47 protein-coding genes are annotated in these 46052 nt (G+C 65.5%); 27 read left to right on the top strand and 20 right to left on the bottom strand.

Translation table 11 applies throughout. The features are described from left to right. Positions 1–253 precede the first annotated feature (253 nt). Complete coding sequence (locus tag MKW15_RS22245; protein ID WP_240862199.1) at positions 254–2578, bottom strand: transketolase-like TK C-terminal-containing protein; 2325 nt, start codon at positions 2576–2578, stop codon at positions 254–256. A 187-nt stretch (positions 2579–2765) separates the two neighbouring features. Between MKW15_RS22245 and MKW15_RS22240 the strand changes: the two genes are divergently transcribed. The 3 genes from MKW15_RS22240 to MKW15_RS22230 are packed head-to-tail and all read left to right on the top strand — an operon-like array spanning position 2766 to position 4084. Then, positions 2766–3239: an Lrp/AsnC family transcriptional regulator gene (locus tag MKW15_RS22240; RefSeq protein WP_374247937.1), complete on the top strand. Its 474-nt coding sequence runs from the start codon at positions 2766–2768 to the stop codon at positions 3237–3239. Positions 3240–3299: 60 nt separating this feature from the next. Then, positions 3300–3710, top strand: coding sequence for a TIGR03667 family PPOX class F420-dependent oxidoreductase (locus tag MKW15_RS22235; protein ID WP_240862194.1), 411 nt, complete (start codon positions 3300–3302; stop codon positions 3708–3710). Positions 3711–3742: 32 nt separating this feature from the next. Next, positions 3743–4084, top strand: coding sequence for a DUF1801 domain-containing protein (locus MKW15_RS22230; RefSeq protein WP_240862212.1), 342 nt, complete (start codon positions 3743–3745; stop codon positions 4082–4084). Between the two features lie 88 nt (positions 4085–4172). Here the strand turns inward: MKW15_RS22230 and MKW15_RS22225 are convergent, their stop codons facing one another. After that, positions 4173–4319: a hypothetical protein gene (locus MKW15_RS22225; protein ID WP_240862192.1), complete on the bottom strand. Its 147-nt coding sequence runs from the start codon at positions 4317–4319 to the stop codon at positions 4173–4175. Positions 4320–4450: 131 nt separating this feature from the next. On the opposite strand from MKW15_RS22225, the gene MKW15_RS22220 reads away from it, so the two are divergent. After that, complete coding sequence (locus tag MKW15_RS22220) at positions 4451–5002, top strand: VOC family protein (RefSeq protein WP_240862190.1); 552 nt, start codon at positions 4451–4453, stop codon at positions 5000–5002. A 90-nt stretch (positions 5003–5092) separates the two neighbouring features. On the opposite strand, the gene MKW15_RS22215 is transcribed toward MKW15_RS22220, so the two are convergent. The 3 genes from MKW15_RS22215 to MKW15_RS22205 form a co-directional block, all read right to left on the bottom strand. After that, positions 5093–6463, bottom strand: a complete 1371-nt coding sequence (locus tag MKW15_RS22215) for an LLM class flavin-dependent oxidoreductase (RefSeq protein ID WP_240862188.1) — start codon at positions 6461–6463, stop codon at positions 5093–5095. 181 nt (positions 6464–6644) lie between these two features. Next, complete coding sequence (locus MKW15_RS22210) at positions 6645–6974, bottom strand: histone-like nucleoid-structuring protein Lsr2 (RefSeq protein WP_240862185.1); 330 nt, start codon at positions 6972–6974, stop codon at positions 6645–6647. Between the two features lie 164 nt (positions 6975–7138). After that, positions 7139–7753, bottom strand: coding sequence for a hypothetical protein (locus MKW15_RS22205; RefSeq protein WP_308221090.1), 615 nt, complete (start codon positions 7751–7753; stop codon positions 7139–7141). Positions 7754–7898: 145 nt separating this feature from the next. Between MKW15_RS22205 and trhO the strand changes: the two genes are divergently transcribed. The 6 genes from trhO (at position 7899) to MKW15_RS22175 (ending at position 13335) form a co-directional block, all read left to right on the top strand. Continuing rightward, positions 7899–8744, top strand: coding sequence for an oxygen-dependent tRNA uridine(34) hydroxylase TrhO (gene trhO, locus MKW15_RS22200; protein WP_240862181.1), 846 nt, complete (start codon positions 7899–7901; stop codon positions 8742–8744). Continuing rightward, a complete protein-coding gene (locus MKW15_RS22195; RefSeq protein ID WP_240862179.1) occupies positions 8741–9775 on the top strand; it encodes a CobW family GTP-binding protein in 1035 nt (344 codons plus the stop codon). Before trhO ends, MKW15_RS22195 begins: the two co-directional genes overlap by 4 nt. Positions 9776–9949: 174 nt before the next feature. Beyond that, complete coding sequence (locus tag MKW15_RS22190; RefSeq protein WP_240862177.1) at positions 9950–10999, top strand: N-acetylmuramoyl-L-alanine amidase; 1050 nt, start codon at positions 9950–9952, stop codon at positions 10997–10999. Between the two features lie 25 nt (positions 11000–11024). Beyond that, positions 11025–11996, top strand: a complete 972-nt coding sequence (locus tag MKW15_RS22185; protein WP_374247927.1) for an SDR family oxidoreductase — start codon at positions 11025–11027, stop codon at positions 11994–11996. After that, positions 11993–12763 (top strand): fructosamine kinase family protein, encoded by a 771-nt coding sequence (locus MKW15_RS22180; RefSeq protein WP_240862176.1) that lies wholly within the window; start codon positions 11993–11995, stop codon positions 12761–12763. The genes MKW15_RS22185 and MKW15_RS22180 overlap by 4 nt, the downstream gene beginning before the upstream one ends. 17 nt (positions 12764–12780) lie before the next feature. After that, the gene (locus tag MKW15_RS22175) at positions 12781–13335 is read left to right on the top strand and encodes a nucleosidase (protein ID WP_240862174.1); all 555 of its coding nucleotides are present in this window, start codon (positions 12781–12783) and stop codon (positions 13333–13335) included. A 32-nt stretch (positions 13336–13367) separates the two neighbouring features. Here the strand turns inward: MKW15_RS22175 and MKW15_RS22170 are convergent, their stop codons facing one another. The 4 genes from MKW15_RS22170 to MKW15_RS22155 form a co-directional block, all read right to left on the bottom strand. Then, positions 13368–14285 carry a DUF6542 domain-containing protein gene (locus tag MKW15_RS22170; protein ID WP_240862172.1) on the bottom strand — a complete coding sequence of 306 codons (918 nt, stop codon included), beginning with the start codon at positions 14283–14285 and terminating at the stop codon, positions 13368–13370. A gap of 34 nt (positions 14286–14319) precedes the next feature. Further along, positions 14320–15489, bottom strand: a complete 1170-nt coding sequence (locus tag MKW15_RS22165; protein ID WP_240862169.1) for a DNA recombination protein RmuC — start codon at positions 15487–15489, stop codon at positions 14320–14322. A gap of 36 nt (positions 15490–15525) precedes the next feature. Continuing rightward, positions 15526–16086: a methylated-DNA--[protein]-cysteine S-methyltransferase gene (locus tag MKW15_RS22160; RefSeq protein ID WP_276615263.1), complete on the bottom strand. Its 561-nt coding sequence runs from the start codon at positions 16084–16086 to the stop codon at positions 15526–15528. Positions 16087–16171: 85 nt separating this feature from the next. Next, complete coding sequence (locus MKW15_RS22155) at positions 16172–17686, bottom strand: DNA-3-methyladenine glycosylase 2 family protein (protein ID WP_240862167.1); 1515 nt, start codon at positions 17684–17686, stop codon at positions 16172–16174. Between the two features lie 118 nt (positions 17687–17804). Between MKW15_RS22155 and MKW15_RS22150 the strand changes: the two genes are divergently transcribed. The 7 genes from MKW15_RS22150 to MKW15_RS22120 all read left to right on the top strand — a co-directional run bounded on the left by MKW15_RS22150 (position 17805) and on the right by MKW15_RS22120 (position 22692). Continuing rightward, complete coding sequence (locus MKW15_RS22150; RefSeq protein WP_240862166.1) at positions 17805–18137, top strand: hypothetical protein; 333 nt, start codon at positions 17805–17807, stop codon at positions 18135–18137. A 637-nt stretch (positions 18138–18774) separates the two neighbouring features. After that, on the top strand, positions 18775–19965 hold the full coding sequence (locus tag MKW15_RS22145; protein WP_240862206.1) for an AI-2E family transporter: 1191 nt from the start codon (positions 18775–18777) through the stop codon (positions 19963–19965). Between the two features lie 44 nt (positions 19966–20009). Continuing rightward, positions 20010–21089 carry a redox-regulated ATPase YchF gene (gene ychF / locus MKW15_RS22140; protein ID WP_240862165.1) on the top strand — a complete coding sequence of 360 codons (1080 nt, stop codon included), beginning with the start codon at positions 20010–20012 and terminating at the stop codon, positions 21087–21089. Between the two features lie 123 nt (positions 21090–21212). Beyond that, a complete protein-coding gene (locus MKW15_RS22135; protein WP_240862164.1) occupies positions 21213–21431 on the top strand; it encodes a type II toxin-antitoxin system VapB family antitoxin in 219 nt (72 codons plus the stop codon). Beyond that, complete coding sequence (locus MKW15_RS22130; RefSeq protein ID WP_240862162.1) at positions 21428–21841, top strand: PIN domain-containing protein; 414 nt, start codon at positions 21428–21430, stop codon at positions 21839–21841. The genes MKW15_RS22135 and MKW15_RS22130 overlap by 4 nt, the downstream gene beginning before the upstream one ends. Before the next feature lie 192 nt (positions 21842–22033). Continuing rightward, positions 22034–22273 carry an AbrB/MazE/SpoVT family DNA-binding domain-containing protein gene (locus MKW15_RS22125; RefSeq protein ID WP_240862160.1) on the top strand — a complete coding sequence of 80 codons (240 nt, stop codon included), beginning with the start codon at positions 22034–22036 and terminating at the stop codon, positions 22271–22273. Positions 22274–22275: 2 nt separating this feature from the next. Continuing rightward, positions 22276–22692: a type II toxin-antitoxin system VapC family toxin gene (locus MKW15_RS22120; protein WP_240862157.1), complete on the top strand. Its 417-nt coding sequence runs from the start codon at positions 22276–22278 to the stop codon at positions 22690–22692. Between the two features lie 534 nt (positions 22693–23226). On the opposite strand, the gene MKW15_RS22115 is transcribed toward MKW15_RS22120, so the two are convergent. Further along, complete coding sequence (locus MKW15_RS22115) at positions 23227–24855, bottom strand: cation:proton antiporter family protein (protein ID WP_240862155.1); 1629 nt, start codon at positions 24853–24855, stop codon at positions 23227–23229. Positions 24856–25154: 299 nt separating this feature from the next. Here MKW15_RS22115 and MKW15_RS22110 point away from each other — a divergent pair, with 299 nt between their 5' ends. Both MKW15_RS22110 and MKW15_RS22105 read left to right on the top strand, forming a co-directional pair. Beyond that, on the top strand, positions 25155–25685 hold the full coding sequence (locus MKW15_RS22110) for a putative immunity protein (protein WP_240862153.1): 531 nt from the start codon (positions 25155–25157) through the stop codon (positions 25683–25685). 65 nt (positions 25686–25750) lie between these two features. After that, the gene (locus MKW15_RS22105; RefSeq protein ID WP_240862204.1) at positions 25751–26722 is read left to right on the top strand and encodes a glycoside hydrolase family protein; all 972 of its coding nucleotides are present in this window, start codon (positions 25751–25753) and stop codon (positions 26720–26722) included. 21 nt (positions 26723–26743) lie between these two features. Here the strand turns inward: MKW15_RS22105 and MKW15_RS22100 are convergent, their stop codons facing one another. The 5 genes from MKW15_RS22100 to MKW15_RS22080 all read right to left on the bottom strand — a co-directional run bounded on the left by MKW15_RS22100 (position 26744) and on the right by MKW15_RS22080 (position 33167). After that, positions 26744–28222, bottom strand: coding sequence for a cytochrome P450 (locus tag MKW15_RS22100; RefSeq protein ID WP_240862151.1), 1479 nt, complete (start codon positions 28220–28222; stop codon positions 26744–26746). Positions 28223–28519: 297 nt separating this feature from the next. Then, positions 28520–28960, bottom strand: a complete 441-nt coding sequence (locus MKW15_RS22095) for a hypothetical protein (RefSeq protein WP_240862147.1) — start codon at positions 28958–28960, stop codon at positions 28520–28522. A gap of 115 nt (positions 28961–29075) precedes the next feature. Continuing rightward, on the bottom strand, positions 29076–29429 hold the full coding sequence (locus MKW15_RS22090) for a Fe-S protein (RefSeq protein ID WP_240862146.1): 354 nt from the start codon (positions 29427–29429) through the stop codon (positions 29076–29078). Between the two features lie 12 nt (positions 29430–29441). Further along, positions 29442–30422: a pseudouridine synthase gene (locus MKW15_RS22085; protein WP_240862144.1), complete on the bottom strand. Its 981-nt coding sequence runs from the start codon at positions 30420–30422 to the stop codon at positions 29442–29444. Between the two features lie 24 nt (positions 30423–30446). After that, positions 30447–33167 carry a cation-translocating P-type ATPase gene (locus MKW15_RS22080; protein ID WP_240862142.1) on the bottom strand — a complete coding sequence of 907 codons (2721 nt, stop codon included), beginning with the start codon at positions 33165–33167 and terminating at the stop codon, positions 30447–30449. A 378-nt stretch (positions 33168–33545) separates the two neighbouring features. Here MKW15_RS22080 and MKW15_RS22075 point away from each other — a divergent pair, with 378 nt between their 5' ends. Next, positions 33546–34811 (top strand): APC family permease, encoded by a 1266-nt coding sequence (locus MKW15_RS22075; protein ID WP_308221089.1) that lies wholly within the window; start codon positions 33546–33548, stop codon positions 34809–34811. Here MKW15_RS22075 and MKW15_RS22070 read toward each other — a convergent pair. Both MKW15_RS22070 and MKW15_RS22065 read right to left on the bottom strand, forming a co-directional pair. Then, complete coding sequence (locus MKW15_RS22070; protein ID WP_240862141.1) at positions 34790–36145, bottom strand: diacylglycerol kinase family protein; 1356 nt, start codon at positions 36143–36145, stop codon at positions 34790–34792. The genes MKW15_RS22075 and MKW15_RS22070 overlap by 22 nt on opposite strands. A gap of 130 nt (positions 36146–36275) precedes the next feature. Next, the gene (locus tag MKW15_RS22065) at positions 36276–37163 is read right to left on the bottom strand and encodes a DUF4437 domain-containing protein (protein ID WP_240862139.1); all 888 of its coding nucleotides are present in this window, start codon (positions 37161–37163) and stop codon (positions 36276–36278) included. A 90-nt stretch (positions 37164–37253) separates the two neighbouring features. Between MKW15_RS22065 and MKW15_RS22060 the strand changes: the two genes are divergently transcribed. Together MKW15_RS22060 and MKW15_RS22055 are read left to right on the top strand one after the other, a co-directional pair. Continuing rightward, positions 37254–37814 carry a TetR/AcrR family transcriptional regulator gene (locus MKW15_RS22060; protein WP_240862137.1) on the top strand — a complete coding sequence of 187 codons (561 nt, stop codon included), beginning with the start codon at positions 37254–37256 and terminating at the stop codon, positions 37812–37814. Beyond that, complete coding sequence (locus tag MKW15_RS22055) at positions 37811–38554, top strand: maleate cis-trans isomerase family protein (RefSeq protein WP_240862135.1); 744 nt, start codon at positions 37811–37813, stop codon at positions 38552–38554. The genes MKW15_RS22060 and MKW15_RS22055 overlap by 4 nt, the downstream gene beginning before the upstream one ends. Before the next feature lie 40 nt (positions 38555–38594). Here the strand turns inward: MKW15_RS22055 and MKW15_RS22050 are convergent, their stop codons facing one another. Continuing rightward, positions 38595–38933: a HepT-like ribonuclease domain-containing protein gene (locus MKW15_RS22050; RefSeq protein WP_240862134.1), complete on the bottom strand. Its 339-nt coding sequence runs from the start codon at positions 38931–38933 to the stop codon at positions 38595–38597. Continuing rightward, positions 38930–39373 (bottom strand): XRE family transcriptional regulator, encoded by a 444-nt coding sequence (locus tag MKW15_RS22045; protein WP_240862132.1) that lies wholly within the window; start codon positions 39371–39373, stop codon positions 38930–38932. Before MKW15_RS22045 ends, MKW15_RS22050 begins: the two co-directional genes overlap by 4 nt. Positions 39374–39436: 63 nt before the next feature. On the opposite strand from MKW15_RS22045, the gene MKW15_RS22040 reads away from it, so the two are divergent. From MKW15_RS22040 to MKW15_RS22025, 4 genes are all read left to right on the top strand, one after another. Further along, complete coding sequence (locus MKW15_RS22040; protein ID WP_240862130.1) at positions 39437–40204, top strand: maleylpyruvate isomerase family mycothiol-dependent enzyme; 768 nt, start codon at positions 39437–39439, stop codon at positions 40202–40204. A gap of 74 nt (positions 40205–40278) precedes the next feature. Beyond that, positions 40279–40764 (top strand): GAF domain-containing protein, encoded by a 486-nt coding sequence (locus tag MKW15_RS22035; protein WP_240862127.1) that lies wholly within the window; start codon positions 40279–40281, stop codon positions 40762–40764. A gap of 92 nt (positions 40765–40856) precedes the next feature. After that, positions 40857–42746, top strand: coding sequence for a multicopper oxidase family protein (locus tag MKW15_RS22030; RefSeq protein WP_240862125.1), 1890 nt, complete (start codon positions 40857–40859; stop codon positions 42744–42746). Between the two features lie 42 nt (positions 42747–42788). After that, the gene (locus tag MKW15_RS22025) at positions 42789–44048 is read left to right on the top strand and encodes an MFS transporter (protein WP_240862122.1); all 1260 of its coding nucleotides are present in this window, start codon (positions 42789–42791) and stop codon (positions 44046–44048) included. Positions 44049–44058: 10 nt separating this feature from the next. Here the strand turns inward: MKW15_RS22025 and MKW15_RS22020 are convergent, their stop codons facing one another. Next, on the bottom strand, positions 44059–44649 hold the full coding sequence (locus MKW15_RS22020) for a TetR/AcrR family transcriptional regulator (protein ID WP_240862121.1): 591 nt from the start codon (positions 44647–44649) through the stop codon (positions 44059–44061). 125 nt (positions 44650–44774) lie between these two features. Here MKW15_RS22020 and MKW15_RS22015 point away from each other — a divergent pair, with 125 nt between their 5' ends. Beyond that, complete coding sequence (locus tag MKW15_RS22015) at positions 44775–45848, top strand: oxygenase MpaB family protein (RefSeq protein ID WP_240862200.1); 1074 nt, start codon at positions 44775–44777, stop codon at positions 45846–45848. Positions 45849–46052 lie beyond the last annotated feature (204 nt).

Here is a 46052-nt window from a genome sequence, read left to right as displayed (position 1 = left end):
CGTCGTGGACAAGGAACCCTCACCCGCCGAACGCCTTTCGGATCATGCTCCGCTTGTGGTGACCTACGGTTGATGCCAGTGCCGTGAGTCAGAAGTTCATTTCCGGTTGTCCCCGCCCGCCCGGCGTCGGTATCCACACACAGAACTACCATCTACACAGGAGATCCCATGTGTGGATGGTAGATCTGTGTGGGCGCAGATTCGGCGGAACCGGACTGGGGTCGTGCCGTGATCGACGTTGCACGGTCCGTGATCACGCGATCAGATCGAGCGCGGCCCGCACGATCGCGTCCGAGTCGATGCCGTGCAGTCGGTAGACGTCCTCGAGCGACCCGGACTGGCCGAACTGGCTGACGCCCAAGGCAATCGAGGTGACACGATTGATGGTCGGCACGAAAGACAGGGTGTGGGGATGACCGTCGAGGACGGTCACGATTGGCGTGGCGCGATCGGCGGGGAAGATCTGATCCAGTATCCACGTCGGGGCATCGCCCTGGCCGCGCCGCGACTGCCACGCCTCGAACACGAGTCCGGGACTGGTGATCACCACCACATCACACTCGATGTCCATCTGCGACAGTCGATGTGCCGAGTCGAGCGCATCGGTGACCATCGCACCGACCGCCACGATCGTGACGACCGGATTCTCGGTGCGCCGCAACGTGTATCCACCGGCCACCACCTGTCGTCGTCGACGTTCACGCGCCGACGGATCGGTGGGAACCGCGGCGAGGGTCTGCTCGACCGGTCGGGTCGACAACCGCAGATATGCCGAACGTCCGCCCGGGCGGCCGAGGTGCGCGAGGCAGTCGAGCAGTGTCCATTCGACATCGACGGCAAACGCCGGTTCGTAGCTGACGCATCCGGGTTGCTCCAGACCGATCGACGGCGTCTTGATCGATTGGTGCGCACCACCTTCCGGCGCAAGCGTTACGCCGGCCGGGGTGCCGACCAGGATGGACTGGCCGCCGGCGTAGATGCCGTACGACCACGGTTCGAGTGCTCGTTCCACGAAGGGGTCGTAGAGCACACCGATGGGCAGCAGCGGCTCGCCCCAGCGGCTCCACGTGGCGCCGAGTTCGCCGATCAGACCGACGAGATTCGTCTCCGCGATCCCGAGTTCCATGTGCTGGCCGGTGGGTCGTTCCCGCCAGTGCATGAGGGTGTCACGGTCGTCGTCGAACCAGTCGTGACGTTCGGTCGGCGACCACACACCGACCTTGTTCAGCCAGCCGGCCAGATTGGTCGAGGAACTCACGTCGGGGCTGACGGTGATGATTCGCCGCGCCACATCGGGTGCCTGCCGGGTCAGGTCGAGCAAGGTGCGCCCGAGCGCGGCTTGGGTGGTGGAGACCGCGGTCGGGGTGCGACCGACATCGGCCGGAACCGCCAGCTTCTCGGGCTCCGGGGTTGGTTCCCGACGCGTATGCGCTGCTGTCGCTTCGCACACGCGGCCCGCGGGTGAGTCGTCGGGGAACCGATGCCACGGTTTCGACGGATCCTCACCCATCTGCGCACCGAGTTCCGCGAACTGTTCGACGCTCAGCAACGACGAATGATTCTGCGGATGTCCTTCTGTGGGAAGACCGTAACCCTTGATCGTGTAGGCGATGATCACGGTCGGCCGGGTGTCGTCGATGGTGTCGAACGCCGCTCGCAGGGCCGACAGGTCGTGTCCGCCGAGGTTGCGGATCGCCGCATGGACGGCCGCATCGTCGAGGTCGGCGATCAATGCGGCGATCGCGGTTGCACCGTCGCCCTCCCCGGGCAGTCGGGTGCGCAACTCGTCGACGTCGCAGCGCAGCAATCGCTGATACTCGGGGTTGGACATGTCGGTGATCCGGACCCGCAGTGCGTCGCCGCCGGGTCGTGCGAACAACTCGTCGAGCAGTCGCCCCCAGCGCACCGTGATCACCTGCCAGCCGGCCGCGGTGAACATCGCCTCCAGCCGGGGCGCGGCGATATTGGGCACCACCCGATCCAGCGACTGCCGATTCATGTCGACGATCCAGACGATCTCGCCGAGTTCGCCGACCGACGAGTCGAGGATGGCCTCCCAGACCGCGCCCTCGTCGAGTTCGGCGTCGCCCACCAACGAATACTGCCGCCCGGTGCCGGCAGTGCCGAATGCTGTTGTGACGTAACGGCGGGCGATGGCACCCCAGATCGGAGCGGTGGCGCCGATGCCGACCGAACCCGTCGAGTAGTCCACGGTGTCAGGATCTTTCGTGCGACTCGGGTAGCTTTGCAAGCCGCCGAACTCGCGTAGACGAGGGAGATGGTCGGCGTCGAGGTCGCCGAGCAGGTAGTTGATGGCGTGGAGGACCGGTGCCGCATGCGGTTTCACCGACACGCGGTCGCCCGGGCGGAGTTGCTCGAACCAGAGTTCGGTCATGATCGACACCATCGACGCGCACGACGCCTGATGACCGCCGACCTTGAGGCCCGAGGGGTTGGGCCGGATTCGGTTGGCGTGATGGACGATCGCGGTCGACGTCCACAGCACCCGTTGCGCGATCTCGGTGAGCACGTCGTCGCGCTGGACCGTGCCGGTGTTCGGCGCCGAACTGGTGGTCATCGGAGTCCTCCTGGTCACAATGATCCCGCGTCGACGCACTGCGCGGGCCGATATCGCGGCTCATCGCGATGTGCGTCGTGAATATGCAGAATGGTTCGCAGTCTGGCTCCGATTGACTAGAATATGCAAGAGAAGTGCCAATAGTTGCGCAAAGTGACAACTGGGGGGTGTCATAGCCAGTGAAAGGGTGGTCAGAGTGCACAAGGCTTTTCGGTTCGACGCGACCGACCGAGGCATCCTGCGAGCACTGATCCGGTCGCCCCGCGCGACCACGAGTGCGCTGGCGGACCTGACGAGGCTCTCCCGCAACACCGTGCAGGCGCGCATGACCCGCTGGAGTGACACCGACGCGCTGCGGGGCTTCGACCGTCGTATCGATCCCGAATCGCTCGGATTCCCGATCGCGGCATATGTGTTCACGGAGGTCACGCAGCGCAGGCTCGCCGAGGTCGCCGCCGCGCTGACCCAGATTCCCGAGGTGATCGAGGTGCACGGCCTGACCGGGGCGACCGACCTGCTGATCCACGTCGTCGCCCGAGACGCCGACGACCTGTATCGCATCGCGGGGCGCATCCTCGACGTCGACGGTGTGCAGCGCAGCACAACGGCGCTGAAGATGCGCACGCTCGTCGACTTCCGCATAGAGCAACTCCTGGAGTGATCGGCACTCAGAGATGGTTCGCGGCCGGAATGGCCAAGCAGGACGTGGCGTTACACAGCCATGACCACTCTCGAGATTCCCGACCGCGTCGCCGAACGGCTCGACGGCGAACACATCATTTGGCTGACCACCGTCGACGCAAAGCACACGCCGGTCCCCACTCCGGTCTGGTTCCTCTGGCACGACGGCTCGTTCCTGATCTTCAGTGAGCCCGGAAAGGCCAAGCTCCGCAATGTCTCCGCCCATCCGGCAGTCGCGCTGAACTTGAACTCGAATGCCTTCGGGGGAGACGTGGCCGTGTTCACCGGCAACGCCCACCTCGACGACAACGGTCCGACCGACGACGAGTGGAGCGCCTATCTGGCGAAGTACGGCGAGAGCTTCGCCGGGATCAACACCACGACTGCCGAATTCCGTGCCACCTACTCGGTGACAGTGCGCGTCGAACCACAGCGTCTGCGAAGTTGGTGAAGGCCGGCGCGCGGTCGATTACCGTGAACCATGTGGGCACAGACTGGCGAGAATCACGGGTTTCGGATGTACGCGCGCTGATCCTCGGAGCAGATCCGGACATCGTCGAAGAGATCAAATGGCGCAAGCCGTCCAATCCGGACGGTGTGCCGACGTTTTCGGCCGACGGGTTGATCTGCACGCTCGAGACCTACAAGGACAAGATCAAACTGACCTTTGCCAAAGGCGCTTCGCTTCCGGACCCCGAGAAGGTGTTCAACGCCAGCCTGAGCGCCGGCACCCGACGCGCGATCGACATCAGGGAAGGCGACACGCTCGACACCGATGCGCTTGTCGCCCTGGTGCAATCGGCGATTGCGCTCAATCGCGGATAGCTCTGCACAAAGGTTGCAGGTGAGCCCGAGTCCTGCGTCACACTGCAACTTCTGTTGGTCGTACAACGACGTTCGGTGATCTGCCGGCTCACCTGTTGACGAGTCGGAGCGCCCGCGGCCCCGCAAGGGCCAGGGCGGCAGTGCCACCCGCGAGCATCACTCCGATGCCGGCGGCGCGGGGCGGCACCCCGTTTCGCGCAGCACCGACCACGACTCCGGCATCGATGACGTCCATGGCGATTCCGGCGCGTAGCGTCGCCTGCCGAACGGTTCCGCCGGGGTGCAGGGCGGCTGAAAGGTCGCACTGGCAAGATGGCCCCGAGGATTCGATGCCCGAGTCCACGGTTGCGCAGACGGGGAGATGCCATGCGATGGCGCGGGGTACATCACGTCGAGTTCGCGGTGCTCGACTACGACAAGTCGATCGATTTCTACGACGCGATGTTCGGATGGCTTGGCTACAGCAGCTTTTCGACTCTCGACATGGAGTACGAGTCGACCTACTACATGACCCGGACCACGACTCCACACAGCTACATCGGTATTCAACCGGCGCGGACCGGCTCCAAACTCTGCCACGACGAGCAGGCCGTGGGGATCAACCACATTTCACTGTGGGCTCGCAGTCGTGCGGAGATCGACCGCTTTCGTTCGGAATTCCTCGCTGCTCGCGAAGTCCCGGTGACCGACGAGCCGCAGCCGTATCCCCAGTATTGGCCCGGCTATTACGCGGTGTTCTTCGACGACCCCATCAGCGGCATCCACTGGGAGTTGGCACATGTGCCCAGGATTCCGTCGCCCCGGCAGATGTTGTCTTTCTACCGGGCAATGAAGAGCGTGGCGGATACTCGCTCGGATCTTGCCAATTCGGTACCGGGTCTGATGCGGCAAGCGGTTCGTTCATTGCCCGGACGTTGAGCTGCTCGGCGGTGAGGTCTGGCGTCGGTCCGCTGATCCGTATGAAGTTGTGCCCGGAATCCGGGCACAACTTCATACGGATTGCGATCCCTAGCCCGCCAGTCGGTGATCCTCCCCGCGGATGTCGGCAGGCAGATCGGAGTGGGCGTCGCCGAGCCCGAGATGCTCACGCAGAGTGGTGCCTTCGTACTCACGGCGGAACAGTCCGCGGCGCTGCAGCTCGGGGACCACGTAGTCGACGAAATCGTTGAACGTTCCGGGCGTTTGTGCGCTCGAGACGATGAAACCGTCGGCCTCGCCGCCACGGAACGACTCCTCGATCTGATCGGCGACGTCGGACGCGGTGCCGACGAACTGCGGCAGGAGGACGCCCTGCGCATATAGCTTGCCGATGTCGCGCAGCGTCAGGCTGTCGCGTTCGCTCAGACGTCGTGCCACCTCGAACAATCCCTGTGTGCCACTCACCTTCACGTCCTCGACGGGGGCGTCGAGGTCGTACTGCGAGAAGTCGTGGTCGGTGTGGACCGACAGGGTGATGAGCCCGGAGATCGGGTCGGCGAGCTCGTTGTGGAACGCATGCTTCTCGCGGGCGATCGATTCGGTCTCGCCGATGAAGGGGATGAACGACGGAAAGACGTTGACATGGTCGGGATTTCGCCCGAAGTTCACTGCCCGCGACTTCACGTCGTCGTAGTAGGCGCGCCGACCTTCGGGCGTCGGATCGATCTCGAAGATCGCTTCCGCCCACCGCGCGGCGAAGTTCTTGCCGGTGTCCGACGACCCGGCCTGGATCAGGACCGGACGGTGCTGCGGCGAGCGTGGCTGATTGAGCGGCCCCTTGGTGCGGTAGTGGTCGCCCACATGGTCGACGCTGTGGATCTTCGACGGGTCGGCCCAGACACCCGATTCCTTGTCGGCGGTCACCGCGTCGGCGTCCCAACTCGACCACAACTTGACCGCGGTGGACACGAACTCCTCGGCTCGCGCGTAGCGCTCTTCATGTTCGACATGCGCGTCGTATCCGAAGTTCTGCGCCTCGGCCTGCGACAGCGAGGTGACGATGTTCCACGCAATACGACCGCGCGTGAGATGGTCGAGCGAACCGAAGACCCGCGCGACCTCGTACGGGTGGAAATAGGTGGCGGACTTGGTCACCGCGATGCCCAGCCGGCTCGTGACCGCGGCGATGCTTGCCGCCACCAGGCTGGGGTCGAGGGTGGCCGCGGCTTGTGTACCGCGTCGGAACGGCTCGGTCTGGTCGCCGCCGAAGCGCACGGGCGCGGCGAGCAGGTCGGCGAAGAACGCGAAGTCGAACTTGCCGCGCTCCAGGATGCGTCCGACTCGGTGGTAGTGCTCCGGTCCGAAATAGTCAGTCTCCGAACCGGGGTGCCGCCATGCGGCGTGCGAGTGCGTGACAGGTGAGGCGATCAGGAAGCCACCGAGGTGGAGCTGTCGGGTCATCGAATGCGATCCTTTGAGCGTCGGAAATGTGCGCATTCAGTGAACCGGCCGACCGTCGCGACACCCAGCTTTGCAGCCGCGGCGATCCGATCTCGACCTACTCGGGAAACGACGACTTTCTCCAGAGACGACGCCGCCCCACCCTGGTCGGTGACCAATGGTGGGGCGGCGACGGTGTTGATCAGTGAGCGGCTTCGAATGCCTCGATGACACTCAGCGGGATGCGGCCGCGATCGCTGACGTCGTATCCCTCGCTGATGGCCCATTCGCGGATGGCCTTGGTGGTTTCTTTGTTGCGCGCCACCGGTGTCGCCGCACGCTTGGTCGCGCGACCCGAGGTGCGCGAAACGGTGATGTACTTCGACAGCGAGTCGCGGAACTGTTGAGCATGTTTGGCCGAGGCGTCGAATTCGTAGCTCTTACCGTCCAGGCTCCACTTGACGGTCTCGTAGGTGTCGAGGACCTTGCCGTCGATGTCGTCGATGACCTGAACAATTTCTTTCTTCGCCATGAATTCCCTATCCTCCCGTGTTGCGGCGCGATTGTAATGCGCTGCAGATGGCTGTTGTCGAACCTGCCCGGTTACCCGAGTGCGATCGTTAGTACAGTGAACAGCATAGACCTATTCCATGTGTAACCGCTGAGAAAGCGTATCCGAAATCGGTTGCGGGCAATTCACCGGGTCGGTGTAGTGGTATTCCTGGGTGTCTCGGAAGTCGTGTCATCCGACAATCCCAGGATCGATTCCGGAGCGCGGTCCGCCGCGAAGATCGTGTGATAACCCGTTGCGGTAACCGAGAATCCAGATTGCGAACGGGATTCGAGACAGAAAATTCCGGATGTCTCCACGAGGCAGGAGAATCGCGAGATCGCGATGGTGTGGCCGTAGTCGACGATGGAACTCCGATATAAGACTTCGAACTCATTGGTGCACGCACCATGTTCGGGGCCATCGGATGTCAGGGTTGCGTAATTGCCGGCCCAGGTGCAGCTCGACGGTTGGTCGGACGGCCGAGCAGGTGGATTGGTTTCGTTGTTCAAGCGGCACGCGAGCGTTGCTCCGCCATTGATTCCGGTCGAGCAGGCGACCGCGCCGTCGGGCGTGGAGAAATGGAATCCGGACGTGTCCTGCAAAGGTGCTTGCTCGGAGACCGCGCCCTGGTGGTAGCGCGAGTTCTCCACCCGTGGCGCCAACGCGACGACGCGTCCGATCGTCCAATTCGGGAGATTGGGTTCACGTTCATCGAGGGTCGAGGTGGTCGTGGTCGTCGACGATTCCGGTTCGGTCATCGTCGACAACGCATTGGTGGGCGGGATGACGATTCGAGAGGGATTGCTGTCGGTCGAGATACCGCAGGAAGACAGCGCCATCACGGCTGCCAGGGCAGCGAACGCCGAGAACAACAGCCTCGAGCGCGGTCCGTACCCTTGCATTGTGTCGACCCCCAAGATCGTGTTGTTCTACGCCTTCGTGCCACTGCCCGACCCAGAGGCGATCCGGCTCTGGCAGCTCAATGTGTGCTCGTCGCTCGGCTTACGCGGCAGGATCATCGTGTCACGACACGGGATCAACAGTACGGTCGGTGGCGACATGGCCCAGGTGAAACGGTACGTGAGAGCAACTCGTGAGTATCCGGGCTTCAGGAATGTGGATGTGAAATGGTCCGACGGCACCGGGTCGGATTTCCCGAAACTGAGCGTGCGGGTACGTCCGGAGATCGTCACGTTCGGTGTGCCCGACGAGGTGAAAGTCGACGACAACGGCATTGTCGACGGAGGTGCTCGGCTGTCTCCGGCGCAGGTCCACGACCTCGTCGAGACCAGATCCGACGTCGTCTTCTTCGACGGTCGCAACGAGATCGAGGCGCAGGTCGGACGCTTTACGGGCGCGGTGACGACGACGGCACAAACCACCCGCGACTTTGTCCCGCTCCTCGACAGCGGCGCATTCGATCACCTCAAGGATCGCCCGGTGGTCACCTATTGCACCGGGGGAGTGCGCTGTGAGGTACTCACCGCGCTGATGCGCCACCGCGGCTTCCGCGAGGTTTATCAGCTCGACGGCGGCATCGTCCGGTATGGGGAGGAATTCGGCGACGACGGGCTGTGGCAGGGATCTCTGTACGTCTTCGACGACCGGATGAGTGTGGATTTCTCCGACCACGCCGCCGTGATCGGCACATGTTCCGAATGCGGGGCGTCGACAAAACATGTGGCCAATCATCCCGACCACGTCGGCCGCGAACTGGCGGTGATCTGCCCGGATTGCTACGACGCATGAGCCGGCCGTCGGTGCCGGTGATCGTGCTCGCCGGGTACCTCGGTTCCGGCAAGACGACCCTGCTCAATCACCTGTTGCGCGCGGCACGGGATTCCGGGAGTCGGATCGGTGTGTTGGTCAACGATTTCGGGGCGATCAACGTCGACGCCCTCCTGGTGGCCGGACAGGCCGACGGCACGGTCAGCCTTGGCGGCGGATGTGTGTGTTGCACGGTCGATCGTGACGGCCTGACAGAGGCCCTGGCTACACTGGTGCGACCGTCTGCTGCTCTCGACGCGATCGTGATCGAGGCCAGCGGCATAGCGGAGCCGAAGGCTCTCATCCGGATGGTCACCGGCGTCGCCGACCGTCGGATGCGCTACGGCGGACTCGTGTACGTCGTCGACGCGGTGCACATGGCTGCGACCCGTCGCAAGCATCCGGAGTTCGACGGACATGTGGCCATCGCAGACCTGTTGGTGCTCAACAAGATCGACCTCGTCGATGGCGAGGTCGCCGACCGGGCGGTCGACGATCTGCGCGCACTCAATCACTCTGCGCCACTGGTGGCCGCCGCGCATGCCGCGATCGATCCGGCACTGATGTTCGACGCAGCGCAGCGTCGGGCCGAGGACCGGCCGGGAACCGGGCAACTGACATTGGACGCGCTGCTGATCGAGGGCGAACCGCACGACCACCTGCACGCCGACTACGACTCGATCTCCTTCGAGAGCACCGAACCGATGAATCCGCGGCGGCTTGCCGCATTCCTCGAACGCCCGCCGGACGGATGTTTCCGCATCAAGGGCCTCGTGCACTTCGACGTCCCGCGTCACCGCCAGAAATACGTCGTCCACGCGGTGGGGGGATTCGTCAGCGTGCAGCGCGAATCGTGGGGTTCGGACGCACCGTCGACGACGCTGGTCGCGATCGGAAGCGGGCTCTATGCGGATCAGGTGCGGGACCGGCTCGCGTCGGCGGTCGCAGTCCCCGACGACGCGACGGACAGCAACGGCATTCTGTCGATCACGCGGTACCTCGCAGGCGAGTGAAGCGGACATCAGGTCACATCTCCCTAACGAAATCACAGAGTGCCTGGTCGACGATTTTTCAAATCTGACACGCCCTGATTCACTGTTAACTCTGTGACTAGAGTGACCAATGTTGCTAAATGGAAGGGAGTGGGGCGATCGGGGACGCATCCGCGTCCGTCGCCCGATACCGCGATGACCCAGAAACGACGCATCAGGCTCTCGCTCACCGCTGCGGCGGTCGCGCTGCTGACCGGGACCACCCTCGTGGCGTCGGTGACCGAAGCTGCGCCTGCGCACGCCGCACCTACCCGCGGCACCGCCCTTGCCGGCAAGACGATCTTCCTCGACCCGGGACACCAGGGGAGTTCGGCGGGGCACGACCTCAACGCCCAGGTGCCCGACGGGCGCGGTGGCAAGAAGGCATGTCAGACCAGCGGCGCGACCGCGGTCAACGGTGCCAAGGAACACACCGTCAACTGGCAGATCGTCCAACTCGTGAAGGCGGGGCTGGAAAGCCAGGGCGCGCGAGTGGTGCTGAGCCGGCCAGACGACACCGGGTGGGGTGGCTGCGTGGATCAGCGCGCGGCGGCCGCGAGTCGTTCGGGTGCCGCCGTGGCCGTGAGCATCCACGCCGATTCCACCGCGCAGGGAGCCGACCAGGGCAAAAAAGGCTTCCACATGATCGTGCCGACCCTGCCCGTGCCCGACGCGACGGTCAACCGCGTGCAGTCGGGGGAGGGCCGCAAGGCGTCGAACGTCATGCGGGATGCATTCGTGAAGGCCGGCTTCCCCGCGGCGAATTACGCGGGGGTGCAAAACGGCATCCAGACGCGTTCGGACATCGCCGCGGTGAACCTGACCAAGGTTCCCGCCGTCTTCATCGAGATGGGCAACCTGTCGAATCCCACGGAGGCCGCGAGTCTGTCCGAGCGCAAGGGACAGCTCAAGTACTCGATGGCCATCACCGACGGCATCCTGAACTACGTCCGCGGAACCACGTCGGTACCGGGTAACGCGAACCCCAACAACACCGCACCGCCGTCGGCGGCGACACCTCCGCCGGGCGGCGACAACGGCCTCGCGTCGGTGATCCCGTTCGTCCAACAGTTGTTGGGCACCAAGGACCCCACCGCCGTCGTGCAACTGCTGCTCGGGCAGGGGCAGGACGTGTCCGCGCAGGTGCTCAAGGCCATGCTGACGGTGATCTACGGACTGTTCGGCGGCAAGCTGCCCATCGGCTGACGGCCGGGAGGCTAGGGTCGGGATCATGCGACTTCGAGGTCTGAATCTCAAGGATCTGATCGTCATGGACACTCCGGTGCCGACGCTGCGCGGACGCAAGGTGCTCATCACCGGTGCCGCAAGCGGAATCGGCGAGGCGACGGCTCGCGCCGCAGCCGCCGAAGGCGCCGAACTCGTCCTCACCGATCTGCGTGCCGACCGTCTCGACGAGGTCGTCGCCGACATCAATCGCTCCGACGGCTCGGTGGTCTACCACCTCGCCGGTGATGTGTCGGACTACGACTGGGTGCGCAGCTTCGCCGACCACGTCGACGCAGAGGTCGGCACGATGGATGTGGTGATGAACATCGCCGGGGTGTCGGCGTGGGGGACGGTCGAGAATCTCGAGCACCGGCACTGGCGGAAAATGGTCGACGTCAATCTGATGGGACCGATTCACGTCATCGAATGCTTTGTGCCGCAGATGGTTCGGCGCGGCCACGGTGGTCATCTGGTGAACGTGGCGTCGGCCGCGGGGCTCTTGGCGTTGCCCTGGCACGCGGCCTACAGTGCGAGCAAGTTCGGGATTCGCGGAGTGTCGGAAGTGCTGCGATTCGACCTGCGGCGTCACCACATCGGCGTCTCGCTGGTATGCCCAGGCGGGGTGGACACGCCACTGGTCGATACGGTCGAGATCGTCGGCGTCGACCGTACGGATCCGCGCGTGAAATCTCAGATCGACCACTTCCACAAGGTCGCGGTCAGCCCGGAGACCGCTGCATCGGCGATTCTCAAGGGAATTCGGAAGAATCGATTCCTGGTCTACACGTCGTTCGACATCCGGTTCGGCTACTGGTGGGCGCGGAAGTTCGCGCTGCCGTACGAGATCGTGATGCGGATCGCCAACGACCGCTTCGACCATCTGGCGCGAGTGACCGGCCGAGCGCTCGAGGCGCGGGCGGTCGACGCCGGGGGCGTAGGGGATGTCGGAAGTCCCAACGCGGCGGACGCCGGTTGAGTCGGCCGTTCCGAAAAGCCCGGCACGACGTCGATCCCGATTTCTTCCTCGCCGAGGCCGCCGGCCTACGGTGGCTCGCCGACGCCGGCGCGCCGGTGGTGGAGGTTCTGGCGGTCACCAGGGACTCGATCGAGTTGTCCCGGCTCGACACAGCCCGTCCGACCGTCGAGGCCGCGCGGCGTTTCGGTGCGGCGCTGGCTCGCACACACGACGCCGGGGCGCCCCGATTCGGATCGCCACCCGACGGATACCGCGGAGAGCAGTTCATCGGCGAGCGGCCACTGAGTTCCACCGAGCACGACACCTGGGGTGCCTTCTACTCGGCGGAACGGGTGCTGCCGTACCTGCGCCCGGCACTCGACGCCGGCAATCTCACCGCCGCGGACGACGCCGATGTCCGGGCCGCCTGCAAACTCATCGCGGCGGGGGTCTTCGACGATTCCGAACCGCCCGCCCGCCTTCATGGCGACCTGTGGAGCGGCAACGTGATGTGGACCCCCGACGGTGTCGTGATGATCGACCCGGCCGCACACGGTGGTCACCGCGAGACCGACCTCGCGATGCTCGCGCTGTTCGGGTGCCCGCTGCTCGACGACATCGTCGAGGGCTACCGAACGGAGCATCCGCCGGCCGCGGGACGGGAGCAGCGCATCCCACTGCATCAACTGCATCCGCTGGCCGTGCATGCCGCCGGACACGGACCGAGTTACGGTGCGGCGCTGGGTCGTGCGGCGCGGTCGACGCTGACGCTCGCGGACCGAGCGTGACAGGACATAATCGGTCGATGCCCGACAACAGTGTCCTGATCGTGTCCGCCACGCGTTCCGAGGCCCGCTACGTTCCCGCCGGGGCGCGGCTGCTCATCACCGGCATCGGCAAAGTGCGCGCTTCCATGGTGCTCGCCCGCGAACTGGCCGCCGGGCCTCCCGTGACCTCGGTCGTCAGCATCGGCACCGCAGGCGCACTCCACGACCACCACGCCGGATTGTTCTTGCCATCCGCGGTGATCGAACACGACATCAGCAGCGCCGCTCTGCGTGCCATGGGCTACGACATGACCGATCGTTGGGAACTGCCCGGCGGCGACGGCACCGTGCTCGCATCCGGCGACACCTTTGTCGCAGACCCGGCACATAGGGCCGTACTGGCTCAACAGGCCGACCTCGTCGACATGGAAGGGTGCGCGATCGCCCACGTCAGCGCCGAATTCGGAGTCGGATGCCGGGTGGTCAAGGTGGTCACCGACAGCGCCGACGAGGAAGCGATGCAGTGGCCGGACCTCGTCGACGCGGCCGCACGCCGACTCGGCGATTGGCTCGACAGTGAAGGGCTGGTCTGAGGCGGCTCGGAGTCGGCTCCGCCAGCGGGGGGTCAGCCGCGGTTGCGCGAGCGGGTGCTCGGATACTCGCCGGCCGGCGTCTCGGTCACCGATTCGTAGGGCGCGAAATCGGTGACCACCGACGGGCGAGCCGGCGGATTCGTTCCGTCGGTCCCGTCCGCGTTCGACCCGTTCGCGGCAATTTGCGCACCGGCCTCGGCGCGCAGCACCTGACCGGCGGTGGCTCGTTTGGGTCGTCGCGCAACGCTTGAGGCTTCCGGGATCGGCTGCGCTGTGGCCGCTTCGGCGTTCGCTGCTGCCTGCGGCTTGGTCTGCTTGGGGCGGGCGGGTCGGGTTTGGCTACGCGAGCGCTGCGTTGTCGACGGCTTGGCGGAACGTTCACGGCGTGGACGCTGCTTCTCGGCGTTGCTCTTGTCGTCGCGGTTCGCCGCGGCGTCAACCGTGCTGTCGCTCGTCTTCTTTCCGGAGTCGGAGCGTGGCGACTTCGACCGGTCACGCCGACGGTCTTCGGTCTTGTCGCGAGTCAGGTACCAGCGGAGCACGACGAGGGCGAGAGTGATGACGAAGACAGTCGCCATCCACGGAAAGTTCGCGGCGATCGGCAACATCACCTTGAAGACGAAACTGCGCGGATTCGCCGACGCCTGGTCGGAGTTCATCCGGTAGAGCGCGACGACACTGACCGCGAACGCCACCAGTGGTGGCTGCGCCGCTGCGGTGAACAGCCCGCGTCGACGCACGGCGAGCGCGGCAGCCACACATCCCACGAGGTACAGGAACTTGTAGCCGCCGCCGAGGTCACCGATCCGGTAGGCGTCGATGATGGCGCCGAGCGCGGTGAGGCCGGTGGCAAGCAGAACTGCACCCCACCACGGCACACCGCGGACGGTCGGGAGCACGGACTGCTGGTCCAGGGGGACCGCTGCTCCAGTGAGTTGTGGGGAAGGCACAACGTCACGCTACCGGTTCATCGGCCGAAAACGGTTAACCGCCCGGCGTCGGTGTCGTGGTCGGCGGCGCATCGGTGGTTCTACATGTGGTGTGGATCATGGCAGGTGTCGGCGGTTCGCCGGAAGTGCTGAGGGCTTCCAGGTCGGCCAGGCGGCGCGCGGTCACGCCGAGTCGGTTCTCCACCACGCCGACCGCCGAGTTGTAGGACTCAACCGTCTTACGCAGCGACGTTCCGACGTTCTCGAAATGCTGCAGAACGCTGTTGAGGCGGTGGTGCAACGTGGTACCGAGCTCGTGAATGACCGCGGCGTCGCGTGCCATCGCGTCATGACGCCACCCGAGTGCGACTGTCCGCAGCAGTGCCACCAGCGTTGTCGGTGTGGCGATCACGACATTCTTGCCGAAGCCGAACTCGATGAGCTCGGGATCGATGCGAGCTGCCGCCTCGAGCACGGCCTCCGCGGGGAGGAACAGCACGACCATTTCGGGTGTGTTGTCGAAAGCCGTCCAGTAGGCCTTCGACGACAGCCTGCCGATGTGCGCGCGCACCGATCGTGCGTGGTCGGCGAGTCGTCGGTCGCGTTCGGCGTCGTCGGCGGTATCCGCCGCACGGAGGTACGCGTCGAGGGGCACCTTCGCGTCGACGACGATGGACCGTCCGCCCGCGAGGTGCACCACGAGGTCGGGACGAACCGTGCCCGACTCGTCCGATCGCGCAGTTACCTGCGTACTGAAGTCGCAGTGCCGGGTCATTCCGGCCAACTCGACGACGCGCTCCAACTGGATTTCCCCCCAGCGGCCGCGCACATGCGAACTGTGCAGGGCATTCGCCAGTTGCCGCGTCTGGTCGCCGAGCGCCATCGACGTTGCGTGCATCCCACGGACCTGTTCGGCGAGTCCGGCGTAGGCGCCGACCCGGTTGTGCTCGACGCGTCGCAACTCGTCGGTCAGCTGCGTCAGCGTCGACCGCAGGGGTTCGACAATGTGGTTCACCTGCGACCCGATCGCCGAGGACTGTCGGCGCGCGGCATCCTCGGTGGCCCACGACATCGAGGCCGTGACGCTGTCGCGGGACTCCCGCAGAGCGTCGACCTGGGCTTGGGCCGCGGAAATGGACCCACTCGTGCGCGCGGAATGGGCGAACCAGCCCACTGCGGCGCCGAGTAGGACACCGAGTACCAACGAGACTGCTGCTGCGATCACACGACGATCGTGCACATGGCCTACGACAACTACCGCCTACGCGTCGTACTCCCGGTCGAGAAGGGACCGTTTGATGTCGAGCCCGTATCGGAATCCGCCCAATGTCCCGTCGCTGCGCAGGACCCGATGGCACGGCACGAACAGCGCTGCTGCGTTGCGGGCGCACGACGCGGCTGCGGCGCGCACGGCCGCGGGCTCGCCGGCCATCTCGGCCAATGTGGTGTAGCTGACCTGTCCGCCCGCGCGGACGGTCCGAAGCGCAGCCCAGGCGCGCTCGAGGAACGGTCCAGACCGCTGGGCGACGGCGACCGCATCGATCGCGGTCAGTTCACCCGAGTAGTACGCCTCGACCGGGTCGGTGACAGCAGCCAGATCACGCCCTGCCCGCAGCGTCGTGGGGCGGATGGCGCGGTTGATCAGCACGGCGAGGTATCCGGCGTCTTCGGTCCATCCGGAGGCCAGGACGACGCCCGCGTCGTCGGCTATCACGGTGAAGGGACCATCGGGGGTCGCGATTGTCGCCCAGTCGGCGACCTCGGCGTTTGCGGCGCCTGCGGGGCTCGATGGTGTCGTTTCGGAGATCTCGGCTGTGGACAAGGCATGCTCCTTGGTCGGTGGGAATCGGGTCGGTGGGAATCGGGATCGGGGTCGGTGGAGATCGGATCGGGTTTGTGGTCGGGCGTCAGACGGGTGCGCCGGTGGATGCCAGGCGATGCCGCCAGAGGTGCATCGACGCGTAGGACCGCCACGGTGACCACCGGTCGGCGTGCCGAGGTTCGATGCCGAGGTCGGCCATCGCGCGGACGACGACAAGGTCGTCGGTGAGTGCGATGTCGGGGTCGCCGGTCACCCGCATCGCCACCAGATTGGCCGTCCATGGTCCGATGCCGGGCAGTTCGAGAAGTTGGTCACGTAAGTCAGACGCAGCCAACCCCGTGTGCGGTTCCACCGACTTGTCGGCGAGCGCCGCGGCGACCGCCACGATGGCGTCGATTCGTCGGCGCGGACCGCGGAGCACCCGACCGCCGTGTTCGGCGATCGCGGCCGGAGTGGGGAACTGCGTGGAGGGCATGCGTCCGGCCTCGCCGAGCGTCGCGGCCGGATCGAGCCGCGATCCCAGCTGGTTGACGAGCTCGTCGATGTGGGTCCGTGCGGCCGCGACACTGATCTGCTGGCCGACCATGGTACGGATGATGGTCTCGGCGGGGTCGAGACTGCCGGCGAGCCGAACGCCCGGCGCCTCGTCGACAAGCGCGGCCAAGGCTGGATCGTTGCGCAACGAGTCTTCGGCGGCGTCGATGTCGGCGTCGAGGTCTAGATGGCGCCGCACCCGGTTGACCGCGACACCGAGATCGCGCATGTCCATGTGGTGCAACGAGAGTCGTACGTGATCGGACATCGGCTCGATCACCGCGACCGCCGGTCCGTGCGGGAGCGTGAGGACACGGCAGTACCGCCAGCCGGTTCCGTCGTCCAGCACGGCTTCGACGCCGGACGCCAGGTGCGACTGGAGGAACCAGCGCATCCACGCCCACCGGTACGGGCGGCGGTAGGCCAGTCGCAACGTCACCCCGTCGGCGGTGGCGGGTGTCACGGTATGCCGCGAGCGCAGTCGACGGAGCTCGGTCGGGGTCAGCCCGAACACCGCGCGGATGGTGTCGTTGAATTGTCGGACGCTGCTGAAACCGGCGGCGAACGCCACGTCGGCCATCGGCATCGTCGTGCATTGCACGAGGATGCGGGCATTGGTGGCCCGATGTGCCCGTGCCAGCGCAAGCGGTCCTGCGCCGAGGTTGTCGGTCAGGACACGGTTGAGATGGCGCGGCGAGTAGCGCAGACGATCCGCGAGGCCCCCGACGCCCTCGCGCTCGACCACCCCGTCGGCGATCAGCCGCATGGCGCGCGACGCGGTGTCGGCGCCGGCGTTCCAACGCGGTGAACCCGGAACGGCGTCGGGCAGACAACGGCGGCACGCGCGGAAACCTCGCAGCTGGGCAGCAGCCGCGGTGAGTACGAACGAGACGTTCTGGGGTTTCGGGGTCTGTGCGGGACACGACGGTCGGCAATAGATACCCGTGGTTGCGACGGTCACGAAAAATTGGCCGTCGAAGCGGGTGTCGCGGGCGCTCAGCGCTCGATAGCAGCGGTCGAAGTCCAACTGGGCTGTCAGGGTCTCAGGCGCCAGATCGATGCTCACCCATTCACTGTGACACTTTGGCGGGGGTCCATGCTGGCGGGAATCGGACATGGCTGGTTGTCCCACTGATCGGGCGAAAAACGTGACGTACGTAACATTCGCTGGCACCATATGGGCCATGTCGTTCGAGGGACACCGACTGCGTGGTCGGCGTGACGAAACCCCGCTGTCGGAACTCCCGGCGTGGGGACTGGAGCTCATGATGGGCCTGTACGGGCCCGACACCATCAAAAAGGCGTGCGCCGAGGAGCAGGCAGTCGGGGTGGAACGCAGACCCCTGGTACCTGCGGCACGCGGTACGGACTCGGAGACGCGCTGCGTCGAGAAGCCGGTCGATGTGGCACACCCAGAGGTCCAGCGCCCGGCCGCCGACCCCGGTCCGCTGATCGTCGAACTCGAGGCGATGAACGCGTTGGTGCGCTACCTCGAACGCAAGTTCCGTCGGCACTGAGCTGGGTCTTCATCGACCGGCGGGTGGGTCGCTGCCTCGAAGAGTTCGGTGACCAGTCCTCTGAACTGGGGAAATGCGTGATGCCGTGCCGAAAAATCTAGGGGAAGAAGTTTCTTCCGCGAGGTTTGGAGTCGTCCCCCAGAAAACTCGCGGGGAGGACACCAAGGCCAGGGGAAGAAGTTTCTTCCCCTAGTTTCTTGGGCGGCAAAGAGCGCCTTCTGTGCTTGATGACGATGTTCCGAGTCCGAGGACTGTGCTCGACGGGGACCTCTGTGATGGTTGACCGCGGCGGCGGCTTCGCCGACCTCCGAGGCGCGTTGGCGGCGTGTCGCGGTTTCAGAAACCGCGTGTCTGGTCAGAAACCCGAGGCGCACCAACGGTTTCTGGCCACACCTGAGGTTTCTGGCGACAAGTGCGGTTTCTGCGACGAGGCCGCGCTCTTCCCGCCTCCACGATCGCCGACGACGTCGGCGCGTGCGTCGCCGATCCGACGACGGCGGTGCCCGAACGACCGACATGAACGGTGAGCAGCGTCGTCGGATCGACGCCGGTGTGTGAGGATCATTGCGTGACAGACACACCGGGCGATGCCGAGACTTCAGACAGCCCCGATCAACCGGAGAATCCCGCACCCGCAGTGGGTGCGGAATCGTCGACGACCACCGAGTTCCCATCTCGCGGCAAAGTGATGATGTCCGGCCTCCGATCGAGCGCGATCGTGGGGCTCGAGATCATCCTCGTGGTGGCCGCGGTGTGGGTGCTGATGTGGGTGCTCGCCAAGTTGTGGGTTGTGTTGTTGCCCATCCTTTTCGCGATCATTCTGTGCACCATTCTGTGGCCACCCGTGCGCTGGATGCGGCAACGCGGGGTTCCGGCGGCCGCGGCATCGATCGTCATGATGCTGGTCGCGGTGGGGGTGTTCGCCGGTGTGATCGGCGCGATCGTGCCGTCGATCGTCGACCAGGCGCCCGACCTCGCGAACCGCGCCACCGACGGTGTGAAGAAGCTGCAGGACTGGATTCAGGGTCCACCGCTCAACGTGCAGGACGAGCAGCTCGACAACATCGTCCACACGATCACCCAGAAGCTGCAATCGAGTTCGACGACCATCGCGCAGGGTGTGTTCAGCGGTGTCGGCACCGCGACGTCGGCGTTGGTCACCATCTTCACCACGCTCGTCCTGGTGTTCTTCTTCCTCAAGGACGGCCCGAAGTTCGTGCCGTGGCTCCATCGAACCCTGGGTAAGCCCTCCGGCCTGCACGTCGGCGAGGTTCTGCAGCGGATGTGGGCCAGTCTCGGCGGTTTCATCCGGACCCAGGCGCTGGTCAGTTTCGTCGATGCCGCGCTGATCGGTGTCGGCCTGGTGATCCTCGACGTCCCGCTGGCCGGTGTGCTGATCGTGGTCACGTTCCTCGGTGGGTTCATACCGATCGTGGGTGCCTTCGTCGCCGGAGCGCTCGCCGTGCTGATCGCGCTGGTGTCCAACGGCCTGACCTCGGCCCTGATCCTGCTCGGTGTGATCCTGGCGGTGCAACAGCTCGAGGGCAACGTCCTGCAGCCGTGGCTGCAGTCGAAGTCGATGGATCTGCACGCGACGATCGTCCTGTTGTCGGTCACCCTGGGCGGCACCCTGTTCGGGATCACCGGTGCTTTCCTCGCCGTCCCGGCGGCGTCGGCGATCGCCGTCGTGCTGCGCTACCTGAACGAGCAGATCGCGGCGCGAGCGGGCGAGACCCTGCCGCCCGAGGGCATGCCAGTGACCGAGCAAGTGGGTGTGCCCGACGAGGAGCCGCCACCCGATACACCCGCCGGTGCGCAGCCTGCCTGACGCACCGCAATCTCGGCTAATGCCAACCGATAGACTGGTCGCCCGTGAGTCTCACCCTGGGAATCGTTGGGCTGCCCAACGTCGGCAAATCCACCCTGTTCAACGCGCTGACCCGTAACGACGTCCTGGCGGCGAACTACCCGTTCGCGACCATCGAACCGAACATCGGTGTGGTGGAACTGCCTGACGCACGCCTGCATCGGCTTGCCGAGATCTTCGGCAGCGAACGCATCCTGCCCGCGACGGTGTCCTTCGTCGACATCGCCGGGATCGTCAAGGGCGCGTCCGAGGGCGAGGGCATGGGGAACCAATTCCTGGCCAACATCCGGGAGGCCGACGCCATCTGCCAGGTGGTCCGGGTGTTCGCCGACGACGACGTCGTCCATGTCGACGGCCGTGTCGACCCGCTGTCGGACATCGGTGTCATCGAGACCGAGCTCATCCTCGCCGACCTGCAGACCATCGAGAAGGCGCTGCCGCGTCTTGAGAAGGACGCCCGCAAGAACAAGGATCTCGCCGAGACCGTAGCGGCCACGCAGAAGGCGCAAGAGATCCTCAACTCCGGGAAAACGCTCTTCTCGCAGAAGGATTCGTTCGATCTCGCCGCGGTTCGCGAGCTGCACCTGATGACCGCGAAGCCGTTCCTCTACGTCTTCAACGCCGACGAGTCGGTGCTGACCGACGACGCTCGCAAGAAGGAACTGCTCGACGCGATCGCACCGGCCGACGCCGTTTTCCTCGACGCCAAGGTGGAGAGCGAACTCCTCGAACTCGACGAGGAGGATGCCCAGGAACTCCTCGACTCGATCGGCCAGACCGAACCCGGCCTGCGCTCGCTGGCCCGAGCCGGGTTCCACACCCTGGGCCTGCAGACCTACCTCACCGCCGGTCCAAAGGAGTCCCGCGCCTGGACGATCCACCGCGGCGACACCGCGCCCAAGGCGGCCGGTGTCATCCATACCGACTTCGAGAAGGGCTTCATCAAGGCCGAGATCGTCTCCTTTGACGACCTCGACTCCGCCGGATCGATGGCCGCAGCCAAGGCCGCAGGCAAGGTGCGGATGGAGGGCAAGGACTACGTCATGGCTGACGGGGACGTGGTGGAGTTCAGGTTCAACGTTTAGCTGAGTTTCGTTTCGGCAACACCGAAAGTGCTCGCTGATGGTCGCGTGTCAGGTCTGTGGAGCGATGGGTGGCCGCGCAGGGAGCTTGACTATATAGTCGGATATATAGTTAGGAGGGCAGTGATGGCCGTCACCAGTGTTGATCTGGATTCGAAGCTTATTGAGCGTGCCCGAGCCCTCACGGGTGAGCGATCGAACCGGGCCGTGATCGACCTCGCGTTGCGCAGGCTCGTCGCCTCGAAACAGAAGGCCGCGATGATCGAAGGAATCGCAGGACTGACCGATCTTGAAGGCGAACTCGGCGCGCCTGTGGCCTCACCAGGTGATGTCGAGTCTGTGTGACCGACTACCTGGTCGATAACTCGGTCTGGGCGAGACTGGCCACCGGGGACCCGGGCGTCACTGCGAGGCTGCGCCGCATTGAGCGAGCGCCGGCGGACCTGTTCGTCACGTGTCCGCCCCAGGCGCTCGAGTTCTGCCACAGCGCCCGGACACGCGAGGAGCACCTGCGCTACCGCGAACAGATCTCCCTCGGATTTCCGCTTGAGCACGCGCCTGACGAATCGCTCGTGCTCGACATTCAAGCCGCACTATGGAATACAGGGCTGGTCCGTGCAGCGGGCTCGCTCGACATCCTGATTGCCGGCTACGCCATCGTCAACGATGCGACGGTGCTCGCCGCGGACCACGACTTCGAGCACATCGCGAGGGTGTCGGATTTGCAATGCGAGTACGTCGCACCCTCGCCATGACATCTTCAGCGTTGGGGCCCAATCGATTCGGGCGCCACATTATGGACGAGGGACGAGCGTCTGAGGACGGTGTGCGTGGTAGTGGGAGTTCAACCAGTCCGTGAGTGACGTTATCGACGAACCGTGGTCCGCGTGAGTCGATCTGCTCGACAACCAGCGGCCATGATGGGATTCCACTGGTAGCCTGTTCCCATGGAAGCCACGATCGACTCGGGCGGACGACTGCTCCTACCCAAAGCCCTTCGAGACATGTTGGGAATCGCGCCCGGATCCACCGTCGACATTTCGCTGTATGGCGGGGGTCTGCAGGTGACCCCGGGTGGACGAACCGCGCGGCTGGTCAAGGGAGCTGACGGGCATCTGGTCGCCGAGTCTGAAACCGCGGTGACCGACGAGGTCATGTTCGGATTGATCGATTCCAGCAGACGGTGAGCGTGAGTCAACGATTCGCCGTCGACACAAGCGTTGCGGTGCCGTTTCTCGTGGCTTCCCATGCTGCTCATGAAGTTGTCAGATCCCGGATTGGCGGCCGGCCGCTTGCGCTCAGCGGACATGCTCTGCTGGAGACCTATTCAGTGCTGACTCGCCTGCCTGGCGACGCGCGAGTGGCTCCGCCGGATGCGGTGCTGCTGATCGACGACAACTTCGTCGAGACGCTTGGGCTCCCCGAAGGTGTTGTGGCCGAGGCTCATCGGCTCCTTGCCCGATTCGGAATAGCCGGTGGGGCGACCTACGATGCTTTGGTCGCATTGGCGGCCCGAGAGAACGACGCCGTCTTGATCACGCGCGATGCCCGGGCACGGCCTACCTACGACGCGGTGGGTGCGCGGGTAGAGGAGATCGTGGGGTGAAACGTGACGCGGGCGAATCGCGGCGGTCTATTGACGACGCCGACTATCTGGCTCAGCTCGACGCGTGACTGAGATCGGCTCCTCAGTGCCCGGCTCCGGGATATTCCCGGAGGACCGCCCTCACGGGCCCGATCTCAGTCATCGACTCGGCCGCCAGTACACGTTCGGCGATGAGTCGTCGACGACCACAGGCGTGGCCGACACACGCTGTCGCACCGTGGGTTTCACGGCTCTGCATAGACTGACGCCAGGGCCAGGTCACAAGTGGGGCAGCAATCTGGTGAGGACAACCCAGTCGGTCACGCAGTCACGACCGTGCCGCGGCCTCGACGTCCGCGTCGACGCGGCGTCGTGTGGCCATCAGCACCGTCACGCAGGCGAATAGCGGTGGCAGTGGGCACAGCACCGCGAGGCTGAGTGATCCCAGGGCGTCGTCTCCGCGGTCGAGAAGCGTTGTCGCGCATCGAATCCGAGGAGCCTCGAGCCGGGGTGAGTGACCAGTCTCACCCTCGGGAAGGACGCGGCAGAGCGCTCTCACCGCTCCGGAGCATCGCCCTCCGCGGGGTCGCCCCCGGGTTCGTCTGGTGGTGGTTCAACGGCAGCGGCGACCTGGTCGGCCAACTCCAACCCGGCGCCCGCGTAGACGTTGAACGCAATGCCGATGCCATTGTCGGTGGCCCAGTGCACTTCGTCTTCATAGCGTGCCGCCGAAGCGACCTGACCTCTGAAACCCGACTTGCGCAGGCATTCGAGCGCGACGACGTTGGCGCTGTGATTCGGCATCGCCAGCACGGCGTGCCGCACCGAATCAGAACGTCGCAGACGGACCCAGAAGTCCAGGTCGGTCGCGTCGGCCTCGATGACCCGGACGCCTCGGTCGGTGAGTCGCTGGATTCGACTTTCGTCGTAGTCGACGCCGACCACCCGCATTCGATATCGCTCGGTCAGGCGCTGATAGGTGGCAAATCCAACCCGGCCCATTCCGATGACGACGACCTCGGCGTCACCCGCGTCCCCGGGCCGCTCTTCGGGCTGCAGGTTGTGTTCGTCTTGGACGGGCAGGCGCGCGACGATCCGTTCCGCGAGCTGGTTCCCACGGCCGTTGACCACCGCGGATATGACGAAGCTCAAAGCGACGGCAATGGACAGTTCGACCAGCCATGTATGAGTCAAGAGCCCAGCACTCACCCCGACCGAGACGACGATCAGGCCGAACTCGGAGTAGTTCATCAGGCCCAGGCCGGCCAGGATTGCGGTCCGGTATCGCAGCTTCATCAACGTCAACAACGCCGTGTAGCCGGCCGCCTTGATCGGCAGCAGCACCATCATCAGAAGGGCGACGCCGATCGTGGGCATGTCGGGCAGGCCGGTGAGCCCGATCGACACGAAGAACGCCACCAGCAACAGTTCCTTGATGTGGAACAACGACCGGGACAGTTCGGTGGCTGCCGGATGCGACGCGAGCAGCATGCCGACGATCAGGGCACCCAGATCGCCCTTGAGGCCGACCGACGAGAACCAGACGTATCCCGGGACCAACGCCATCACGATCCCGAACAGTGACTGCATCTCGCCGTGGCCCAGGCGTCCCCACACCCGACGTGCCACCAACGTGAGCGGCCACAAGCCCACCAGCGTGAGCGCCCACGGGCTGGGGGCGTGCCCGGCGGTCGCGGTCAGGAAGATCACGGCGATGAGATCCTGCATCACCAGGATGCCGATACACACGCGGCCGTAGAGGGAGGTCGATTCGCCTCGCTCGTCGAGGATCTTCACCACGAAGACGGTGCTGGAGAATGACAACGCGAAGCCCAGCAGGGCTATGGTCTGCAGGCTTTGTCCGACCAGCATCGACACCCCGGCCACCGCTGCCAGCCAGATCAGCGCACCGCCGAGGACGACGCTGCACAGCATATGTACCGACGTCGTCAGCCACACCTCGCGGCGCAGCAGGGTTCGCACGTTGAGTTTGAGACCGATCGCGAACAGGAGCAGGGTGACCCCGAGGTCGGCGAGCGTCTCCAACTGCGGCAGGTCTTCGACGTTGATCGCGTTGAGAACGAAGCCGGCCGCCAGGAATCCGACCAACGGGGGCAGCCGCAGCACCATCGCCAGGCCACCGAGCCCGAAGGTGATGACGAGATAGATGGCGGCCACCGTCATGCGTTCGTCCTGTCGTGTGCGGTGCGGTGATGCGGACCCACCTCACCCTAAGCGGGTCCGCGATCGAAACACGACATCCGCGGCGCGCGCGTGTGAAATCCGCGGAACTCTGCCGGGCGGCGAAATCATTCGCTTTGCGGATCGTCGGGGTAGGCAATCGATTTCCTCGCCGTCGAGCATCGCGACGAGATCGAATCCCGTCTTGCGTCGTCGGATTGCCTGCCGTCTTCACCGAGGAGATGCCGGAATGAGAATCCCGACTGCTTGCCATGTGGAGTTCGACGGTGGAGTGTGCGTGAGTGGCATCGATTCAGACCTTGACCGAGGAGGAGCGTCGCGTCGTTGCGCGATGGGCGGTGACCTGCGCCGAACGCGTACTCCCGATGTTCGACGCCGAACCGATGGCGCAGGAGCAGATTCGCGATGCGGTCGTGCGCACCCGGGCCTTCAGTGCCGGGTCGAGTACTGCGGCCGAGGAGATCCGGAAGCGACTTGTCGCGGTGAAGGCAGCCAAGGCCGCGACCACCCCGCAGGGGGCGGCGGCTGCCCGGTCGGTTGCCCAGGCTGCCTCGGTCGCCCACATGGGTGCGCATGCGTTGGGCGCGGCCGCCTACGCGGTCAAGGCCATGTCGTTGGCCAATCCGGCTCGACCCGAGGCGGTGGCCGACGAGATTGCGTGGCAGTTGGCGGCGTTGACCGACGAAGAACAATCGATCTTGCGGCAGCTTCCGCCGGTCGGGAGCGACTCCTCCGGACCGCTGGGGCCGGGCCTGATGTCGCGCGGAATCCTGGGCGATGTGATTCGTGAGCTCCAGGCACAGATTGCGTAAAAAGTTGGTGCGCGTGTGGCCAAAGTGATGCGTGGTGTGTCGTTGTCGGTGATACTGCACCGATGATGGTATTGAAGCGAGGCGCTGCGCTCGCCGTTTCGGCGGTGCTGATCGCGGTCGCGGGATTGATGGCCACCCAATCCGGCGCCAACGCCGCGCCGAGCGGCTGGCGCTACACCCTCGTGGGGTTCAGCAACACCAGCGACGTCTACATGGACGTCTACCAGTCGTCTAATGGCACCCAGTTCAGCCCGCTGGCGAAGCCGGCGTATCGGCCGCCGTCGGGGCGCGTGCGTGACCCCAGCATCTTCCGCAATACCGACGGTTGGTACTACGTCACCTACACCACGGTCGATGGCGCGAACATCGGCTTCGCGCGCAGCCGCGACCGTATCCACTGGGCGTTCATGCACAACTATCCGGTTCCGTTCTGTTGCGCGTTCCTGCCCGGCACCGGCGACGGTAAGGGACTCGGCTCGTCGAGCGGGCCGGGTTCGTCCGGGTCGGCAGGCTCCAGCGACGGTCCGTCGCTCTCGCCGTTCACCACCAAGGCCTGGGCGCCCGAATGGTTTGTGGAAGGCGGGCGAGTCCATGTCATCCTGTCGATGTCGACCGGCGGCGGCTTTGTGCCCTACCTCATGACGGCGCTCAGCTCCGACTTCCGCGTGTGGAGCATCCCGACCCCGATCGCCGGGATCGGCGCCGACCACATCGACACCACCGTCGTGAAGGTCGGCTCGGTGTATCACGCCTTCACCAAGAACGAGACCAAGAAGTTCATCCAGCACGCGGTCGCCAGATCACTCGCCGGGCCGTACCGGTTTATCCCACCAGGGAATTGGGGGACCTTTGTCGAGGGGCCGGCTGTGGTTCAGTTGCCCAGCGGCGCGTGGCGCATCTATTTCGACGCGTACCGCGACGGTAAGTACTATTACTCCGACAGCACCGACGGGATGCGTACCTGGTCGAGCAGGACGTTGCTCCCCGGATTGTCCGGATCAGTGCGGCACTTCGGTGTGATGCGTCAACCGGCCTGACCACGCTTCTCGGCCAAGGAGTCAGCGAATGGCGTTGGCGCGCACCAGTCCACCGTCGCGGGAGATCATCGTGACGTTGCGATGCCGGGGCCGCTCGGGTGCGCGGTCGGTGAGTTCGAGGTCCACGCGACGCAGGATCTCGGTGACCACGATCCGGAGCTCGGCCATGGCAAGGGTCGCTCCGAGACACCGCCGGTTGCCGCCGCCGAACGGCATCAGCGTGTGCGACGCGGGCCGGACGCCGAGGAAGCGTTCCGGGGTGAACTCGAAGGGACGCGGATAGATGTCGTCGCGGTGGTGGAGCAACAGGATACTGATCAACGCGACCGTGCCCGGATCAACGCGATACGCACCGAACTGCCACGGCTGCAAGAGTTCCCGAGCTACCAGCGGTACCACCGGCCGCGCGCGCATTGACTCGTTGAGCAACGCTTCGATGTAGTCGTCGTCGCCCGCTCTCGCGGCATCCCGCGCATCGCGGTAGACGTCGGGGTTACGGGTGAGGCGTTCGAAGGTCCAGGCGACGGTGTTGGCGGTGGTTTCGTGCCCGGCGAGGACGAGGGTGAGTAGTTCGTCGCGGATTTCGCTGTCCGGCAACGGCATACCATCGTCGGTCCGTGCTGCGAGCAGGAGCGCTGCGATATCGGTGCGCTCGACCGACGACGATTCGGCGCGCCGTTCGGCCAGCAGCGCGGCGATCGCCGCGTCGACCGGCCGCAAGATGAGCTTGGTGATCCCGACCGGATTCTCGTTGAAACTGTTGGCCAACTGGGCAACCGTCGCCAATGGATGAGTGGACCACCGAAGCATCCGGACCATCGACGACCGAAGCGCGTGTTCGGCTTCGGTGTTCGGGACACCGTCGGGCAGACCAAAGACAGCGGCCATGATGACGTCGAGAGTGAGCTGTTGTGCCATATCGGCGAGCCGTATGGGTTGGCCGACGGGCCAAGAGTCGATATGTGTGGCGGTCGCGGTCTCGATGCTCTCGCGGTATGCCGCCACGGACTTGCCGTGGAAACGCGGCATGAGCAGTGTCCGTTGACGACGATGCCGCGGCCCGATCGAGGTGAGAACGGAATTCGGTCCGACGATCGGCCGCAGCGGCGACTGCCGGGTGGCCGACGGCGCGATGTCCGGGTCAGCGGTCATGACCGACCTGATGTGCGACGGATTGGTCAGCACGGCAACCGAATTCGGACCTCCCGGGAACTTGTAGCGCAACAGGTCGCCGTGCTCGGCCGCATCGGCGAAGAACATGTCGCCTTGACGGGTGACGATCTGCAGTGAGGTCCAGAGTGTATTCGGCCGCAGGTAGGTGGCCGGTGCGTTCGGTGCCGGCTCGTCGGCGACCGGGCGAGCGGAGCGACGGGGAATGTCGATCGGACCGGCGTCGTCGTCAGCACCGGTGATACCCGACGGGGAATCGGCGGCCGCGAGGTGCCAGCGTCGGGGTGCCTTCGTGAACGACAGAGTGGTTCGGAGGTCGTAGGTGGTCATGATCGCCTTGCGTCACGAGCGTTCAGGGCGGCGCTGAACTCTCGCGCCCTCATGTCCAGCCCGTGGCGATCGTGCAGCAGGGCGGCCATAGCGAGAAGCACGAACACGGCGATAACGAGAACCCACACAGCCGATCTCCTTCCAAGGTGCCGACTTCTGCGGCGCTTGGCATCGACGCTAATGCGGTGGTCCGGTCGGATCAGCGGGCTGCAGGTGGAATCTCGCTCCGCCCACGGATGGAGTTGCATGTCCACCCGTGGGTGGAGGGGGTGATTGGTTGTGCTCTGTCCGACGGCGTCAGAGGACGATGCAGGTGCCGGAGAGGTTGATGCCCGAGCCGACCTTGATCGTCTTGATCGGCGGCCGTGAGCGGTCGCCGTAGTGGAAGGCGCTCACGTAGTAGGTGCCCGGCACCTTGGGTGTCCAGTAGGCGGTCAACATGCCATTCATGGGTCGCTTGTTGGTGGCCAGGAACACGGTGGCTGCCTGATTGGGGCCCAGCCGTCGGGCCGCGACCACCGTGACGGGCCGGTCATTGGTGACCTTGGCGCTGACGGCATACGTGCAACTCGTCCCGACCATCGCGTCCGACGAACTGACTGTCTGACCCGTGGGCATGATCCTGACCGACGTGACCGCCGCGTTGGCCGGAGCTGCCAGCCCGATGGTCAATGCGGTTGCGCCGACGGCGACGCCTGCGGTGGCGAGTGCGCCCTCCCAGACGGATTTCACAGACACGATGACTTCTCCTCGGTTGTTGGGACGCACGCCCTCGACACGTACGGATCCCCACGGTAAGCACGGGTCGGCGCCGATCGCGGTTGATTCGCCAAACGTTCAGACTCGCCGACGATCACCAGATCACGGCGATGGCTGCAGCCGACAGCGACAGCAGCAGGGCGGTGACGAACAGTGGCCGCGGAACAGCCACGCCGGTCCTGCGTTGGCGGGCGGCACCCATGCCGAGGATTCCACCGAGAATCACGAGGATCGTCAGCTTCACACCGATCTTGACGTAGTTGAGATGGACACCGTCGGGCCACGGCGTGGCCAAGACGAGCCCTGTGATCAGCGATAGCAGCAGGCCGTAGTCCATCAGTTTCGTGAAGCGCCAGCGCGCCGCAACTGCCTCGGCGACGAGCGCGCCGAAGGTGATCGCGAAACCGACGATGTGCACAAGCACGACGACGCTGCGTAGTACATCCATGGTGTCAGGATTTCACGGTGTCGGGCGCATGGGCGCCTCGCTGAGTGTGCGATGTGTGACGAATCGCCGGGGCGCCCCCGACAGCGGGTCGGTGAAGTCCACTTGCCGAGCCAGCAACTGGAGGGGGAGTGAGTGATCGTCGGGCTCTTCGGGTAGGAGATCCGGGTACCACCGATCACCCAGGATGCTCGCCCCGAGCGCCGCCAAATGCACGCGCAACTGGTGCATCCGCCCGGTGTGCGGGCGCAGAATCGTATGCAGCACAGCCCGTCCCGACGCGCTCACTCCGTAACCGAGCACGTCGACCTCCGTTTCCGAGTTGGGCACTCGTGACTCGTCGACGACGACGCGCAACTCGCCGCGTCGTGCCTCGATGTGATTGCGATAGACCAGCGGAAGGGGCCGTCCGGCCAGCATCGGACGGTCGGGGTCCCAGTCCGGCGGCCGGGCCGACACCGCTTCGTACACCTTGGACACCTGCCGCTTCTCGAAGAGCGATTGGTAGGCGCCGCGTGTGGCCGGTCGGGCCGAGAACATCACCAGACCCGCCGTCGCACGGTCGAGTCGGTGGATCGGCGTCAGATCGGGGTTGTCGAGGCGGATCCGCAGCCGGACGAGTGCCGACTCGCGCAGGTACCGGCCGCCGGGCGTCGTCGGCAGGAAATGTGGCTTGTCGATCACGACGAGGTCGTCGTCGGCGTGCAGGATCTCTTCGTGAAACGGCAGGGGTTCCTCGGCGGGCAGATCACGGTAATACCAGATGAACGTGTGTGCGCCCAAAGGAGTCTCGCGGGCGATCGGTGTGCCGTCGGCACCCACGATCTCACCGGCATCGAACCGGCGGAACAGTTCGTCGGCGTCGAGGTGGTCGAACTTGGCCACCACGTACTCAGCGAGCGTGGCCCACGGTCCAGATGCGGGAACGCGCAGGCGTGTCGGCCCGACGCCGTCCCGGACGGGAAGAGGCGCGGGCATCGGCATGGACACGATCATCGCATCGTCCGCCGACCTGCGATTTCACCTGTCGGTGAGTTTCCGCATCGTGATGGCCTTGTCGACACCGACGAAGGCCGGTGCGATCAACGACAGACCCACCACCACCAACCACTGCCCGCCGGTGAGCGAGACAGTGTCGAGCAGACGCTGGAGCATGCCGAGTTCGACGGCCGCCCAGGTGAGCGACCAGCCGGCAATGAGCCACCCGAAGTACGGGAACATCGGCTGCGTCCACGGTGCCTGCTTCTCTCGCCGCATGATCACGCCGAGGTTGACGCCGCTGAGCGCCACCACCGCAAATGCCATCGTCATCGACGACGACCCGGCGTCGGCGGACGGCTCGTCGGGACCCCACTGGAGCACGGCCAGCGCGGAGGCGGCGATGAGGAAGCCGCTGGCCACCCACCGGGCGATCTGGGCGCCGTTGACGATCTTGGTGCCCGGTGCGCGCGGCGGGCGCTCCATCACGCCCGGATCGGGTACGTCGACGATGAATCCGACGACCACGGTGACCACCACGAAGAACTTGCAGAAGAGCAGCTGCATCGGCAGCATCGCGACGCCGCCGTTGATGTTGAGGATCGTCGCGAACACCATCAGCTGCAGTACCGACGACAGAATTGTCAGCTGGAGCCTGATGTAGGAGGAGATCCGGCGGTAGATGTCGCGGCCGAGTTCCACCGCGCGCACCAGAGTCGCGAAGTTGTCGTCGGTCAGCACGATCTTCGCGGCCTGTTTGGAGACCTCGGAGCCACTGCCCATCGCGACGCCGATATCGGCCTGCTTGAGAGCGGCGGCGTCGTTCACCGCGTCGCCGGTCATCGCGACGATGTCGCCCTGCTCCTGCATCAGGCGGGCCAGGCGGAGCTTGTCCTCCGGGGCGACGCGCCCGAAGACATGCAGGTCGGGGAGCTTTTCCTTGACCTTGTTGTCGTCGAGGCGTTGGAGGTCGGTGCCGGTGATGACGCCCGGGCCCAAGCCGAGCTGGTCGGCGATCGCGCGGGCGGTGATCGTGTGGTCGCCGGTGATCATGCGGACGTCGATGCCGGCACCGAGAGCGGTGTGAACCGCGTCGGTGGCCTCGGTGCGCAGGGGATCGATGATGCCGACGAGCCCGACAAGCACGAGGTCGGCGACCGCCGCCATCGGATCGTCCTGTGCCGCTTGTATTCCGGCGTCGTCGAGGCCTTTCGCCGCAAATGCGAGCACCCGCAGACCCTTCTCGGAGAGTTCCCGGTTGGCGTCGAGGATCTTCTGGCGCATGTCCTCGACCGGCACGATCTCGCCGTGGCGCAGCGCCGCAGAACACCGATCGAGGACGACGTCGGGGCCACCTTTGACGACCACGAAGTGCGGATCGTCGACCACCGTGCTGGTCAGCTGCGGGGGCCGGTCGTGGAAGGTGGCCATGAACTTGTAGTCCGAGTCGAAGGGGACCTCGGTCAACCGGGGAATCGTTCGACGCGTGGTCTCGGCGTCCACGCTCATCTTCGCCGCGAGCACGACCAGCGCCGCCTCGGTGGGATCGCCGATCACCGAACCGTCGTCGGCGACGGTGGCATCCGAACACAGGGCCAGGCCCAAAGCGAGGGGCGTGAAGTCTGGCAATGTGCCTGCGGCGCCGAGGATTGCGCCCGTCTTGGAGTAGCCCGATCCTTCCACCGTGAACCATTGGTCGCCCGCGTAGAGCGAGGTGACCGTCATGGCGTTCATGGTGAGAGTGCCGGTCTTGTCGGAGTTGATGACAGTGGTCCCGCCCAGGGTTTCGACGTCGGCGAGCGACTTCACCACTGCCTTCTCCTCGGCCAGGTGTTGTGCGCCAGAGGACAGCATCGTCTGCACAAAGGTTGGCAGGCCGGTCGGGATCGACGCGATCGCGGTCGAGATGCACAGCAGAGCAAGGGTTTCGCCATCCTGCCCGCGCGCGATTCCAACGATGCCGATCACGGCGACAGCTCCCCACGCGAGGAACCCGAAGACCTTGGTCATCCCGTCGAGCTCACGCTGGAGCGGAGATCGGGTGCGTTTGGTGGCCGTGACCATGTCGGCGATCTGGCCCATCTGGGTCGACGCGCCGGTGGAGGTGACCACGAAAACAGCGGACCCTCGGGTGACCTGGGTGTTCTGGAACACCATGTTGGTGCGGTCGCCGAGCGCGACCTCATCGGCGTCGATGACCGCCGGATCCTTGGCGACGGGTGCGCTTTCGCCGGTCAGCGCGGCTTCCTGCACCTCCAAGGTGGCCGACGTGATGAGCCGACCGTCGGCGGGCACCAAGTCGCCCGCTTCGACGAGCACGACGTCGCCGGGAACGAGGTCTGCAGCCGCCACCTCGGCGACCTGGCCGTCACGCCGCACACGGGCTTGCGGCACTTGAAGATGTGCCAGGGCATCGACGCTGGCCTGGGCCTTCATCTCCTGTCGGGTGCCCATCACCACGTTGAATCCGACCAGGAACGCCACCACGAACCCGGTCGCGAACTGTCCGATCGCGAAGCTTGCGACCGCCACGATGAGCAGCATGATGTTCATCGGGTTCGCGAGTTGACCGCGGGACACCGCCCACAGCGTGGGAGGCGGTTCGGCGGTCACTTGATTCGGCCCGTATTGGTCCAGACGTGCTGCCGCGTCGGTTGCGATCAGACCGAGTTCGGGGTTGACGCCCGCCTGGTCCGTCACGGCGGCTGCCTTGAGCAGATATGGCTGGTGCTGGTGGGTGGGGGCATCGCTGGCGGCGGTCATTCTCGTGCATCCTCTCGATGTTGCGCTGACCGGACCGCTGGCACCGGGCGGCAGTGGTCCGTGTGGCACGGAATCATGATGCACAACATCGGTCACGATCGGTGGGCCGCAGACACTTCTCACTCGGACCGGATGAGACCATGCCAGTCGCGTAATGTCGCCGGCGCCGCCCTGCTCAGAGTCCTGAGTCGTTCACTTTCGCTGGTTCTGCTGTTATCTGACTGCTCCCCAGCGGGTCTTACTGCACAACCCAGAAGGCGCGACTCCCGCCACCACGGGTGATGGGAGGTCACGATGGCGGGAACGCGCTCGCGGACGAGGTGTCCGACTAGGCTTTCGATCCAGGGGTCGACTTCAGTTGCAACGGAGGCGGGGACAGTGACTGCGGGTGGAGAGTTGCGGCGCAGCCTGGGAGTTGGCGATGCGGTGCTGGTCGGTCTGGGGTCGATGCTGGGTGCGGGCGTTTTCGCGGTCCTCGCTCCGGCCGCTCAGGCCGCTGGGTCAGGACTGCTGATCGGACTTCTCGTGGCTGCGGTGGTCGCATACTGCAATGCCACATCGTCGGCGAGATTGGCCGCGCGCTACCCCGTTTCGGGCGGGACCTATGTGTACGGACGGGAACGGCTCGGCGAATTCTGGGGATATCTCGCCGGGTGGAGTTTCGTGGTCGGCAAGACCGCATCGTGCGCGGCCATGGCGCTGACGGTCGGCACCTACGCGTGGCCCGAGTACGCGCATGCGGTTGCCGCGGTGTCGGTGATCGTGGTGACCGCGGTGAACTATTGCGGGGTGCAGCGCTCGGCGTTCGCGACGCGCATCATCGTGGCAGTGGTGCTCGCAATCCTGGCCGGAGTGGTGGTCTCGGCGTTGGGCTCTGGAGCAGCGGATCCTTCGCTGCTCCTTCCGAACTCCGACGTCACTGTGGGCGGCATCCTGCAGGGCGCAGGTCTGCTGTTCTTCGCGTTCGCAGGCTATGCGCGGATCGCCACCCTCGGCGAGGAAGTGCGCGATCCACGGCGCACAATCCCCCGTGCGATCGCATTGGCTCTCGCCATCACCCTCGTCGTGTACGCCGCGGTCGCGGCCGCCGCACTGATGGTCTTGGGTCCGGCAGCGCTCGCCTCCGCCGACGTACCCTTGGCGGCGGTGGTGCATGCGGCCGGGGCCGACTGGCTCGAGCCCGTCGTCCGCGTGGGGGCCGTGGTGGCAGCCGTGGGGTCGTTGCTTGCGCTTATGCTCGGGGTGTCGCGCACGACGCTGGCGATGGCGCGTGACGGGCACTTTCCGCGTGCACTGTCGGCGGTGCATCCGCGATTCCACGTCCCGCATCACGCGGAGCTCGTGGTGGGTGCGGTGGTAGCCGCCGTGGCGGCGTTCGCCGACCTCTCGGCGGCGATCGGGTTTTCGTCTTTCGGAGTGCTGCTCTACTACGCGATCGCCAATGCTTGCGCCTGGACGCTCCCGTCCGAGGCGGGCCGGCCCCGCAGACTGATGCCCCGCAGACTGATACCCCGCAGAGTGATACCCGCTGTCGGTTGTGGAGGTTGCGTGGTGTTGGCCTTCACCTTGCCGGGATCGGCGGTGCTGACGGGAGTCGCGGCCGTTGCGGTGGGCGCTGTGATCTACGCAGTTCGTCGAACCTGATCCGGTTGGTGCCCTGCGGCGACCTGAAGCAACGCGCGAGCGCTCACGTCCCGCGCTTGCCGACGGGCCGCCGCAATGCTGTTCTCTGCAGGCACGCGCAGTCGCAGCCCCTCGGGGTGAATCTGGAAGTGCATCGGCGTCGGTAGATCCAGGGCCTCGCCGTCGACGCCGGCGAAGGCTCGACCGCTCCGGGCCCGAATCTCCAGGCTCTCCGTGGTGAATTCGTGCCAGAACGGGCTCGCCTTGCGAAAACCGATCGCCGACATCGTCATCAGGCGCACCGCGTCGGCACTCGTCGCCGTCGACACCGCGATCACCCCGAGTTGGCCGGTGTCCATGCGCCGCCGCGTCGCGCTGTCAGGTGAGAAGGTCGCAGCGTAGGGATTGTTGGACACCAGGATCATGAACGCGCCATCCACTTCTTGGCCGGACGGGGTGGTGAATTGCAGGTCGAAGGGTTCCGCTGTGCTGCCGAGCAGTTCGGGCAGCATCGCTGCTGCGGTGCCGGCCTTGTCGGCGCGATAGGAATTCTGCTGGACGACAGTCGCATACACGCCCAGCGACACATTGTTGACGAACAGGCGATCGTTGACGGTGGCGTAGTCTACGCGACGTTCGATCCCGTCGGTGAATGCCCGGAGGGTCGACAGTGGGTCCTCGCGATCGAGTCCGAGGTCGAGCGCGAAATGGTTGCGGGTCCCGGCGCTGACACAGACGAACGGGATGTCGTGCTCGATGGCCACCGATGCGACGAGGGCTTGCGATCCGTCACCGCCGGCCATGCCGAGGCAGTCCGCGCCGCGGGCCACAGCATCGCGCGCCAGTTGCTCGAGGTCGTCGTCGGGGCCGAGGAGGATTGTCTCGACACCCAGTTCGTGGGCTGCGGCGACCACGCCGAAACGCTCGACCTTCCCGTCCCCGGACTTCGGATTGCAGATGAGGACGGGCTTTTCGGGGCGCCGTGCCGCCTGGGGGACTGCCGAAGTCAACTCCCGAATCGTCGGCGCGAGCGCGTAACGCGCTGCCGCGGTCGAAATGGCCAGGATGAGAATGGCGATGAACAGGCGGAAGGCCATTCCGTCGGTGGTCGACACCACGTGGGCCAGTCCGAGAGCGATGATGATCAGGCCGACGACGATCGCGACGGCGCCCAGAATCCGCCGAACGGCACGCTCGGTGATCACCCACCATGCCCCGGCGACGGTGATGGCGAAGCCGATCAGGCCGATCAGGACCGAGAGACCACTCCGGATCAGGAAGGCGATGAGCAGAACACCGACCGCGGAGACACCGACCAGAGCGATCACTGCACTCACTCGACGTTCGATGCTCACCATCGTTCACCCCGTTCCGTCCCACGGCCGGTGATCGCGGCCACCGGTGATCGTGTCACATTTCCGGTGGTGGCGGACGGATGCGGGCCGTCGGACTCGGTTCGGCGGCCCGCACGTCAGCTGTCACTGATTAGGTGGGATCCGCCCAGGGTCCGATGCTGCGGGAGCGGACCGGCTGCACCGGGCGGGGTGCAGCCGTGTGCGGGTAGCCCTCGCCCCAGTTGGTCGGGGTGCCGAGCATCTCGATCTTGGCGTCCTCGGTGTACCAGTCGACGAGGTCCTTGTCGGACCGCAGAATCCAGGTGCAGCCGAGCTCGTGGTGCGCGGTGAAGTCGCCGTGCCGGACAGAGGCCGGACGCCAGAAGTAGGTGCCGGGCCACATCGTGCCGAAGCTGTACTCGAATCCGCCTTCGAGGCAGTACGCCTCCTCGCTGCATGGGTGGTGGGCGAGGGGGTGTTCGCGCCACCCGGGCTTCGCCTTGATCAGACGCGTGTAGAAGCCGGTCTTCTCGTCGCGGTGGAGCAGCTTGATGTACAGGCCGGGTACCGGCGTGCCGCCGAGGTCGAAGCGCATCGGGCTGCCGTCCTTGACGTCGATCCACGGTATGTCGGCGGTCGGCAGCACGATCAGCTGCTGATCGGCGCGGACCGATGCGAGATCGGAGTCGCGGGGCTCGAACGTCCAGTCGCCGAACTCGCGCCACAGCAGGATCTCGGTGCCCTCCGTCACCGTGATCGGCGGCGTCCAGACACCGATCGGCGCGTGCCAGTAGCCCTCTGGGCCCAGCACGGTGTCACCGATCGTCACCTCGCCGGACAGCACATACCACTCGGTCTCCGCCGAATGCACGCTGGCCGGGCGCGACCAGTCGCTGGTGAAGTGCACCTTGAGCGACGCGGAGCCGTCCTCCTCGTCGTAGCACAGGTTGCGTTGCTTCGCGGTCCCGGTGGCGTGCTCGAATTCTGCGATGTGCCACAGCAGATCGCGTTCGTCGATGGTCTCGACATGTGGTCGCATCGGAACCCCCCATGTGTTCGGTCGGTAAGGAGTTAACGATCCAAACTGTATCGGTATCCGATTAACGGTGCAACATGTATCGTTAAATCCGTGACCAAGACAGGACGACCGGCGGGACCCGCCGCCGACACGACCGAGGTGGTGCTGACCGCGGCACTCGACCTCCTGCTCATCGAGGGGGCCGCCGCGCTCACGGCTCAGCGGTTGCATCAGGTGACCGGGGTGTCACGCTCCACCATCTACCGCCACTGGGCGACGCCGATCGACGTGCTGTCGGCGTTGATCGACGTCGCGCCGACACCCGCGCAGACCCACACCGGCGACCCGGTGCAGGATCTGCACGCGGAGGTCGACGCACTGTGTGATCGCCTGCGGGACAAGCCTGTTGGTGCCTTCCTGCAAGCTCTCGCCGCGTTGGCGGCCACCGACTCGGCTGCGGTCGATCTTCGTCAGCGCTACGTCGACGACCTGCTCGCCCCTTTCCAATCGATCGCCCGCAGCAGTGGCCTGGTGCGGATACTCGCCGACGACGCGGTGACCGCCGTCGTCTCCCCACTACTTGTCGACGCCCTACTGCTGGGCCGGCAGCCCAACAGATCCCGCGCACACCGCGCGGTCGATCTTCATTTCGCTGGAATAGAGGTGTCATGACCAACGTCGTCGGCTCACGGGCTGTGTTCGGAGTGATCGTTCCGAGTACCAATACCGTTGTGGAACACGACTATTGGCGCAGCGACATCGACGGTGTCGCGTTCCGGGCCGGTTCGATGTACATCCCGCATCCGGTGATGGACGACAACGCGGGATTCGAGGCGCTGCTCGGACAGATTCGCGCCTCCATCGACGACGCGGTGCGCGACGTCCTCACCGCGGAGCCCGACCGAATGGTCATGGGGATGTCTGCGGAGACCTTCTGGGGTGGCGTCGACGGAAACGCGGCGTTCGAGCAGCGGCTTCGCGATCGGACCGGACTGCCCGTCACCACCGGGGCCAGCTCGTGCCGCGCAGCCCTCGAGACACTCGGTGCACGTCGTATCGCGGTGTTCTCGCCGTACCAGCCGATCGCCGACGTCGAGGTCGGCCGGTTCTTCACCGAAGCGGGCTTCGATGTCGCCGCCATCACCGGATTGCGTTGTCGCACTGCGATGGACATCGCCCGCGTCGATGTGCCCCGGCTACGCGAGGTGGTCGCCGAACTCGACGGACCCGACGTCGACGCCATCGTCCAGGTGGGCACCAACCTCTCGTTCGTCGGGCTCGCCGACGAACTCGAAGCCGAACTGGGCAAGCCGGTGGTCGCCATCAACTCCGCAACCCTGTGGCACGCGCTTCGCGATCACGGCATCGCCGACCAGGTCAAGGGGTGCGGACAGTTGTTGCGCGAGTACTGATTCGAAGAGTACTTCCTTCGGCCTAGGGTGTGTGTTCCTGCTAGCGCTGACGCAGAGGTCGGAGGTAGTCGCTGATCGCCGGCAGGTCGACGACGAGGGTATCCCAGACCGCGCCGTAGTCGGTTCCGTCGTAGTGGTGCGCGAGGCGATCTCGCATCGGTTTGATCAGCGACCACGGCACTTCGGGATGCGCTTCGGTGGTTTCGGCGCTGAGTCGGGCGACGTTCTCACCGATCTTCACGATCAGCGACTCCGCGGCGAGTCCCGGTACGTTGTCGACGTCTCCCGTGTACCACTCGTGACCACGCGCGACCAGGTGGGCCCCAATGCCGCAGAGTCGAACGATCTCTCGCAGAATTGATGCGTCACGGGAATTCATATTGCAACCGCGGTGGCGAGAATGTCGTGGTCGGGGCGAAGGCCACCGTCCGACACCACATCCACCTCAACACCGAGTAGTTCACCGGCGGCGACCGCGAACGCGGCGAGAGTGAGAAGGCCGGTACCTTCCGAACGAGTGACAAGAAGGTCGAGGACGCTGCCCGGCCGATCGGTGCCGCGGGCGGCCGAGCCGAACACGCGGGCGTTACTGAGGCCGAACTCTTCGGCGAGCTCCCTGAGCTCGACTCGGTGCGTTGCCAACGCCTCGTGCGGAAGTGGCCGCGCCGACTCCCGCAATCGTTCGATCATCTCCTCCGACGCGCGGCGTCTTCCAGACTCGTACGCTGCGATGTTCGGCTGGGCAACGCCCGATCGTCGGGCGAGTTCGGCTTGACTCAACCCGGCGGCTTCCCGCAGCTCTCGAATCTGATTGGCCACGCGTGCCATAATATCGCATGATATAACCCCTGCTCCAGATCAAAGTTGTGTCACGACGGGCAGATGGATCGGCTTGCTGTCATTGCCGCCGAATCAGAGCGGTTCGCCGAGGTGCTCTCCGATGTGAATCCGGACGCGCCGTGTCCCACGTGTCCTGAGTGGTCGGCGGCGGACTTGCTGTGGCACTTGGTCAACGTTCATGTCTTCTGGGCAGAGATCCTGGGTCGGGGAGTTCTCGACGGGGCCGAACTCGAGGCCGTCGAGGCCGCGAAGCCCGCCCGTCCCGACACGGTCGCGGCAATGCTTCCGCTGCGGGCCGAGGCGACCGCTGCACTGCTCGACCAGCTCGAACGCCGAGCCGACGACGAGCCGTGCTGGTCGTGGTGGCCGGCGGACCAGACGGTCGGGTTCACGCGCCGCATGCAGACCTACGAGGCCACCATGCATCGCGTGGACGCGGAGCTCGCCGCCGGCGCACCGGTGACGCCATTGGCGCCCGACGTAGCGGCCGGAGCGATCGATCACGCCGTTGACGTGATGTGGGGCTGGATGCCCGACGACGCTGCATGGCGACCCGGCGGGGTGGTCGAGTTCGCCGCCGACGACACCGGTGCACGGTGGAACGTCGAAGTGGGCGAATGGGTCCGCCGAGACGGGTCGACGGGCGGCCCGCGAGCGGTGCGCGCCGGCGGCGGTCGTCCCGCGGCGTCGGTCGGTGCCCCGGTTGCCGACCTGGCCCTGTGGGTGTGGACACGGGGAGGCGGCGTCCACCGGACAGGCGAGCAGGGAGTCATCGACCTCCTCGATGCGGTTGTCACGCAAGGTATGTGAGGGTTCTTCGCGCCTGGATCACAAGACACCGCGAGCATTGACGTGACCTTGGCCGCCGTGAATACTCCGACCACATGAGCTTCGAGATCCCCGCACCGACCGGATCGGCGACCCAGCGATACGACGAACTCGTCGACGCCGCGCGATCCCTTGTGGCCGGGGAGTCCGACCTCATCGCCAACGCATCGAACCTATCGGCCCTGGTCTTTCATTCGCTGCCGCAACTCAACTGGGTGGGCTTCTACCTCTTCGACGGCGAGGAGTTGGTGGTCGGTCCATTCCAGGGGAAACCGGCCTGCGTGCGCATCCCGCTCGATCGAGGTGTGTGCGGGGCTGCTGCGCGGTCGGGAGTCACGCAGCGGGTCGACGACGTCCACGCCGTGCCCGACCACATCGCCCGCGATGCGGCGAGCCGGTCCGAACTGGTGGTACCACTGATCAAGAACGGCGATCTGATCGGTGTCTTCGACCTCGACAGTCCGGTTCCCGCCAGGTTTGACGACGCCGACCAGGCGGGACTCGAACGGATCGCCGGCATACTGCTCGACAGTCAGCGCTGACCGTCAAAATTGCTGAAACTGAAAACAGAACCAGAAAGTCTGCCTACACTCAGCCCGACGACGAGTTCACGACGCACGGGGGTGGTGGCCGAATGGTCAACGAGGAAGCCGGCGGAATGCCAGATCATTGCGGCGGCGGCGTTCTCGGGCGACGTACATTTCTGCAGGTGGCTGGGGCGGCGGGTGCGTTCGCCTTCGCTCCAGGTGCGGCATCTGCTGCACCGCAACCGTATTCACCGCCGCTCAACCACGAGCAGCCGAGCGTTCCCGGCATCCCCTTCTTCAGTTATCACTCGCCGCCGCTCGCCAAGTTCGTCGATGAACTGCCGCGGCTGCCACTGATCAAGGCACCACGACGTCTGGTGGCCGCGGGAGCGTTGCACCGTTTCCATCGGGACCTCGACCCCGCGCCCAGCGTCGGGTTCGGCGGGCTGTCGCACCACGGCCCGACGATCGAGACGATGGCGGGGGAGCAGCCCCAGATCACCTTCGTCAACCAGATGCGTACGCACCCCATGGCCGTCGACGTCGACCCCAGCCTGCATGGGGTCTCGGAGATGGATCGGCATCGGCCGCCGCTGGTCATCCACCTGCACGGCGCGCCCAACCATCCTGCCGAGGACGGTTTTCCGACGTCGCCGTTCCGGCTCGGGCGGTCGGTCACCTACCGCTTCACGAACCCGCCACACGCGGCGCCCCTGTGGTACCACGACCATTCGATGGGTACGACGCGGCTGTCCGTCTATGCCGGGCTGACCGCGCACTACCACGTCCGTGACGAGTGGGACACCGGCGAACCCGACAACCCTCTCGGCCTGCCCGCCGGCGACTACGAGACCGCACTCATCATGTGCGACAAGCTCTTCTACCCGAACGGCCAGCTCCGCTACGACAACACTCCGACCGTCATGGCGGGCCATTGGTCGGGTGGGATGGCCGGGGACACGATGGTGGTGAACGGCAAGGCGTGGCCCAAGATGTCGGTCGACCGCGGTGTCTACCGCTTCCGGATACTCAGCGCCAGCCAACTCAACGACTATCGGCTCGCCCTGTCCGACGGCTCGCCGTTCTGGGTGATCGGGAGCGACGGTGGTCTGCTCGACGCGCCGGTGCTGGTGTCGGCGTTGAATGTCGGCGCTGCCGAACGTTACGACATCCTGATCGATTTCAGCGATCGTGCACCCGGCGAGCGGGTGCAGTTGATCAACACCATGCAGATCTCGTGGGCCGGACAGGTCAATGGCGCCAAGCTGATCCGATCAGTGGTGCGCTTCGACGTCGGCTCCGCACGTGGCCGGTATCGGCGGATTCCCGAACGCCTCAGGGGTGCGCGCAACCAGCCCGCCGCATTGCCGAGGCGTCACGCCGGGCACGACCGGCATCGCGTCGCCACCCTGAATGTGACACTGAACCCGCAGCAGTTGTCGTGGCTGAGTGTGCTCACAATGAATCTCAACAATGTTCCGTTCCATACCAACGACTTCGAACACGCCGAGCAGGGCGCCACCGAGTGCTGGGATCTGGTGAACGCGGACGCGACCATGCAGTCACACGCGATGCATCTGCATCTTGTCCAGTTCCGGGTCGTCGGGCGATGGGACTTCGACAAGGTGCGCTACCTGGCAGAGAATCCGCCCCCGCTGTTCGGGAAACGATGGACGCCTGATCCGAAGCGCTATCTGACGAGTCGGATGTTCGCGCCCGCGCCATACGAGTTCGGGTGGAAGGACACCGTGCGGTGCCCGCCCAATCAGGTCACGCGGATCGTCGTGCGGTGGCCGACCAAGGCCGAGCTCGGCTTCGACCCCGACGCGGTCTTCACCGGCCTCAACGGTGAGAAGCTGCAGGGCTACGTCTGGCACTGCCACCTCACCGATCACGAGGACAACGAGATGATGCAGCGCATCCGCGTGGTGGGTTCGGGTGGTCGCGGGGGCCCCGAGATGCCCATGCACGGACCGGGTCATCACGGTCACCACTGACTCGGTCCGCCGTCACATCGGCGGGTCTGCCACCATGTCGGCATGAACTCGCCACGGGCCACGGGCACGATCGCCGCCGGGACCGTGGTGGCTCTGTCGGCGCTGTACTTCGCGCAAGGTCTGCCGTACGGATTCTTCACCGGCACGGTGCCGGTGGTGCTGCGCCGATCGGGCTACTCGCTCACCGAGATCAGCGCTACCGGGTTGCTGTTCGCGCCGTGGGCCCTGAAGTTCATCTGGGCGCCGTTCGTAGACCGGTATGGCACACGGCGCCAGTGGCTGCTGGCGCTGCAGTTCGCGTCGGTCGTCGTCGCGCTGGGTCTGGCGTGCCTGGACCTGTCGTCGACGTTGACCTGGCTGCTGGTCGGGATAGCGGTCATCAATCTGTTGTCGGCCACTCAGGACATCGCGACCGACGGACTGGCCGTGCAACTGCTGACCGCACGACAACGCGGTCTCGGCAACGGAATTCAGGTCGGCGCGTACCGGATCGGCATGATCGTGGGCGGCGGCGGCCTGCTCTGGCTGTTCTCGATCGCCGGGTGGCGATTGCTCTTCGTCGCGATGGCGGTTCTGTTGCTGGCGGCCACGATCCCGGTGTGGTGGCTGCGCGGGCTGACGTCGATCCGGGGGTCCGCTGCCCCGACGTCGACGCCCGCTGCGTCGGGCGTCTCCTGGTGGCGTCGGCTGCGCCGCCCCGGGATGCTCGCACTGATCCTGCTGATCGGGGGCTTCAAATTCGGCGACTCGATGGGCTCGGCCGTGGTCGGGCCGTTCATGGTCGACGAGGGGCTGTCGGACGCCCAGATCGCGCTGATCAAGGGCGCCTTGTCGTCGCTTGGTGCGCTGGGCGGCGCAACTCTCGGTGGGTGGTTGGCCTTTCGGTTCGGTCGTCGCAACGCACTGCTGATCGGTGGGGTGGCGCAAACGGCGAGTCTCGGCCTGTACTTGCTCGCCGCGACAGGGGTCGGCGGCTTTTCGCTGATCGTGTCGGCAAGCCTGGCCGAGCACATTCTCGGTGGCGCAGCGACGGTCGCCGTGTTCACAGTGATGATGGATGCCGCCGAGCGCGATCACGCCGGTAGCGACTACACCTTGCTCGCGTGCGCCGTGGTCGTCGTCCAGGGGATCGCAGGTGTGGCCGGCGGACTGGTGGGTGACTCGTTCGGGTATCCGGTGCTGTTCGCTGCGAGTCTCGTGCTATCCGGGATCGGCTGTGCCGCAATGATCATCGCGCTTGACCGCGGAGTGGGACCCGAGGGTGTGCGCAGGTTGGCCCGGGTCCGCGACCAGACTGTCTGAGTCTGGTCGGTCAGGAGAGCATCAAGTTCACCGCGACATCGACCACAGCATCGAGGTCAGTGCCGAGGCCTCCGGTCAGCCATTGTTGCGCGAGTTCGGCCATCGCACCGGTGAACATCGCCGCGCGAACACCATTGGTGGTGGCGTCGGGCTCGTGCATCTGGTTCTCCGCGACGGCGAGTTCACGCAGCAGTTCCTGGGTCGCGGCCCGACGCTGGGCGAGTACGGGATTAGCGCGCGCCTCGGTGAACAGGACGCGCCCACGACGCGGATCTGCGGAGCCGAATTCGAGCACTGAACGGATGCCGAGGCGAGTGCGGGCGCGAACCGAATCGTCGCACCCAGCGAGTTTGCCCTCGATCGTCGTGGCGAGTTCGGCCTCGGTGCGATCGTAGACCGCACCGAGGAGTTCGTCGGTGTCGGCGAAGCTCTCGTAGAAGTAGCGGCTGTTGAATCCACATGCGCGACAGACCGAACGGACCGAAAGGGCACCTTCGCCCGCGGATCCGAACAGGTCGAAAGCGGCTGCGACGAGCTGCTCACGGCGTTCGGCACGACGATCCGCCATCCGGACGCCGGCCCACCTGGTGGGGCTGGACATCGCACCAGCATACGCGCGGCAGATCGTTATGAAGAAGGTCTGGTCACAGGTGTACCCAAAAGGTTATTCTGGGCACACCTGTTACCAGAAGGTGGGTGGTTGTTGTGTCCGTGCCCTCAGTGTCGTTGCCCTCAGTGTCGTTGCCCTCAGTGTCGTTGCCGTCCGTTCCGCTGCCATCTGTGCCGCTGCCCTCGGTGCGTGTGCCGTTCGCGTTGCCGCATCAGTACATCGGCAAGTGGCTCAACGAGAAGTTCGACGAGAACGTGAAGTCCAAGTTCTTCCGCGGTATGAGTTTTGACGATCCGGTCGGCGACCCGGGCTGGTTCGGTCCCGACAGTGCCACGTGGTATGTCCATTCCCACACGCCCGCACTGATTTTCGGACTGCAGTGCGCGTCGTACATGGAGCGGCTCGACCCGAGTATCTTCTGGATGGGCATGCATCATTCCCGGCTCGTGGAGAAGTCGTCGCAGACGTCGACGATGGGCCGGATCGACCAGGCCGGAGCCAGCATCCGGTTAGGGCATTCGTTGGCCTTCTTCATCGGTACCGCTTACGGCACGACGGATACGGCCGAGCGTCTTGCCCGAACCGTCCGGGCCATGCATCACACCATCAAAGGTGTTCGGCCAGATGGGCTTCCGTACGACGCCGACGATCCGCTCTGGCTGCGGTGGAACTACGCGACCGTTGTCTGGGGAATTGCCACCGCGCACGAGATCTACCACCCTCGACCTCTACGTGGCGACGATCTGGACCGATACTACGGCGAGTTCGTCCGCGTCGGGCACGCGCTCGGGGGTACCGATCTGCCCACCACCAAGGCAGAGACTCTGGCCTGCCTGGAAGAGTATCTCCCGCGTCTGGCACTGACCCACGGCAGTGCGATGGCGACCGGCACCAATCTCACGAATCCTGCTCAGGCGGCGGTGGATTGGGCCGTCCGCGACACCATGCCCACGTGGGCGGCGCAGTTTGTGCAGTACCGCCCGCCGAATCCGGTCGAACGGCGTGCGCGTCGCAGCGCGGTCTGGAGTGCCATCAACGGACTGCACGCCAGCATGGGGGAGGCGCCCGAGTTTGCCGCGTCACGTCGCCGGGTTCAAGGCGGAACCACCGTGCCGCACACGGTTCCCAGTTACGTTCTCGGCACCGACCCGGAACTCAGCCGCGACGAGGTCGAGGCGACGATGGCGTAGGGCCATCGCTGGTGATCTCGACACGGTGCCTCGCTCCGCTCGGTACCGGCTCGATCCGGCGGATCTCGACACGGTGCCCATCCCCCGCTGGTTGAGCCGACACCGAGCCCCCAAGGGCGAGGCGTCGTGTCGAAACCACTTGGCGAGCTGACAATGTCCCTAACCTCAACCATCAACCACCCTTGAATTTCTGATACGGCTGTG

Source organism: Gordonia gummivorans (assembly GCF_022513585.1).
Lineage (GTDB): Bacteria > Actinomycetota > Actinomycetes > Mycobacteriales > Mycobacteriaceae > Gordonia.
This window is presented reverse-complemented; position numbering and strand designations above follow the sequence as displayed.

What these genes read in the sequence shown, in the direction of transcription:
- MKW15_RS22245 (WP_240862199.1), bottom strand. Translation starts at nt 2,578, where the DNA reads ATGACCACCAGTTCGGCGCCGAACACCGGCACGGTCCAGCGCGACGAC.
- MKW15_RS22235 (WP_240862194.1), top strand. Translation starts at nt 3,300, where the DNA reads ATGACCACTCTCGAGATTCCCGACCGCGTCGCCGAACGGCTCGACGGC.
- MKW15_RS22225 (WP_240862192.1), bottom strand. Translation starts at nt 4,319, where the DNA reads ATGGACGTCATCGATGCCGGAGTCGTGGTCGGTGCTGCGCGAAACGGG.
- MKW15_RS22220 (WP_240862190.1), top strand. Translation starts at nt 4,451, where the DNA reads ATGCGATGGCGCGGGGTACATCACGTCGAGTTCGCGGTGCTCGACTAC.
- MKW15_RS22215 (WP_240862188.1), bottom strand. Translation starts at nt 6,463, where the DNA reads ATGACCCGACAGCTCCACCTCGGTGGCTTCCTGATCGCCTCACCTGTC.
- MKW15_RS22210 (WP_240862185.1), bottom strand. Translation starts at nt 6,974, where the DNA reads ATGGCGAAGAAAGAAATTGTTCAGGTCATCGACGACATCGACGGCAAG.
- MKW15_RS22205 (WP_308221090.1), bottom strand. Translation starts at nt 7,753, where the DNA reads ATGACCGAACCGGAATCGTCGACGACCACGACCACCTCGACCCTCGAT.
- MKW15_RS22195 (WP_240862179.1), top strand. Translation starts at nt 8,741, where the DNA reads ATGAGCCGGCCGTCGGTGCCGGTGATCGTGCTCGCCGGGTACCTCGGT.
- MKW15_RS22190 (WP_240862177.1), top strand. Translation starts at nt 9,950, where the DNA reads ATGACCCAGAAACGACGCATCAGGCTCTCGCTCACCGCTGCGGCGGTC.
- MKW15_RS22185 (WP_374247927.1), top strand. Translation starts at nt 11,025, where the DNA reads ATGCGACTTCGAGGTCTGAATCTCAAGGATCTGATCGTCATGGACACT.
- MKW15_RS22175 (WP_240862174.1), top strand. Translation starts at nt 12,781, where the DNA reads ATGCCCGACAACAGTGTCCTGATCGTGTCCGCCACGCGTTCCGAGGCC.
- MKW15_RS22150 (WP_240862166.1), top strand. Translation starts at nt 17,805, where the DNA reads ATGTCGTTCGAGGGACACCGACTGCGTGGTCGGCGTGACGAAACCCCG.
- MKW15_RS22135 (WP_240862164.1), top strand. Translation starts at nt 21,213, where the DNA reads ATGGCCGTCACCAGTGTTGATCTGGATTCGAAGCTTATTGAGCGTGCC.
- MKW15_RS22125 (WP_240862160.1), top strand. Translation starts at nt 22,034, where the DNA reads ATGGAAGCCACGATCGACTCGGGCGGACGACTGCTCCTACCCAAAGCC.
- MKW15_RS22115 (WP_240862155.1), bottom strand. Translation starts at nt 24,855, where the DNA reads ATGACGGTGGCCGCCATCTATCTCGTCATCACCTTCGGGCTCGGTGGC.
- MKW15_RS22105 (WP_240862204.1), top strand. Translation starts at nt 25,751, where the DNA reads ATGGTATTGAAGCGAGGCGCTGCGCTCGCCGTTTCGGCGGTGCTGATC.
- MKW15_RS22100 (WP_240862151.1), bottom strand. Translation starts at nt 28,222, where the DNA reads ATGACCACCTACGACCTCCGAACCACTCTGTCGTTCACGAAGGCACCC.
- MKW15_RS22090 (WP_240862146.1), bottom strand. Translation starts at nt 29,429, where the DNA reads ATGGATGTACTACGCAGCGTCGTCGTGCTTGTGCACATCGTCGGTTTC.
- MKW15_RS22085 (WP_240862144.1), bottom strand. Translation starts at nt 30,422, where the DNA reads ATGATCGTGTCCATGCCGATGCCCGCGCCTCTTCCCGTCCGGGACGGC.
- MKW15_RS22080 (WP_240862142.1), bottom strand. Translation starts at nt 33,167, where the DNA reads ATGACCGCCGCCAGCGATGCCCCCACCCACCAGCACCAGCCATATCTG.
- MKW15_RS22065 (WP_240862139.1), bottom strand. Translation starts at nt 37,163, where the DNA reads ATGCGACCACATGTCGAGACCATCGACGAACGCGATCTGCTGTGGCAC.
- MKW15_RS22055 (WP_240862135.1), top strand. Translation starts at nt 37,811, where the DNA reads ATGACCAACGTCGTCGGCTCACGGGCTGTGTTCGGAGTGATCGTTCCG.
- MKW15_RS22050 (WP_240862134.1), bottom strand. Translation starts at nt 38,933, where the DNA reads ATGAATTCCCGTGACGCATCAATTCTGCGAGAGATCGTTCGACTCTGC.
- MKW15_RS22040 (WP_240862130.1), top strand. Translation starts at nt 39,437, where the DNA reads ATGGATCGGCTTGCTGTCATTGCCGCCGAATCAGAGCGGTTCGCCGAG.
- MKW15_RS22035 (WP_240862127.1), top strand. Translation starts at nt 40,279, where the DNA reads ATGAGCTTCGAGATCCCCGCACCGACCGGATCGGCGACCCAGCGATAC.
- MKW15_RS22030 (WP_240862125.1), top strand. Translation starts at nt 40,857, where the DNA reads ATGGTCAACGAGGAAGCCGGCGGAATGCCAGATCATTGCGGCGGCGGC.
- MKW15_RS22025 (WP_240862122.1), top strand. Translation starts at nt 42,789, where the DNA reads ATGAACTCGCCACGGGCCACGGGCACGATCGCCGCCGGGACCGTGGTG.
- MKW15_RS22020 (WP_240862121.1), bottom strand. Translation starts at nt 44,649, where the DNA reads ATGTCCAGCCCCACCAGGTGGGCCGGCGTCCGGATGGCGGATCGTCGT.